The 56,634-nt window shown below is 72.4% G+C and carries 46 protein-coding genes (1 of these 46 running past the window's edge); 21 read left to right on the top strand and 25 right to left on the bottom strand.

What is annotated here, in order from left to right:
- A protein-coding gene (locus ACIA6C_RS02245; protein ID WP_361136353.1) for a small ribosomal subunit Rsm22 family protein crosses the window boundary here: on the top strand, positions 1-929 show its 3' portion. The gene continues 97 nt to the left of window position 1, outside the view; 929 of the gene's 1,026 nt are visible here — the last part of the coding sequence; its start codon lies beyond the left edge, outside the window; it ends in the stop codon at positions 927-929.
- 66 nt (positions 930-995) lie between these two features.
- Here ACIA6C_RS02245 and ddaH read toward each other — a convergent pair whose 3' ends face one another.
- The gene (ddaH, locus tag ACIA6C_RS02240; protein ID WP_399274430.1) at positions 996-1,859 is read right to left on the bottom strand and encodes a dimethylargininase; all 864 of its coding nucleotides are present in this window, start codon (positions 1,857-1,859) and stop codon (positions 996-998) included.
- Positions 1,860-1,959: 100 nt separating this feature from the next.
- Here ddaH and ACIA6C_RS02235 point away from each other — a divergent pair, with 100 nt between their 5' ends.
- Both ACIA6C_RS02235 and ACIA6C_RS02230 read left to right on the top strand, forming a co-directional pair.
- A complete protein-coding gene (locus ACIA6C_RS02235) occupies positions 1,960-2,598 on the top strand; it encodes a TetR/AcrR family transcriptional regulator (RefSeq protein ID WP_399272293.1) in 639 nt (212 codons plus the stop codon).
- Between the two features lie 158 nt (positions 2,599-2,756).
- Positions 2,757-3,506, top strand: coding sequence for a bifunctional DNA primase/polymerase (locus ACIA6C_RS02230; protein ID WP_366080641.1), 750 nt, complete (start codon positions 2,757-2,759; stop codon positions 3,504-3,506).
- Positions 3,507-3,709: 203 nt separating this feature from the next.
- Here the strand turns inward: ACIA6C_RS02230 and efeU are convergent, their stop codons facing one another.
- From efeU to efeO, 3 genes are read right to left on the bottom strand one after another with little or no spacing between them, the layout of a single operon-like run.
- Entirely contained in the window at positions 3,710-4,567 is an 858-nt protein-coding gene (gene efeU / locus ACIA6C_RS02225; protein WP_399272290.1) for an iron uptake transporter permease EfeU, read from the bottom strand.
- A 25-nt stretch (positions 4,568-4,592) separates the two neighbouring features.
- On the bottom strand, positions 4,593-5,876 hold the full coding sequence (gene efeB / locus ACIA6C_RS02220; protein WP_399272289.1) for an iron uptake transporter deferrochelatase/peroxidase subunit: 1,284 nt from the start codon (positions 5,874-5,876) through the stop codon (positions 4,593-4,595).
- Positions 5,877-5,911: 35 nt separating this feature from the next.
- Positions 5,912-7,060: an iron uptake system protein EfeO gene (efeO, locus tag ACIA6C_RS02215; protein ID WP_399272287.1), complete on the bottom strand. Its 1,149-nt coding sequence runs from the start codon at positions 7,058-7,060 to the stop codon at positions 5,912-5,914.
- Positions 7,061-7,288: 228 nt separating this feature from the next.
- On the opposite strand from efeO, the gene ACIA6C_RS02210 reads away from it, so the two are divergent.
- A complete protein-coding gene (locus ACIA6C_RS02210; protein ID WP_399272285.1) occupies positions 7,289-7,948 on the top strand; it encodes a PhzF family phenazine biosynthesis protein in 660 nt (219 codons plus the stop codon).
- Between the two features lie 34 nt (positions 7,949-7,982).
- Here the strand turns inward: ACIA6C_RS02210 and ACIA6C_RS02205 are convergent, their stop codons facing one another.
- Positions 7,983-8,630 carry a heme oxygenase (biliverdin-producing) gene (locus ACIA6C_RS02205; protein ID WP_399272283.1) on the bottom strand — a complete coding sequence of 216 codons (648 nt, stop codon included), beginning with the start codon at positions 8,628-8,630 and terminating at the stop codon, positions 7,983-7,985.
- Between the two features lie 194 nt (positions 8,631-8,824).
- On the bottom strand, positions 8,825-9,682 hold the full coding sequence (map, locus tag ACIA6C_RS02200) for a type I methionyl aminopeptidase (RefSeq protein WP_361136335.1): 858 nt from the start codon (positions 9,680-9,682) through the stop codon (positions 8,825-8,827).
- Between the two features lie 81 nt (positions 9,683-9,763).
- Between map and ACIA6C_RS02195 the strand changes: the two genes are divergently transcribed.
- Positions 9,764-10,012, top strand: a complete 249-nt coding sequence (locus tag ACIA6C_RS02195) for a hypothetical protein (RefSeq protein WP_361136333.1) — start codon at positions 9,764-9,766, stop codon at positions 10,010-10,012.
- A 212-nt stretch (positions 10,013-10,224) separates the two neighbouring features.
- Here ACIA6C_RS02195 and ACIA6C_RS02190 read toward each other — a convergent pair whose 3' ends face one another.
- On the bottom strand, positions 10,225-10,833 hold the full coding sequence (locus ACIA6C_RS02190) for a hypothetical protein (RefSeq protein WP_361136331.1): 609 nt from the start codon (positions 10,831-10,833) through the stop codon (positions 10,225-10,227).
- 99 nt (positions 10,834-10,932) lie between these two features.
- Here ACIA6C_RS02190 and npdG point away from each other — a divergent pair, with 99 nt between their 5' ends.
- From npdG to ACIA6C_RS02175, 3 genes are all read left to right on the top strand, one after another.
- Positions 10,933-11,637, top strand: a complete 705-nt coding sequence (gene npdG, locus ACIA6C_RS02185; RefSeq protein WP_366080634.1) for an NADPH-dependent F420 reductase — start codon at positions 10,933-10,935, stop codon at positions 11,635-11,637.
- A 120-nt stretch (positions 11,638-11,757) separates the two neighbouring features.
- On the top strand, positions 11,758-11,931 hold the full coding sequence (locus ACIA6C_RS02180; protein WP_361136325.1) for a hypothetical protein: 174 nt from the start codon (positions 11,758-11,760) through the stop codon (positions 11,929-11,931).
- Between the two features lie 128 nt (positions 11,932-12,059).
- Positions 12,060-12,449: a hypothetical protein gene (locus ACIA6C_RS02175; RefSeq protein WP_399272279.1), complete on the top strand. Its 390-nt coding sequence runs from the start codon at positions 12,060-12,062 to the stop codon at positions 12,447-12,449.
- On the opposite strand, the gene ACIA6C_RS02170 is transcribed toward ACIA6C_RS02175, so the two are convergent.
- The gene (locus tag ACIA6C_RS02170; RefSeq protein ID WP_399272277.1) at positions 12,392-12,616 is read right to left on the bottom strand and encodes a DUF1707 domain-containing protein; all 225 of its coding nucleotides are present in this window, start codon (positions 12,614-12,616) and stop codon (positions 12,392-12,394) included. The two genes, ACIA6C_RS02175 and ACIA6C_RS02170, sit on opposite strands and share 58 nt — an antisense overlap.
- Before the next feature lie 29 nt (positions 12,617-12,645).
- Positions 12,646-13,440 carry a site-2 protease family protein gene (locus ACIA6C_RS02165; RefSeq protein WP_361136323.1) on the bottom strand — a complete coding sequence of 265 codons (795 nt, stop codon included), beginning with the start codon at positions 13,438-13,440 and terminating at the stop codon, positions 12,646-12,648.
- 66 nt (positions 13,441-13,506) lie between these two features.
- On the opposite strand from ACIA6C_RS02165, the gene ACIA6C_RS02160 reads away from it, so the two are divergent.
- Positions 13,507-17,013 (top strand): AfsR/SARP family transcriptional regulator, encoded by a 3,507-nt coding sequence (locus tag ACIA6C_RS02160; protein ID WP_399272275.1) that lies wholly within the window; start codon positions 13,507-13,509, stop codon positions 17,011-17,013.
- A gap of 60 nt (positions 17,014-17,073) precedes the next feature.
- Here the strand turns inward: ACIA6C_RS02160 and ACIA6C_RS02155 are convergent, their stop codons facing one another.
- The 3 genes from ACIA6C_RS02155 to panB form a co-directional block, all read right to left on the bottom strand.
- The gene (locus ACIA6C_RS02155; RefSeq protein WP_366080631.1) at positions 17,074-17,928 is read right to left on the bottom strand and encodes an ABC transporter permease; all 855 of its coding nucleotides are present in this window, start codon (positions 17,926-17,928) and stop codon (positions 17,074-17,076) included.
- Complete coding sequence (locus ACIA6C_RS02150) at positions 17,925-18,950, bottom strand: ATP-binding cassette domain-containing protein (protein WP_361136317.1); 1,026 nt, start codon at positions 18,948-18,950, stop codon at positions 17,925-17,927. The genes ACIA6C_RS02155 and ACIA6C_RS02150 overlap by 4 nt, the downstream gene beginning before the upstream one ends.
- Positions 18,951-19,183: 233 nt before the next feature.
- A complete protein-coding gene (panB, locus tag ACIA6C_RS02145) occupies positions 19,184-20,065 on the bottom strand; it encodes a 3-methyl-2-oxobutanoate hydroxymethyltransferase (protein ID WP_361136315.1) in 882 nt (293 codons plus the stop codon).
- A gap of 288 nt (positions 20,066-20,353) precedes the next feature.
- On the opposite strand from panB, the gene ACIA6C_RS02140 reads away from it, so the two are divergent.
- Positions 20,354-21,385, top strand: a complete 1,032-nt coding sequence (locus ACIA6C_RS02140) for an endonuclease/exonuclease/phosphatase family protein (protein WP_399272272.1) — start codon at positions 20,354-20,356, stop codon at positions 21,383-21,385.
- Between the two features lie 119 nt (positions 21,386-21,504).
- Here ACIA6C_RS02140 and ACIA6C_RS02135 read toward each other — a convergent pair whose 3' ends face one another.
- Positions 21,505-23,259 (bottom strand): NAD+ synthase, encoded by a 1,755-nt coding sequence (locus tag ACIA6C_RS02135; RefSeq protein WP_399272270.1) that lies wholly within the window; start codon positions 23,257-23,259, stop codon positions 21,505-21,507.
- A gap of 146 nt (positions 23,260-23,405) precedes the next feature.
- Positions 23,406-24,872 carry a DUF4190 domain-containing protein gene (locus ACIA6C_RS02130; RefSeq protein WP_399272268.1) on the bottom strand — a complete coding sequence of 489 codons (1,467 nt, stop codon included), beginning with the start codon at positions 24,870-24,872 and terminating at the stop codon, positions 23,406-23,408.
- Positions 24,873-25,035: 163 nt separating this feature from the next.
- On the opposite strand from ACIA6C_RS02130, the gene ACIA6C_RS02125 reads away from it, so the two are divergent.
- On the top strand, positions 25,036-25,722 hold the full coding sequence (locus ACIA6C_RS02125) for a DUF998 domain-containing protein (protein WP_399272266.1): 687 nt from the start codon (positions 25,036-25,038) through the stop codon (positions 25,720-25,722).
- On the top strand, positions 25,719-26,621 hold the full coding sequence (locus tag ACIA6C_RS02120) for an alpha/beta fold hydrolase (protein ID WP_399272264.1): 903 nt from the start codon (positions 25,719-25,721) through the stop codon (positions 26,619-26,621). Before ACIA6C_RS02125 ends, ACIA6C_RS02120 begins: the two co-directional genes overlap by 4 nt.
- On the opposite strand, the gene ACIA6C_RS02115 is transcribed toward ACIA6C_RS02120, so the two are convergent.
- The 4 genes from ACIA6C_RS02115 to ACIA6C_RS02100 form a co-directional block, all read right to left on the bottom strand.
- Positions 26,606-27,025: a CBS domain-containing protein gene (locus ACIA6C_RS02115; RefSeq protein WP_366081953.1), complete on the bottom strand. Its 420-nt coding sequence runs from the start codon at positions 27,023-27,025 to the stop codon at positions 26,606-26,608. The genes ACIA6C_RS02120 and ACIA6C_RS02115 overlap by 16 nt on opposite strands.
- A gap of 157 nt (positions 27,026-27,182) precedes the next feature.
- Positions 27,183-27,941: a DUF305 domain-containing protein gene (locus tag ACIA6C_RS02110; RefSeq protein ID WP_399272262.1), complete on the bottom strand. Its 759-nt coding sequence runs from the start codon at positions 27,939-27,941 to the stop codon at positions 27,183-27,185.
- Positions 27,938-28,603, bottom strand: coding sequence for a DUF3105 domain-containing protein (locus tag ACIA6C_RS02105; protein WP_399272260.1), 666 nt, complete (start codon positions 28,601-28,603; stop codon positions 27,938-27,940). Before ACIA6C_RS02105 ends, ACIA6C_RS02110 begins: the two co-directional genes overlap by 4 nt.
- 82 nt (positions 28,604-28,685) lie before the next feature.
- A complete protein-coding gene (locus tag ACIA6C_RS02100) occupies positions 28,686-29,216 on the bottom strand; it encodes a hypothetical protein (protein ID WP_399272258.1) in 531 nt (176 codons plus the stop codon).
- 173 nt (positions 29,217-29,389) lie between these two features.
- Between ACIA6C_RS02100 and glnA the strand changes: the two genes are divergently transcribed.
- Positions 29,390-30,751: a type I glutamate--ammonia ligase gene (gene glnA, locus ACIA6C_RS02095; RefSeq protein ID WP_190182251.1), complete on the top strand. Its 1,362-nt coding sequence runs from the start codon at positions 29,390-29,392 to the stop codon at positions 30,749-30,751.
- Positions 30,752-30,839: 88 nt separating this feature from the next.
- On the opposite strand, the gene ACIA6C_RS02090 is transcribed toward glnA, so the two are convergent.
- On the bottom strand, positions 30,840-32,933 hold the full coding sequence (locus ACIA6C_RS02090; protein ID WP_399272256.1) for a PIG-L family deacetylase: 2,094 nt from the start codon (positions 32,931-32,933) through the stop codon (positions 30,840-30,842).
- A 515-nt stretch (positions 32,934-33,448) separates the two neighbouring features.
- Here ACIA6C_RS02090 and ACIA6C_RS02085 point away from each other — a divergent pair.
- Positions 33,449-36,436: a bifunctional [glutamine synthetase] adenylyltransferase/[glutamine synthetase]-adenylyl-L-tyrosine phosphorylase gene (locus ACIA6C_RS02085; protein WP_399272255.1), complete on the top strand. Its 2,988-nt coding sequence runs from the start codon at positions 33,449-33,451 to the stop codon at positions 36,434-36,436.
- A 6-nt stretch (positions 36,437-36,442) separates the two neighbouring features.
- On the opposite strand, the gene ACIA6C_RS02080 is transcribed toward ACIA6C_RS02085, so the two are convergent.
- From ACIA6C_RS02080 to ACIA6C_RS02070, 3 genes are all read right to left on the bottom strand, one after another.
- Positions 36,443-37,342, bottom strand: coding sequence for a phosphatase PAP2 family protein (locus tag ACIA6C_RS02080; RefSeq protein WP_361136297.1), 900 nt, complete (start codon positions 37,340-37,342; stop codon positions 36,443-36,445).
- A 105-nt stretch (positions 37,343-37,447) separates the two neighbouring features.
- Positions 37,448-38,479: a LacI family DNA-binding transcriptional regulator gene (locus ACIA6C_RS02075; protein ID WP_361136295.1), complete on the bottom strand. Its 1,032-nt coding sequence runs from the start codon at positions 38,477-38,479 to the stop codon at positions 37,448-37,450.
- A 25-nt stretch (positions 38,480-38,504) separates the two neighbouring features.
- Complete coding sequence (locus ACIA6C_RS02070; RefSeq protein WP_399272252.1) at positions 38,505-40,112, bottom strand: glycoside hydrolase family 13 protein; 1,608 nt, start codon at positions 40,110-40,112, stop codon at positions 38,505-38,507.
- A 222-nt stretch (positions 40,113-40,334) separates the two neighbouring features.
- On the opposite strand from ACIA6C_RS02070, the gene ACIA6C_RS02065 reads away from it, so the two are divergent.
- From ACIA6C_RS02065 to ACIA6C_RS02045, 5 genes are all read left to right on the top strand, one after another.
- Positions 40,335-41,609 (top strand): extracellular solute-binding protein, encoded by a 1,275-nt coding sequence (locus ACIA6C_RS02065; protein WP_399272250.1) that lies wholly within the window; start codon positions 40,335-40,337, stop codon positions 41,607-41,609.
- Between the two features lie 8 nt (positions 41,610-41,617).
- Positions 41,618-42,640, top strand: coding sequence for a carbohydrate ABC transporter permease (locus ACIA6C_RS02060; protein WP_399272248.1), 1,023 nt, complete (start codon positions 41,618-41,620; stop codon positions 42,638-42,640).
- Between the two features lie 2 nt (positions 42,641-42,642).
- Complete coding sequence (locus tag ACIA6C_RS02055; protein WP_366080747.1) at positions 42,643-43,494, top strand: carbohydrate ABC transporter permease; 852 nt, start codon at positions 42,643-42,645, stop codon at positions 43,492-43,494.
- Positions 43,495-43,815: 321 nt separating this feature from the next.
- Positions 43,816-45,420 carry a glycoside hydrolase family 13 protein gene (locus ACIA6C_RS02050; RefSeq protein ID WP_399272245.1) on the top strand — a complete coding sequence of 535 codons (1,605 nt, stop codon included), beginning with the start codon at positions 43,816-43,818 and terminating at the stop codon, positions 45,418-45,420.
- A complete protein-coding gene (locus ACIA6C_RS02045) occupies positions 45,405-46,424 on the top strand; it encodes a LacI family DNA-binding transcriptional regulator (RefSeq protein WP_399272243.1) in 1,020 nt (339 codons plus the stop codon). The genes ACIA6C_RS02050 and ACIA6C_RS02045 overlap by 16 nt, the downstream gene beginning before the upstream one ends.
- A 28-nt stretch (positions 46,425-46,452) precedes the next feature.
- Here the strand turns inward: ACIA6C_RS02045 and ACIA6C_RS02040 are convergent, their stop codons facing one another.
- The 3 genes from ACIA6C_RS02040 to ACIA6C_RS02030 form a co-directional block, all read right to left on the bottom strand.
- Positions 46,453-46,785, bottom strand: coding sequence for an SCO5918 family protein (locus ACIA6C_RS02040; protein ID WP_366082389.1), 333 nt, complete (start codon positions 46,783-46,785; stop codon positions 46,453-46,455).
- 48 nt (positions 46,786-46,833) lie between these two features.
- Entirely contained in the window at positions 46,834-48,288 is a 1,455-nt protein-coding gene (locus tag ACIA6C_RS02035; protein ID WP_366082390.1) for a DEAD/DEAH box helicase, read from the bottom strand.
- A gap of 347 nt (positions 48,289-48,635) precedes the next feature.
- Positions 48,636-48,839 carry a cold-shock protein gene (locus ACIA6C_RS02030; RefSeq protein WP_053678014.1) on the bottom strand — a complete coding sequence of 68 codons (204 nt, stop codon included), beginning with the start codon at positions 48,837-48,839 and terminating at the stop codon, positions 48,636-48,638.
- Positions 48,840-49,412: 573 nt separating this feature from the next.
- Between ACIA6C_RS02030 and ACIA6C_RS02025 the strand changes: the two genes are divergently transcribed.
- A complete protein-coding gene (locus tag ACIA6C_RS02025) occupies positions 49,413-51,122 on the top strand; it encodes a carbohydrate-binding module family 20 domain-containing protein (protein ID WP_366082391.1) in 1,710 nt (569 codons plus the stop codon).
- Positions 51,123-51,167: 45 nt separating this feature from the next.
- Positions 51,168-56,495 (top strand): pullulanase-type alpha-1,6-glucosidase, encoded by a 5,328-nt coding sequence (gene pulA / locus ACIA6C_RS02020; RefSeq protein WP_399274428.1) that lies wholly within the window; start codon positions 51,168-51,170, stop codon positions 56,493-56,495.
- Positions 56,496-56,634 lie beyond the last annotated feature (139 nt).

The raw sequence follows: 56,634 nt of genomic DNA, 5'->3' as shown, positions 1-56,634 counted from the left end.
AGGCCTCGGCCGCCGTCGAACGGCTGATCGCCAACTACCGCGGAACGATCCCCACCGACGCGCCCGTGCTGCGCGACCGCTCGGACGTGGCGGCGTACGCGGCGTACCGGATGCCGGCCACCTTCGAAGCCGTGCGCTCCGCCCTGGACGCCCTGGCGGAGGCCGCGCCCCAGTGGTCACCGGGCTCGCACGTCGACGTGGGCGGCGGCACCGGCGCCGCGACCTGGGCGGCGGACGCCACCTGGGACGGGCCGCGCTCCACGACGGTGCTCGACTGGGCGGAGCCGGCGCTGGCCCTGGGCCGGGAACTGGCCGCCCGCTCCTCCTCGCCCGTGCTGCGCGCGGCGGAGTGGCGCCGGGCCGTCATCGGCTCCGGGATCACGATCCCCGAGGCCGACCTGGTGACCGTGTCGTACGTGCTCGGCGAACTCACCGCGCAGGCCCGCCGGGCGGTCGTCGCCGAGGCGGCGCGCGCCGGCCGGGCGGTGGTGCTGATCGAGCCGGGCACCCCCGAGGGCTACCTGCGCATCCGCGAGGCCCGCGAGCAGCTGATCGAGGCCGGGATGACGGTGGCCGCCCCCTGCCCGCACGACGGGACCTGCCCGATCGAGGTCGGCCAGGACTGGTGCCACTTCTCGGCGCGGGTCAGCCGTTCCTCGCTGCACCGGCAGGTCAAGGGCGGCTCCCTGCCGTACGAGGACGAGAAGTTCAGCTACGTGGCCGCGACGCGTTTCCCCGTGGAGCCGGCCGCCTCCCGGATCACGCGCAAGCCGCAGATCCGGAAGGGGCTGGTCCTGCTCGATCTGTGCGGTCCGCCGCAGGACGGCCTGACCCGGGCCACCGTGACCAAGCGCCACGGTGACCTCTACAAGGCGGCGCGGGACGCCGACTGGGGGCAGGAGTGGCCGCCCGCCCCCGAGTCGCCCTGACCTGCCCGGGTCAGACCCGCCTCTGTCAGACCTGCCCGGGTCGGGCCTGCCCGGGTCAGGGCGCCGTCACGGCCGCAGCTCCTGCGTGCAGCACTTGATGCTGCCGCCGCCCTTGAGCAGCTCCCCCAGGTCCATCGGGATCGGCTCGAAGCCCCGGTCGCGCAGGGGTTTGAGCAGGCCCGCCGCGGCTTGGGGCAGCAGGACGTGCAGGCCGTCGGAGACGGAGTTCAGGCCGAAGGCCGCCGCGTCCTCGTCGTCCACGATCAGGGCGTCGGGGAACAGCCGCCGCAGGACGGCCTGGCTGCCGGGCGAGAAGGCCGGCGGGTGGTACATGATCTCGTCGCCGTCCAGGACGCACAGGGCCGTGTCCAGGTGGTAGAAGCGCGGGTCCACCAGGTCGAGGCCGATGACGGGGCGGCCGAAGAACTCCTGCGCCTCGTCGTGCGAGAGCGGACTGGAGCGGTAGCCCCGGCCCGCCAGGATGTAGGTGGCGGTGACGGCGAAGTCGCCCTCGCCCTCGTTGATGTGGGACGGCTCGTGGATGTCCCGGAAGCCGTGGGCACGGAACCACTCCAGGTGGATCTCCGCCTCGGCGGAGCGTTCCGCGTAGGCGAACCGGGCCCCGAGCACGCGGCCGTCGATGACCAGGGCGCCGTTGGCCGCGTAGACCATGTCGGGCAGCGCGGGGTCCGGGACCAGGGTCTCGACGGTGTGGCCGAGGGAGCGGTAGCGGTCCCTCAGGTCTTCCCACTGGGCTTGTGCGAGGGGCAGGTCCACCGGTTTCGCGGGGTCCATCCACGGGTTGATGGAGTACGTGACCTTGAAGTGCGCGGGTGGGCACATCAGGTAGCGCCGGGGTGTGGCGTCTCTGCGCAAAGAAGGCTCCTCACGACTGACTCGCGGTGCGTGTGCTGTGCGTGTGCAGGGAATCGTCTCTCCTCCACGTGGACCGCGCAGTGAACTGATTGGGTGGTTTATCGGAATGACCGGAACCGGAAGACGGTCCGTCTCGCGTTGGTACGTTGAGGGCATGAGCAGGACTCCCCACGCGAAGACCCCCGAGGCCGCGCCCGCCGAGGCCAAGGCGCCCGATCCCGCCCGCCGCAGCGACCGGTCCCGGCGGGCCATCCTGGACGCCGCCCTCGCCCTCGTCGGAGAGGTCGGCTACAACAAGCTGACCATCGAGGCGATCGCCGCCCGCGCGGGGGTCGGCAAGCAGACCATCTACCGCTGGTGGCCCTCCAAGGCCGCCGTGCTGCTCGACGCCTCCCTGGCGCTGGCCGGGGACGCCGCGACCGCGGACGGCAGGGCCGCGCTGCCGGACACCGGGGACCTGGCCGCCGACTTGAAGCAGGTGCTGCGGGCCACGGTCGACGAGTTCAACGACCCCGCGTACGACGCCCCCCTGCGCGCCCTGACCGCCGCCGGTGCGACCGACCCGGAGCTGGGGGCGCGCTTCACCGAGCGGCTGCTGGCCCCCCAGCTCGCCCTGTACGAGGACCGGTTGCGCAGCGCGCGGGCGGCGGGGGACCTGGCGGGGGGAGCGGATCTGCGGCTGATGACGGAGATGCTGCTCGGCCCGCTGACGTACCGCTGGCTGCTGCGGACCGCTCCCTTGACGCACGCGTTCGCGGACGCGCTGGTGGACGCCGTGCTGGGCACCGCGTAACCACCGGGGGCCGGGCCGCGGAGTCCCGCGTGACCGAGAACATATGGCCGAATTCTGCGGTTATGGGCGGGCCGGGTGCGGGGGTGCGGTCACCCGGCACCCCGGAGGGTGGGACCATGGGAAGGTCCGCCGGGGGCAACGGTGAGGTGAGGGGATAGATGGGGTCTGAGTCCGGCCGCGTCAAACGCGGCGAGCAGAGCAGGATTTCCCAGTGGCTGCGCCGCCGCTCGAAACCGGCTCCCGAAGACCCGGTCGGGCAGCGCGAGGCCCTCCTCCTGGCCGTCGCCGCCGCCGGCCTCCCGATCGCCCCCGCCGCCCACCCGGCCGGCTACCGGTGTTCGTGCGACCGCGTCGGCTGTCCGACGCCCGCGCGGCACCCCGTCTCGTTCGCCTGGCAGACCCAGGCGACCACCGACCGCGCGCAGGTCGAACGATGGGCGCGCAACCACCCCCAGGCCAACTTCATCACCGCGACCGGCATGGTCCACGACGTCCTGGACGTCCCGCTGGAAGCCGGACGCGACGCCCTGACCCGGCTGCTGGCGGCCGGTGTGGAGGTCGGCCCGGTGGCCGAGTCCGGCGGTACGGGCGACCAGGCCCGCATGCTGTTCTTCACGGCGACCCGGGGGACGCCGGAGGACGAGGACGAATGGTGGCCCTGCGAGCTGGACTGCCACCCCGAGACCATGGACGAACACCCCGGCCTGCGCTGGCACTGCCGCGGCAGCTACGTCCTCGTACCGCCGGCCGCCCTCCCGGGCGAGCAGGGCGTCGCCTGGCTGCGCGGCGTGGAACACCCGCTGCCGGACCCGCTGACGCTGCTGGAAACCCTGACCGACGCCTGCGCCCAGTACGCGGGGACCTCCGATCAGACCCCCGCCGCCGTGGCCTGGCCGCTGGGCCGCTGAGGCCGGCCGGGCTGCTGACACCGGCCGGGCCGCTGGGCCGCCCCTGGGCCGCGTGGCCGCTGACACCGGCCTGGTTGGGCCCCGTGGCCGCTGACACCGGCCTGGTCGCTGGGCCGGGTGGCCGCTGACGCCGCAAACGGCGACGGGCCGGACGACTGCTGTCGTCCGGCCCGCACTCTTTCCCGCTCGTTCGGCCCTGGGCCCTAGCCCCGCGCCTGCACCGGACGCCGGTCCGCGGGCTCACCCTGCCCGCCCCGGCCCTTGACCGCCGACGGCGCCAGGAACAGGGTCAGCACCGCCAGCAGGTACACCACCCACACCACCAGCTGGACCACGGTCGGGTCCGGCTGGAAGTTGAACGTCCCCTTGAGCAGGGTCCCGTACCAGCTGTCCGGCGGGATCGTCGCGCTGATGTCGAACGCCTTGGTCAGGATGCCGGGCAGGAACCCGGCCTCCTGGAGGTCGTGGATCCCGTACGCCAGCACGCCCGCCGCGACCACGACCAGCATGCCGCCGGTCCAGGTGAAGAACTTGGCGAGGTTGATGCGCAGGGCCCCCCGGTAGAACAGCCAGCCCAGCAGCACCGAGGTGCCGATGCCCAGCAGCACACCGGCCAGCGGGCCCGCGCCGTCACCGGCCGCCTTCACCGAGCGCCACACGAACAGCGACGTCTCCAGGCCCTCGCGGCCCACGGCGAGGAACGCCGTCGTCACCAGCGCGCCGGTGCCCATGGCGAGCGCCGAGTCCAGCTTCTCGTGCAGTTCCGCCTTCAAGTGGCGCGCGGTGCGCTTCATCCAGAAGACCATCCAGGTCACCAGACCCACCGCGACGACCGACAGGGACCCGCCGATCGCCTCCTGCGCCTCGAAGGTCAGCTGCTCCGTGCCGAATTCGAGCGCCGCGCCGAACCCGAGGCTGAGGGCGGCGGCGAGGCCGACGCCCAGCCACAGCGGCCCCAGCTTGTCCTTGTGGCCGGTCTTCACCAGGTAGGCGATGAGGATGCAGACGACGAGGCTGGCCTCCAGCCCCTCGCGCAGGCCGATCAGGTAATTGCTGAACACGTGGTTCCTCCTACGCTCTACGGGTCTACGCGAACAGCGTCCGGCCCCACCAGTCGTCCTTGTCGCGGACGCCCGGCGGGACGGCGAAGACGGCCGAACCCACGTGCTGGATGTATTCGTTGAGCGCGTCGTTCTTCGACAGGTTGCGCTGGACCGGGATGAAGCCCTTGCGGACGTCCCGCTGGTAGGCGAGGAAGAACAGGCCCGCCTCCAGGCGGCCCAGCCCGTCCGTGCCGTCCGTGAAGGAGTAGCCGCGGCGCAGGATCCTCGCCCCGTTGTTGCTGTCCGGGTGGGCGAGGCGGACGTGCGCCCCCGGCTTCATGGCCTTGAGGAAGGGCTCGTCGCGCTCCTTGGACTTGCCGACGGGAGCGCCCTCGCCCTTGTCGCGGCCGAAGACGTCCTCCTGCTCCTGCAGGGAGGTGCGGTCCCAGGTCTCGATGTGCATCCGGATGCGGCGGGCGACCAGGTACGAGCCCCCGGCCATCCACGCGCTGCCGTCGGACGCGGCCGCCCAGACGTGCTCGTCGAGCGCCGCCCGGTCGGTGCCCGAGATGTTCCGGGTGCCGTCCTTGAAGCCCATCATGTTGCGCGGGGTCTGCGCGTCCGGGGTGGTGGACGAGGTCTTGCCGAAGCCGAGCTGCGACCAGCGGACCGCGGTCTTGCCGAAGCCGATCCGGGCCAGCTGGCGGATGGCGTGCACAGCGACCTGCGGGTCGTCCGCGCAGGCCTGGACGCACAGGTCGCCGCCGGAGCGGGCCGGGTCCAGGTTGTCGCCGGGGAACTGCTCCAGGTCCACCAGGGCCTCGGGGCGCTTGTCCTCCAGCCCGAAGCGGTCCTTGGCGAACAGGCCCGGGCCGAAACCGATCGTCAGGGTGAGCCGGGACGCCTTGAGGCCCAGCGCCTCACCCGTGTCGTCCGGCGGGGCCTCCGGGAGGCCGCCGTAGCCGCCCTCGCCGACGGGGTGCCCGGCCGTCATCAGCCGGGCCGCCTCGGTCCAGTCCTTGAGGAGCTTGATCAGCTCCTCGCGGTCCTTCGTCTTCACGTCGAAGGCCGCGAAGTGCAGGCGGTCCTGGACGGCGCTCGCGATGCCGGCCTGGTGCTCGCCGTGGAACGGCACCGCAGCCCCGGCCGAAGCCGCCGGCACCACGTCCGGGGTGCCGCCGAACGCCGCGACCGCACCGCCGGCCGCGGCGGCGCCGAGCGCCAGCCCCGCCCCGCCCCAGCCGAGGACGGCACGCCGCGAGGGCGCGGTCGCGCCCTGCGGGGCGTCTTCGCGCCCTTCCACCGTCACCGACTCCGAGTCAGTCATCCCGGTCCTCCCGCCTGCTCCGCTGTTCCCGACCGTTACTTCGCGACCGCTGCGGCCAGCTTGGACAGCGGCTCGGCCAGCGCGTTCACGGCGTCCGAGAGCTCCTTGCGCTCCGCGTCGCCGACCTTGTCGTAGGAGGTGAAGTCGTAGCCGTTCTTGTCCGCGCGGTGCTTGTCGAGCAGCGTCTCCAGCGCGGCGAACTGGGTGTCGAGCGTCTTGGCGAGCTCCGGGTCGTTCTTCGCGGCGACCGGCTTGAGCAGCTCGTACGCCTTCTGCGCGCCTTCGACGTTGCCCTTGAAGTCGGCCAGGTCGGTGTGGCTGTAGCGCTCTTCCTCACCCGTCACCTTGCCGGTGGCGACCTCGTCGAGGAGCTCCTTGGCACCGTTGGCCATCGAGGTGGGGGTGATCTCCGCCGTGCCGATCCGCTTCTGCCAGTCGGTCACGTCGGCCATCAGCGTGTCGGCGAGCTTCTTGTCGTTGTCGTCGATCTTGTTCTCGGCCCACAGGGACTTCTCCAGGCGGTGCCAGCCGGTCCAGTCCTTCGCCGGGTCCTGGCCGGCCTCCAGGCCGTCCTCGCGGACGTCGACCTTCGGGTCGATGTCGCCGAAGGACTCCGCGACCGGCTCGGTGCGCTCCCAGCCGAGGCGGGAGGGGGCGTAGGCCTTCTTCGCGGCCTCGACGTCACCGGCCTTCACCGCGTCGACGAAAGCCTTGGTGGTGGGCAGGGACTCGTCGGCCTGCGCCTGCACGTACTTGCGGTAGTCGGCGACCGCCGCGTCCAGCTCGGGGCTGCGCTTGGCCGCGGTGCCGCCGGTGGCCTTGACCTTCTGGCGGATGCCGTCGCCCTTCATGCCGGGCTTGCAGGTGACCACGTAGTCGCCCGCCTTGATCTCGGCGGTGATGGTGGCCTTGGTGCCGGGGCCGATGTTCTCGCGCTCGGCGACGATGCGGTCGTCCGGGAAGAGGACGTAGACCTCGGTGACCTTGGAGCCCTTGTTCTCGACCTCGATGGTGACCTTGCCCGCGGGGAACTCCGTCTTGGAGATGCCGCAGGCGGTGTCGGAGGCGGCCACCTGGATCGTGCCGTCGGCACCCGCCGCGCTCTTCTCGGCGCAGCCGGTCACGGCGGTGAGCGCGGCCACTGCGGCAGCCGCGGTGACGACGGTGAAGCGGGCGGGGCGCATGCGGGCTCCTGGCGGGTCTGGCGTTCGGCAGACGGCCGCCCCGTCGGTTGGGGGCGGCCGGGTGAGGCGAACCTAACTTAACCGAGGCTTACCTGACCCCGCGCCGCGCGTCCAGTGATTCGGCGCACACCGCCCCCCGCCGGACACGAGGCCGTCACGGGCCCCTCACGGGCGAGCCACGGAGAGGTCAAGCGGAGGCAAAGGAAGGCGGCGTGCTTGAATGCCGGGGTGAATGATCTCGACGTGCTCGCCGTCTTCTGCGCGGGCGACGGCCGGCACGGCAACCTGCTCGGAGTCGTCCGCGACGGCCGCACCTGCCCCGACGACGCCTCCCGGCAGGCCCTGGCGGCGGAGCTCGGATACAGCGAGACGGTCTTCGTCGACGACCCCGAACGCGGGGTCGTGGACATCCGTACCCCGGGCACCCGGACGAACTTCGCGGGCCACCCGCTGGTCGGGGTCGCCTGGCTGCTCGACATAGAGGAACTCCGGCCGCCGGTCGGCTCCGTGTGGGCCCGCGACGACGGGGAGTTCACCTGGATCACCGCCCGCCCCGAATGGGTCGAGGGCAAGCGCACCGAGCAGTACGCGAGCGTCGCGGAGGTGGAGGCGCTGCCCGCCCCGCCGCCGGGGGAGGGCTGGCTGTACGCCTGGGCCTGGGAGGACGAGACCGCCGGACGGATCAGGGCCCGCGGCTTCCCGCGCCGCCCGGACGGGGCGATCACCGAGGACGAGGCCACCGGCGCGGCGGCGATCCTGCTGACGGCCGAGCTGAACCGGGCCCTGAACATCACCCAGGGAGCGGGCTCCCAGATCCTCACCGCCCCCGGCCCGGACGGCACGGTCGAACTCGGCGGCCGGGTCCGCTTCGCCCCCCGGGAGCCGTGAGCCCTTCTCCTGCGGCCGCCGGGAGGCCGGCCGGCTACGCGCTCAGGGGGAACTGCTCGCCCAGCTCGCGGAACACCGCGCCGTTAAGGTCGAACGCCAGCTTGCACTCGTCGATGATGCGCTGCTTCTCCAGGTCGTCGGCGGCGATCGCGTCGAGCAGCTCCCGGTAGCCGCGCTTGAACGCCGCCGGGTTGGCGATGTCCGCGAAGACGTAGAACCGCACCCCGTCGCCCCGGCGCTCGAAGCCCCAGGTCCGCTCCGCCTTGTCCCGGATGATCTGGCCGCCGGAGAGGTCACCCAGGTAGCGGGTGTAGTGGTGGGCCACGTAGCCGCCGGGCCAGGTCGCCGCGCACCGGGCGACCCGGTCCGCGTACGCCCGCGTCGCGGGCAGCGCGGAGAGGGTCTCGCGCCAGCCCGGGCCGCGCAGGTGCGCCAGGTCCCGCTCGATCTGCGCGACGCGCATCAGCTCGGGCCGGATGAACGGCCCCGCGACCGGGTCCTCCTTGAGTGCCTCGGCCGCGTCCTCCAGCGCCCGGTACACGAACCACAACTGCTCGGTGTAGCGCGCGTAGGCGGCCACGCCGAGCCGGCCGCCCAGCAGGTCGCGCATGAACGTCGAGGTCTCGGCCTCGGTGTGCTGCTCGTGCGAGGCGACACGGATGGCCGTGGAGAAGGCGTCCAAGGCGGACCTCCGAGGGTTCGCGTAGGAGGAGCGGGCGTGACGAGGACGGGCGTCGGGAGGCGCGGGCGTGGCGGCCCCGCCGCCCCACCCGGTCTCCCGACCAGTCTTCCCGACGCCGTGTCGGCAAAACCTCGTCCGCCTGCTGCGCTTGCTGGCCCCTGCTCCGCCGGTTTTGGGCCGGTTGGCCCGCTCCGCTACGGCAGGGTCAGGATCTCCGCCCCGGAATCGGTCACGACCAGCGTGTGCTCGAACTGCGCGGTGCGCTTGCGGTCCTTGGTGACGACCGTCCAGCCGTCGGCCCACATGTCGTACTCGTGCGTCCCCAGCGTCAGCATCGGCTCGATGGTGAAGGTCATGCCGGGCTCGATGACGGTGGTCGCGTGCGGGCTGTCGTAGTGCGGGATGATCAGGCCCGAGTGGAACGACGTGCTGATGCCGTGCCCCGTGAAGTCCCGGACCACGCCGTAGCCGAAGCGCTTCGCGTACGACTCGATGACCCGGCCGATGACGTTGATCTGGCGGCCGGGCTTGACCGCCTTGATGGCCCGGTTCAGGGACTCGCGGGTGCGCTCCACCAGCAGGCGCGACTCCTCGTCCACCTCGCCGCACAGGTAGGTGGCGTTGTTGTCGCCGTGGACGCCGCCGATGTACGCGGTCACGTCGAGGTTCACGATGTCGCCGTCCCGCAGGACGGTCGAGTCGGGGATCCCGTGGCAGATGACCTCGTTGACCGAGGCGCACAGGGACTTCGGGAAGCCGCGGTAACCGAGCGTCGAGGGGTAGGCGCCGTGGTCGCACATGAACTCGTGCGCGACCCGGTCCAGCTCGTCGGTGGTCACCCCCGGCGCGATGTGCTTGGCGGCCTCCTCCATCGCCCGGGCGGCGATCCGGCCGGCGACGCGCATCGCCTCGATGGTCTCGGGCGTCTGCACCTCCGGTCCGGTGTAGGGCGTGGGCCCGGGCTTGCCCACGTACTCGGGCCGGCGGATGTTGCCGGGAACGGAACGGGCGGGGGAGAGCTCGCCGGGTACGAGCAGCGACTGGCCAGACATGCAAGCGAGTGTATCCAGCGGGGATGGGGCAGCATGGCGGCAGAGAGCGGTGTGAGCCGCAAGGAGAGGAGCCGGCGGACGATGGCCTTGTTCAAGAAGCGCCAGACGGGCAAACCGGGCGAGTGGTACTACTGCCTGGTCCACCACAAGGTCGAGGAAGGCCCGGAGTGCCCGGCCAAGGACCGGTTCGGTCCGTACTCCAGCCCCGAGGAGGCGGCCCACGCCATGGAGACCGCGGAGGAGCGGAACCTGGAGTGGCAGAACGACCCCAAGTGGAACGACAAGAGCGGCGGGAGCGGTGAACCGGACGAGAGCACGCCCTCTGCCTAGGCCCGGGCGGGCTTGATTTCCGCGGTGCCGGGCTGCCGCGGTGCCGGGCTGCCGCGGTGCCGGGCTGCCGCGGTGCCGGGCTGCCGCGGTGCCGGGCGGTTGCCGTGCCGGGTGCCGCCGTACCGAGTTCCCGCCGTGCCGGGTTCGGGCGGCACGGGGTGGTCGCGGTACCGGGTTCCCGCGGCGCGGGGTTGTCGCCGTGTCGCCTGCGCCTACCAGCGGCTGGGTGGCGGCGCGGTGAGCTGTTCGGCCAGCCGCGCCAGCCGGTCCCGCAGTCGGCGCGGGCCGCCGCGCGGCCCCGGGAGGCTGTTCTCCCCGGCCGCCGCGCTCACCAAGTGCTGCACGGTGTCCAGGTCCAGCCCGGCGGTGGCGTCCGGCACCGACAGCGCCTCGTGGGCCAGGGTGCCCAGGTCCGGGTCCCCGCCGTCGAGGGACAGTACGGTCGCCCCCGCCCGGCGGGCGTCGTGGACCCGCTCCAGCAGGCCCGCGCCCGGCTGCTCCGGGGCCACCACCAGCAGCGTGTGCCCGCGCCGGGCCGCCTCCAGGCGGCTCAGCCCCACCGACAGGTGCGGCGGTTCACCCGGCCGCACCCGGTGGCGCACCAGGGTCGGCGCCAGCTCGGGCAGCCCCGACCAGGCGGCCTCGTCCACCAGGTGGGCGGCCAGGTGCCAGGGCTCGTACCGCTCGGTGCCCACCAGCAGCAGGTTCCCGCCGGCCGGTACGACCGAGCGGCGCAGCGCACCGGCGAACCGGCGCGCTGCGCCGGGCCACTGCGTACCGGCGAGCACCTCGCGCAGCAGCGCGACCCTCACGGCGTCCATGGCAGCATCCTGCCGCAGACGGCGCCCGCACGGCGGCCACTTCCCCGGGATGCATCCCGACGGGTATGGCGGACGGTACCCGGCAGTACCTTTGCCCCCATGACTACCTCAGACAGCACGCAGAAGCCGCCGGCGAAGGACCCCTGGGACCTGCCGGACGTCTCGGGCCTCGTCGTCGGCGTCCTCGGCGGCACCGGCGACCAGGGCCGCGGCCTGGCGTACCGCTTCGCCCGGGCCGGCCAGAAGGTGATCATCGGCTCGCGCGCCGCCGACCGCGCGCGGGCCGCCGCCGGGGAACTGGGCCTGGGTGTGGAGGGCGCGGACAACGCCGAGTGCGCCCGTCGAAGCGACATCGTGATCATCGCGGTGCCGTGGGAAGGCCACGCGAAGACCCTCGAAGCGCTGCGCGAGGACCTCGCGGGCAAGCTCGTGGTGGACTGCGTCAACCCGCTCGGCTTCGACAAGCAGGGCGCGTACGCCCTCCAGGTCCCCGAGGGCAGCGCCGCCCAGCAGGCCGCGGCCCTGCTCCCCGACTCCCGGGTCACGGCGGCCTTCCACCACCTCTCGGCGGTGCTGCTCCAGGACGAGTCGGTCGAGGAGATCGACACCGACGTGATGGTCCTCGGTGAATCCCGCGCCGACACCGACCTGGTCCAGGCCCTCACGGCCCGCGTCCCGGGCATGCGCGGCGTCTTCGCGGGCCGCCTGCGCAACGCCCACCAGGTCGAAGCCCTGGTCGCCAACCTCATCTCCACGAACCGCCGCTACAAGGCCCACGCCGCCCTCCGCATCACGGACGTCTGACCCGGGCCCGGCCGCCCCGCCCGGCCCCGCTCGCCCCGGCGGGGCCGGGCGGCGGGTGGGTGGGGATGGGGGACACTGGAGGGGCTCGACCCCTTCTGTGCCGCCGAGGAGCTCTGCCGAATGCCCCGCCTTGCCGTCTTCGCCGTCGTCGTCTGCGTCCTGTCCGTGGCCGCGGCCGTGGTCGCCTTCGTGGAGGGCAGCTTCCTCGGGATCGTCTGGGTCCTGCTGGCCGGTCTCACCTCCAACATGGCCTGGTACTACTTCCGCAAGGCCAAGGCGGAGAAGCAGGCCTGACCGGCAGGATTCCCGCGGAGACGACGCCGGGCCGCCTCCGCCGGACCCCGCCGGGTCCGGCAGGGTCCGGAAGCGGCGGTCTAGCCCTTGCGGCGGGGCTGCTTGATCGTGATGCGGCCGGTCCGCGGGTGTCCGACGACCGTGAGCACCGGGCGGCCGGGTCCGCCGGCGCCGAGACCTGGTTCGCGATGTGCGCCGTATTGGTGCTCGACCCGTCGATCCGCACCGCCCAGCCCTGCGGGACGATCAGCTGGATGCTGCCCGAACCGCAACGCGCCTCGACGGTGACCTCACCGTGCACGCAGACCGCCTCGGTGAAGTCGATCACGATGCCCAGCATCTTGCACTCGGCGACGATCCTGCGCGGCACCGTCCACCGGCCCTGCTGCTTGATGTTGCTCATCCCGGTCTTGAGGACGAGCGTGTCCGCGTCGGTCCCGGGACGCGCCCCGGAAGCCTGTCACTGCGGCAAGTCGGCGACCAGCACGTCGAGTTCGCCGTACGTCTTCGCGGCGTAGGTCCGATCGAGCCGCTCCTCCAGCTCGGCGAGGCCGAGCCGGCCTTCCCCGGCGGCGACCCGCAGCTGCTCGGCCACCGCCTCCCGGTCCACGTCCGCCGCGCGAAGCCCCACCGCGTCCCGCGCCGACAGTTCCGACGACCCCTGCGCCCCATTGATCATGGTCATGGACTTAATCGCACCGACGTGGGCCGGCGCTAGGGGAGCGTGCAGTAGCCGTCGGTCTCCTGCCAGAAGCGGTAGAGGTTGTGGCCGCAGTACGTCTCCAGGTCGGACACGCCCAGCGCGCCGAGGACGTCGGTGACCCGGTCGAAGAAGAACATGTTCACCTCGGGGATCCACAGCAGCGCGAACACGCCGATCAGGGCGAACGGTGCCAGCGGCGCCACCTCGCGGCGCACCCGGTGGGACAGCCACGGCTCGATGACCCCGTAGCCGTCCAGACCCGGGACCGGCAGGAAGTTCAAGATCGCCGCAGAGACCTGGAGCAGCGCGAGGAACGCGAGCGCGAAGCGGAAGGTGAGGGGGACGCCGTCCAGGGCGTGCAGCCAGAACGGCGCCGTGCACACGGCCGCGAACAGTACGTTGGTCAGCGGGCCCGCGGCCGAGACCAGGCTGTGCTTCCAGCGGCCGCGGATCCTGTCCCGCTCGATGTACACGGCGCCGCCGGGCAGGCCCAGACCGCCCAGGATCACGAACACCACCGGCAGCACGATGCTGAGCAGCGCGTGCGTGTACTTGAGCGGATTCAGGGTCAAGTACCCCTTGGCCCCCACCGAGATGTCACCGCCGTGCAGGGCGGTGCGGGCGTGCGCGTACTCGTGCAGGCACAGGGACACCACCCACGCGGACGTCACGAAGAGGAACACGGCGAGCCCGGGGCTCGTCGCGTAGCCGGTCCACACGGCCCAGCCGGTGACCGCCATGACGGCGACGATGCCCAGAAACACGGAACTGACCCGCCGCTCGGAGCGGCTCCCCTGGTGACTCATGCGGCGAAACCTATCCCGGCCGGTAAATCGGTCGGGCCCGGGGGCCCGGGCAGCGACAATGGGCCGGTGCGTTACGCGATTCTCGGCACCGCCCAGGCCACCCGCGGCGACGGGACCCCCGTCGCCGTCGGCGGAGCGCGCCTGCGGGCCCTCCTGACCGCGCTGGCGCTGCGGCCGGGCCGCACGGTGCCGACGGACCTGCTGGTCGACCAGGTCTGGGACGGCGACCCGCCCGGCGACGCGGTCGCCGCGCTCCAGGCGCTCGTGGCGCGGCTGCGGCGGGCGCTGGGGCACGAGGCCGTGCGCTCCACGGAGGGCGGCTACCTGCTGGCCGCCGACCGGGACGACATCGACCTGTACCGCTTCGAGCGGCTCGCAGGCTCCGCCGCGGCGGAGCCGGACCCGGACCGGGCCGCCGCCCTGTACGACGAGGCCCTCGCGCTGTGGCGCGGACCGGCGCTGGCCTGCCTGCCCGACCCCGCGGCCGAGTCCGCGCGCTGGGAGGCCGTACGGATGGACGCGCGCCGGGGCCGGATGGCGGCGGCCCTCGCGCTGGGGCAGGCGGAGCGGGTCCTGCCGGAGCTGGGCGCGCTCTGCGCCGAACAGCCGCTGGACGAGCCGTGGCAGGCGCTGCGGATCCGCGCCCTGCGCGACGCGGGCCGTACGGCGGAGGCGCTGGCCGCCTACGAGCAGGTCCGCCGGGGCCTCGCCGACCGCCTGGGCGCCGACCCCGGCCCCGCCCTCCGGGCCCTGCACGCAGAGCTGCTGGCACCCGGGCCGGCTCCGGTCCCCGCCTCGGCTCCGGTCCCCGCCTCGGCTCCGGCCCCCGGACCGGCGGCGACGGTCCCCATATCAGCCCCCGTATCAGCCCCCGTACCGTCCGAGCCGTCGGCGGTCCCGGGCAACCTGAGGTCCCGGCTCACCACCTTCGTCGGCCGCGAAGAGGACATCCGGGTCATCGGCGACGACCTCGCCCGCGCCCGCCTCGTCACGCTGCTCGGCCCCGGCGGGGCGGGCAAGACCCGGCTCTCGCAGGAAGCCGCCGAGGCGCAGGCCCCCGACGGCCTGCCCGACGGGGTGTGGCTCGTGGAGCTGGCACCCGTGGACGACCCCGAGGACGTGCCCGAGGCGGTGCTCGCCGCGCTCGGGGCCCGCGAGACCAAGCTGCGCGGCGCCGCCGCCGAGGAACTGCGGGCGCTGACCGACCGCACCGGCGACGACCCCCTCGAACGGCTCGTCGACCACTGCGCGCGGCGGCGGCTCCTGCTGCTCCTGGACAACTGCGAGCACGTCGTCAAGGCGGCCGCCGCCCTCGCCGAGGAACTCCTCGCCCGCTGCCCCGGCGTGCGCATCCTGGCCACCAGCCGCGAGCCCCTCGGGGTGCCGGGGGAGAACCTGCGCCCGGTGGAACCGCTGCCCGACCCGGTCGCGCTACGGCTCCTCGCCGACCGGGGGGCCGCCGCGCGCCCCGGGTTCCGGGTCGAGGACGACCCGGCGGCCGCCGCCGAGATCTGCCGCCGCCTCGACGGACTGCCGCTCGCCATCGAACTCGCCGCCGCCCGGCTGCGGCTGCTGACCGCCCGGCAGATCGCCGACCGGCTGGACGACCGGTTCCGCCTGCTCACCAGCGGTTCCCGTACCGTCCTGCCGCGCCAGCAGACGCTTCGTGCCGTCGTGGACTGGTCGTGGGACCTCCTCGACGCCCCCGAACGGGCCGTGCTGCGCAGGCTCTCCGTCTTCGCGGGCGGCTGCGACCTGGCCGCCGCCGAGGCGGTCTGCGGTGAGGCCGCCGACGTCGCGGCCGCCGACGTCGCGGCCCTCGACATCGCGGCCGTCGGCCCTGCGGCCGCAGGCACGGGGCCCGGACCCGGCGACCCCGCGCCCGCCGGCTCCCTTGCCGCCGCGTGGGACGCCTCCGCCGTACAGGACGCCTCCGCCGTACGGGACGGCGCCGACGTGCTCTCCCTGCTCGGTTCGCTCGTCGACAAGTCCCTCGTCGTCGCCGCCCCGGGCCCCGACGGCGACATGCGCTACCGGCTGCTGGAGACCGTCGCCGAATACGCCGCCGAGCGCCTCCACGAAACGCCCGGCGACCGCGACGCCACCGAGCGCCGCCACCTCATCCACTACCGTGAACTCGCCCGCACCACCGAGCCGCTGCTGCGCGGCCACGGCCAGCGCGAGGCCGGCGAGCGGCTGGCCGTCGAGTACGAGAACATCCGTACCGCCCTGCGCCGCGCCGTCGCCACCAAGGACGTGGGCGAGGTGCTGTGCCTGGTGCACTCCCTCGGCTGGTACTGGCACATGCACGACCTGCGCGCCGAGAGCCGCCACTGGTCCGCTCTCGCCGCCGCCCTCGGCCCCGACCCCTTCGCCCGGCCCCTCGTCCCCGCCGAACCCGTCCTGGAACGGATCGTCGACTCCCCGCCGCCGTACACGGGCGAACTGCTCACCGAAGCCTGGCGCGGCGTGCAGATGCTGTGCATGGTCTCCCGCGACCAGACCAGCACCGACTGGAACAATCCCGAGGTGCGGGAGCAGGTCGAGGCGATCGTGCAGGTCTACCGGCCCGGTCTCCCGCAGACCTGTCAGTTCCCCGGCGCCTTCTGGATCTTCGCCGTCATGATCAACGGGGACGTCGGCCTGCTCCGGCGCATCCTCGACGCGACCGTCGACGCCTCGCGGGAACTCGGCTACCGCTGGGCGTACGCCAGCGCCCTCCAACTGCGCGCCAACATCCTCGCCAACCACGCCGACTGGAGTGGCGACGCCGCCCGCGACGCGGAGGAGAGCCTGGCCGTCTTTCAGGAACTCGGCGACGCCTGGGGCTGCGCCGAAGCCCTGTCGGCCCGCGCCGAATCCCTGGAGAAACGCGGTGAATTCGACCTCGCCGCAGCCGACTACCGGGCCGCCGTCGACTACGCCGAACGCCTCGGGGCCCAGGCGCAGGTGACCGTCCTGGGGGTGCGGCGGGCCGGGGCCCTCATCGAGAACGATCAGGTGGAGGAGGCCGAGGCGATCCTTGACGAGCTCATGGGGGTCGTCCAGCAGCTCAACAACGAGGCCATGCCGGCCGCCCGGATGTTCCTCGCCGGCGTCTACGGCCGCACCGGTCGCATCCCCCGGGCGCGGGCCGAACTCCTTTCGCTGCGCGAGGAGTTCGCCACCGGTGCGTACGCGATCTTCGACTGCTTCCTGCTGGCGATGCTGGCCTGGCTCGACAACCAGGAGGGAAAGCACCGCGAGGCACGCGCGTTGAACCGGCAGGCCATGGCAGCCGCCCAGGACCCGCTCGCCTCGATGGTCGCGCCGCAGATGCCGGCCGTCTTCATGATCACGGCGGCCGTCTGCCTCGTCGGTCTGGGCGGCCGCGAGCGCGCCTACGACGCGGCCCGGCTGATCGGGGCCTACCGGGCCATGCTGCCGCCCGGGCACTTCCCGGTCTCCATCGAACGCGCCGACGCCGCCCGGGCCGAGGAAGGGGCGCGCGCGGTACTGGGCGACGCCGCTTTCGAGGCGGCCAGCGCCGAAGGCGGCGGCCTCTCCCTGGAGGAGGCCACCGCCCTCTGCTGATCCGGCCCCCGTGCGGGGCAGGCCCGTCCGGGACGCGATCCGAACGGACCGGCCCCCGGATCAGGTCTTCTGGCGGAACTTGCGCACCGCGAGCGGCATGGTGACGAGGGTGATGGCCACGGACCAGGCCAGGGTCACCCAGACCGGGTGGGCGACCGACCCGCCGTTGATCAGGCCGCGCGCCGCGTCGGCCAGGTTGGACAGCGGGTTGTAGTCGGTGAAGGTCTGCAGCCAGCCCGGCATGGTCGACGGCGGGGCGAAGATCGAGCTGCCGAACTGCAGCGGCATCAGCACCAGCATGGCCATGCCCTGGACGGCCTGCGCGGTCTTCATGGTCAGACCGAGCAGGATGAAGATCCACATCAGGGAGGCGCCGAACACGGCGGACAGCCCGATGGACAGGAACAGGTCCAGCACCGAGGTCTTGATCGACAGGCCCAGCATGAAGCCGACGGCGAGCAGGATCGCGATGGCGACCATCATGCGGCCCAGTTCGACCACGATCTTGGCTATCAGCACGGAGGACCGGGCGATGGGCATGGACCGGAAACGGTCCATCACGCCCTTCTTGAAGTCGTCGTTCACCCCCGTACCGACGCCCATGGCGATGTTCATGCCCATCATGGCCATCAGACCCGGGACGACGTAGTTGACGTACGCCTCCTGCTGGCCCTTGCCGGAGATCGCGCCGCCGAAGACGAACACGAACAGCAGGGTGAAGATGATCGGCATGAACACGACGTCGAACATCGACTCGGGGTCCTGCTTGATCTGCAGGGTGTTGCGGCGCACCAGGGCGCCGATGTGCCGCAGGTTGCCCCGCAGGCCGATCCGGCCCTCGCCGGCCGGTCCGACGGCCGTGGCGGCCGAGGTGGCCGCGGGGGTGCTGGGCTTGGACGTGGTGACGGTGCTCATGCCGCGACCTCCTCGGTCTGCTGGGCGGAGTCCTCGGAGGAGGGCTTCTGGCCGGTGATGGAAAGGAACACCTCGTCGAGGCTGGGGAGGTAGGTGCCGAGGTCGGCGATCGCGTACCCGCGGGCGGCCAGCAGGCCGACCACCGCGGTCAGCTGCTCGTCGCTGAGGATCGGCACCAGCAGCACGCCTTCGTCGGGCACGGCCTGGGAGCCGGCCACCCCGTCCAGCCCCGCCTCGGACAACGCCCGGGCCATGCCCGGCAGATCGGCGGAGGAGACGGGCCGGATGCGCAAGGTGCGGCCGCCGACCCGGGCCTTCAACTCGTCGACCTTGCCCTTGGCGATGACCTTGCCCCGGTCGATGACCGTGAGCTCGTCGGCGAGTTGCTCGGCCTCCTCCATGTACTGCGTGGTCAGCAGGACGGTCGCGCCTTCCGCGACCATCCGCTGCACCTCGTCCCACACCTCGTTGCGGGTACGGGGGTCGAGACCGGTGGTGGGCTCGTCCAAGTAGAGGACGGCCGGGCGGCCGATCATCGACGCCGCCAGGTCGAGCCGGCGCCGCATGCCGCCGGAGTAGTGCATCGCAGCCTTCTTGGCGGCCTCGGTGAGCGAGAACCGCTCCAGCAGCTCGTCGGCGCGGGACCGGGCCTCCTTGCGGGGCAGGTCCAGCAGCCGGCCGATCATGTAGAGGTTCTCCCAGCCGGAGAGCTTCTCGTCGACCGAGGCGTACTGGCCGGTCAGGCCTATGGTGCGGCGCAGTTGGCGCGGCTGGCGGACCACGTCGAAGCCGGCGACCGTCGCCGTCCCCGCATCGGGGGCGATCAGGGTGGACAGGATGCGGACCAGGGTGGTCTTGCCGGCTCCGTTGGGGCCGAGGACCCCGAGGACGGTTCCCTCGCGCACATCGAGGTCCACGCCGTCGAGGGCCTTGGTCTCGCCGTAGTGCTTGACCAGCCCCCGCACCTCTACGGCGTGCGAGCCGTTCAGGGGATTCTTGTCGTTTCGCGTCATGTCCCACATGGGACCATCCGCCACTGACAATCCGCCGACAGACGACCGACAGCGAACCGACGGGCGGCCGACGGGCGACGGCCGGCGGACCGGAGGGGCCGGCCGCGGACCGGGACGCGCCCGACGGGCCGCGATCGCGGCGTCCCGGCGGTGCCTCCGGCCGGCGCCCCGGCCGTGCCCCCGCAACGGCGACGGCCCGCCGGCACGGAAGCCGACGGGCCGTCAGAGAAGCCTCGCGGGCCTCAGTGGAAGGCGTGCTCCGGCTGCGGGAACGATCCGCCGATCACGTCCTCGGCGAAGGCCTTCGCCGCGTCACCCATGGTCTGGCGGAGGTTCGCGTACTGCTTGACGAACTTCGGCATCTTCCCCCCGGTCAGGCCCATCATGTCGGTCCACACCAGCACCTGCGCGTCGCACTCCGAGCCCGCGCCGATGCCGACCGTCGGGATGTGCAGGGACCGGGTGACCTCGGCGGCCAGCTCGGCCGGGACCAGCTCCAGCACCACCGCGAACGCGCCCGCGTCCTGTGCCGCCTTCGCGTCCCGCAGCAGCTGGTGCGCGGCCTCGTCGCCACGCCCCTGCACCCGGTAGCCCATGGCGTTCACGGACTGCGGGGTCAGCCCCAGGTGGGACATGACCGGGATGCCGGACTGCACGATCAGCTCGGTCTGGGCCAGCGAGCGCTCGCCGCCCTCCAGCTTGACCGCTCCGACGCCCGCCTCCTTGACCAGCCGGGTCGCGCTCCGCAGCGCCTGCACGGCGCCTTCCTGGTACGAACCGAACGGCAGGTCGCCGATCACCAGGGCACGGCGGGTGCCCCGTACGACGGCCGCCGACAGCAGGGTCATCTCGTCCATCGTCACGGGAACGGTGGTCTCGTAGCCCAGGTGGCAGTTGCCCATCGAGTCGCCGACGAGGATCACCGGGATGCCGGCCTCGTCGAACACGGACGCGGTCATCGCGTCGTACGCCGTGAGCATAGGCCACTTCTCCCCGCGCTCCTTGGCCAGGGCCAGGTCGCGGATGGTGATGCGGCGGGTGCCCGTGCCCCCGTACAGGGTGGGGCCGGAAGCTTCGCGGGCAGGCGAAACGGCATGCGTCATTGCTGCTGCTCCTTGTGTCATCTCGAGGCGTCCTGACGACGTCCCCGGACTCACCCACCATGGTGGCACTCCCGGGGCCCGAGGTGGAAGTGGCGCGATGACCGGTCCGTCACACCGCCGGTCGCGCTACGAGCCCCACTCCAGGCGCTCCGGATCGTATGTGCGCGTTTCGTGACAACCGGAACTACGGGCGGACAGCTGTTCGTCCTCCCGGTCGTACGGCCGGAACGGACGGCACGGATGGCCGCGTCCATCGCCTAGGGTCAAGGGGCGGGGACGCAGCGCAAGCACGGCAGCGAGGGCAGTTACATGGCACAGGCGTACATGACGGAGACGGGGAACGGCGGCGGCTCGGAGCCGGGGCCCTCCGGATCCGGCCTGCGGCGCCGAATCGCCCATTGGCGCGAGGACCGCGGCATCTGGCGGCGCGGGATCGTGACGGCGGCCCTGGCCGCGCTCATCTCGCTCGTGATGATCTTCCATGCGGAGCTGCCGAACGACGTCGGCAACCTCGGCAGCCTCACCGAGACCTTCCTGCCCTGGCTCGGCCTGGCCGTCCCGCTGCTGCTCGTCGCGGCCGTGGTCCGCAAGTCGGCGACCGCGCTGCTCTCGATAGCGCTGACCGCCGCCGTCTGGGTGAACCTCTTCGGGGGCCTGGTCACCGACAAGTCCGGCGCCGGCGGCAACCTGACGGTCGCCACCCACAACGTGGACGCCGCCAACCCGGACCCGCGCGGCACCGCCGAATCGGTCGCGAAGGCCGGGGCCGACGTGCTGGCCCTGACCGAGCTCAAGGCGGGCGCCGTCCCGGCCTACGAGAAGGCGCTGGCGCCCACGTACAAGTACCACGCCGTCGAGGGAACGGTCGGCGTGTGGAGCAAGTACCCGCTCACCTCCAGCCGGCCCGTCGACATCAAGATGGGGTGGACGCGGGCGATGCGGGTCACCGTGAAGACGCCCTCCGGGGACATGGCCGCCTTCGTCGCCCACCTGCCGTCCGTCCGGGTCAAGCTGAACGCCGGGTTCACCGCGAACCAGCGCGACAACAGCGCCGGCGCGCTGGGCGCCGCGCTCGCCGCGGAACCGCTCAAGCGGGTCGTGCTGCTCGGCGACCTCAACGGCACCGTGAACGACCGGTCCCTCTCGGAGATCACCTCGCAGATGCGCTCCACCCAGGGCGCGGCGGGCGACGGGTTCGGGTTCACCTGGCCGGCCCCCTTCCCGATGGCCCGCATCGACCAGATCCTGGTGCGGGGCGTCACGCCGAAGGCCTCCTGGACGCTTCCGCGCACCGGCAGCGACCACCTGCCCATCGCGGCGCGGGTCGAGCTCAAGCCGTAGTCGCACGTGCCCACGTGCCGGGGCCCCGGCCGCCACTGACGGCGGCCGGGGCCCCGGTGTACGTACGGCTCGTACGGCTCGACCCGCGAGGACGGCTCGACGTACGCGCGCCGCCGGTCCTACGCGTGCTCGCGCCAGCCGTTGGTGATGGGCAGGCGGCGGTCCTTGCCGAAGCCCTTCGCGGAGATCTTCGTGCCCGGCGGGTACTGGCGGCGCTTGTACTCGGCGGTGTCCACCATGCGGAGGGTCTTGGCGACCAGCTCGCGGTCGTAGCCGGCCGCGACGATCTCCTCCAGCCCCCGGTCGCGGTCCACGTACAGCTCCAGGATCGCGTCGAGCACCGGGTAGTCCGGCAGCGAGTCCGTGTCCACCTGGCCCGGGCGCAGCTCGGCGCTCGGCGGCTTCACGATCGAGTTCTCCGGGATCGGCGGGGTCTCGCCGCGCTCGGCGGCGGCCCGGTTCCGGTACTCCGCGAGGCGGAAGACGACCGTCTTGTAGACGTCCTTGATCGGGCCGTAGGCGCCGACGGAGTCCCCGTAGAGGGTCGAGTAGCCCACGGCCAGCTCCGACTTGTTGCCGGGGGCCAGCACGATGTGGCCCTCCTGGTTGGAGACCGCCATCAGCATGGTGCCGCGCAGCCGGGACTGGAGGTTCTCCTCGGCCAGGCCCGAAAGGCCCAGCGACCCCATGTACGCGTCGAACATCGGCTCGATCGGCACGGTACGGAGGTTCAGGCCGGTACGCCGCGCCAGCTCGGCCGCGTCGCCCTTGGAGTGGTCCGAGGAGTACTTCGAGGGCATCGAGATGCCGTACACGTTCTGCGCGCCGATGGCGTCGCAGGCGATGGCGGCGACGAGCGCGGAGTCGATGCCACCGGACAGCCCGATCAGCACGGAACGGAAACCGTTCTTCTTGACGTACGCGCGCAGGCCCACGACCAGGGCGTCGTAGACCTCCTCGTCGTCGTCGAGGCGCTCGGCGTAGCCGCCCGCCACGACCGGCTCGTACGGATCCACCGGCTCCTCGGACAGGATCACCCGGTCGATCCGCAGACCGTCCTCGACCACGCCCTGCGGCGCGTCCGCGCGGGCGGCGGGCAGGTCGAGGTCGACCAGCACGCAGCCCTCGGAGAACTGCGGTGCGCGCGCGATGACCTCGCCGTCGGCGCCGACGACGATCGAGTCGCCGTCGAAGACCAGCTCGTCCTGGCCGCCGATCATCGCCAGGTACGCCAGCGTGCAGCCGGCCTCCTGGGCGCGCTTCTGGACCAGCTCCAGGCGCACGTCGTCCTTGTTGCGCTCGTAGGGCGAGGCGTTGATCGACACCAGCAGTCCGGCCCCGGCGGAGCGGGTGGCGGGGACGCGGCCGCCCTCCTGCCACAGGTCCTCGCAGATGGCCAGCGCCACATCGACGCCGCGGACCCGGATCACCGGCTGGGTGTCGCCCGGCACGAAATAGCGGAACTCGTCGAAGACGCCGTAGTTGGGCAGGTGGTGCTTGGCGAAGCGGAGCACCACCTCACCGCGGTGCAGCACGGCGGCCGCGTTCTCCGGGGAGCCGGGCGGCAGACCGAGCCGTTGCGCGGCCCGCTCGGCGCGGTCGAGGTAGCCGACGATGACCGGCAGCTCCCCGAGGCCCTCGGCCGCCAGGCGCTGCGCGAGGTCGCGCAGCGCCTGGCGGGAGGCCTCGACGAAGGACCCGCGCAGGGCGAGGTCCTCGACGGGGTACCCGGTCAGCATCATCTCCGGGAACGCCACCAGGTGGGCGCCCTGCTCGGCGGAGTGCCGGGTCCAGTGGACGACCGAGTCGGCGTTCGCGGCGATGTTGCCGACGTGCGAGTCGATCTGATTCAGAGCGAGGCGTAGTTGAGGCACGGGGACAGTGTAATCGTCTTACTGACGCGATGTCCTGGGGGCGTGGTGTCCGTGGGCTTCCGGGTCTCGTACCGGGGCTCGCGCGGGGCCGGCCCGGGCGACGGGACCGGCCCGGGCGACGGGGCCGGCCCCGCCGCGGGGGCCGGTCAGGCGATGGGGCCGCTGAACCGGGCGGCGGGGGCGGCGATCACGGGAGAGACCTCCGCGGTGAGGTGCGTGGTGCCCTCGGGGATCTCGTAGGCGGCCGTTCCGGTGGCGGTGGCGCCGGGCTGGATGGTGCCGGTGATCATCTTCGGGGTGTCGACGTCGAAGACGAGCTTGGCGCGGTTGCCCTGGGCGTCGTGGACGGAGGGGACCGCGTAGATGACGTTGACGGGCTTGTCGGAGCTGTTGGTGATCTTGATGTCGATCCGGACCGCGTTGCCGACCTCGATGTACTTGCGCTTCGTGACGTACTTCTCGGGCGTCGACAGGCTCACGCGGAGGCCGTTCGCGTAGCTGACGGTGCTGCCGAAGGGGACGGCGGAATCGAAGCCCTGGCCGTGGTCCGGGGCGGTCGGCTTCGCCGGGTCGTCGGGGTCGTCGGGGTCGGCCGGATCGGCCGGGTCGTCGGGCAGGTCCCATTCGCGGTCCAGGCGGCGGTCCGCCGCGTCCTCGGCCTTGTGGACGACGGCGACGCTGAGGTAGAAGCCGCCGACCGAGGAGAAGAGGCCGAGGACGCAGAGGATCGTGCCGATGACGGCCATCGTCTTGCGGGGGGCGCCGCGGGAGGCGCTGACGATGGCGGCGATGCCGATGCCGATGCCGGTCAGGCCGAGGATGGTGCCGACCCAGAAGACGAACGGGATGACACCGAAGGAGATCGCGAGCAGCCCGAGGACGAGGGCGGCGATGGCCATGTTGTTGGCGGGCGCGGAGGGATAGCCGGGGTAGCCGGGGTAGCCGGGGTAGCCGGGGTAGCCCGGGTACCCGGGGAAGCCAGGCTGTCCGGGCCCGGCGCCGGGGTACGGGCCCGGCCCGGGCCGGCCGGGACCCGGCTCGCCCGGCCAGCCGTAGGGTGCGGCCCCGGGCGGCGGCGCCTGCTGCGCGGCGGGAGGCGGGGTGAGCGGCGCGAAGTGCGCGGCCGCGGGGGCGTCCTGGGCCCCGGCGCCCTCGGGCGCGACCGGCGGCCCGGGCGGCGTCTTGTCCAGGGACAGGGGCTGGGTGGGGGCCGGCGGGTCTTCGGGTGCGGGGTGCGGGGCCGGCGGGGCGGCGTCTTCGGGCTCGGGCCGGGGAGCCTTGTCGAGGGAGAGGGGCTCGGCAGGCGGGGCCACGTCCTCGGGCCGGGTCAGCGGGGTCGGCGGGGCGGCGTCCTCGGGTATGGGGTGCGGGGCCGGCGGGGCGGCGTCCTCGGGCTCGGGCCCGGTTTCCTCGCCCAGGGGCAGCGGCTGGGCGGCGGATGCCGTGTCCTCGGGCGGCGTCTTGTCCAGGGACAGGGGCTGGGCGGGGGCCGGCGGGTCTTCGGGTATGGGGTGCGGGGTCGGCGGGGCCGCGTCCTCGGGTATCGGGGTCCCCGAAGGCTCCGACGGCGGGTCGCTCGGGCTGCTGCTCGGCGGGTTCGGGGGCGTACTCATACCTGGGGCGTCCTTCGGAACGGGGAGCGGTGATCACCTACCCTGCCACGGCCCCCGACCCCCTCCAACCGCTTTCGGCCCCGCCCTTGACGCCCGCACGACTTGGGCCCGCCGGCGCCGCGTCCGGGCCGGGGAAGGGTGGGGTGCCTAGGATGGTCGCATCATGGTGCGGGACGGGGTGTCCGGGGGCGTGGCCCGGGGGATCGCCGGGCTGGTCGGGGCCGGGGGCGGGGTCTATGCCGCCTGGGTGCTGGAGGTCGTGCTGACCACCGGGCTCGATCCCGTCGAGACCTACGTCAGTGAACTCGCCGCGCAGGACCAGCCGCTCGGCGGGCTCTTCCGCGCCACCGACTTCACCGCCGGGCTGCTCGTGTTCTGCGGCGGGCTGCTCGCCCTGGTGCGGCTCGCCCGGCTCCCCTGGACGGTCGTCGGGTGGGCCGGCGTCACGCTGTTCGGCGCCGCCACCGCCGCCGACGCCTGGCTGCCGCTGAGCTGCGCGCCGACCGTCGACCCCGAGTGCGCCTCCCGGGAGACCGCCGGGCTGGTGCCGGCCACCCATCAGGCCCACGCGGTCAGCAGCAGCCTCGCCATGGCCGGCGCGCTCACCGCGATGGTGGCCCTCACCGTCGCTGCCCGCCGCTACCGCCGTCTCGCCCCGCTCGCCCGGTACGGACCCGCGCTCCTCACGCTGGAACTCCTCGCCACCTGCTGGACCCTGTCGGCCATCGCCCTGTTCACCGCCGGGCGCGGGACATGGGCCCTGGGCGCCGGGCAGCGGCTCCAGGTGCTGCTCGTCGCGTTCTGGCTGGGCCTGCTGGCCTACTCCGTCTACAGGGAGCGGCGGACGTGACGGGGCTGTTCGTGCGCCCGGCCGGGGGCGACGGGGTCGCGCTGCACGCCGTCGTCGAGGGGAGTGGGCCCGTCGTCGTGCTCAGCGCCGGGCTGGCGATGGCCTGGTTCGACTGGGACCCCGTCGCCCGGCTGCTCGCGGCCGCCGGCCGGACCGTCGTCCGCTTCGACCGGCCCGGACACGGGCTCAGCGCACCGCCCGTCGCCCCGCCGACCGCCGCGGGCGAGGCGCACCGGATCGCGGGACTACTGGACGCGCTGGGCCTGGGCGGCGGCGTGGGGCCGCTCCGCTCCCGAGGGCCCGTGACCGTCGTCGGGCACTCCCTCGCCGGCTTCCACGCCGAGGCCTTCGCCCGCCTCCATCCCACCCGTACCGCCGCCCTCGTCCTGGTCGATTCCAGCGTCGAGGAGGCTGCCCGCACGGTGGCGGGCGCGAGCCTGCGCGCCGGCGCCGCCCGCCTCTTCGGCCGCGCCGTGTGCGCCGCCGGGCTCCCCGCCGCGCTGGGCCCGACGGTGCGCCGCGCGGCGGTCCGGGCCGGGCGCACGGGCGGTGCCGGGGACCCGGCGGCACGTGACCTCGTACGCCGCTGCTACCGCACCACCCGCGTCTGGCGCGGAGCCCTGCTGGAGAACGCCCGCTACCAGGACGCGGCCGCCGAACTCCTCGCGCTCCGGGCCACGCACCCCCTGACCGCCCCCGTCACCGTCCTGGCGGCGTACGACCCGGCCGCCGGCCCCACGGCCCTGCGCTGGCGGGATCGGCAGGCGGCGCTGGCGGAGCGGCTCGGGGCCCGGTTCGAAGTCGCCGAGCCGGCCGGGCACCTGGTCATGCTGGACCGCCCGCGCCAGGTGGCACGGGCGGTCCTCGAAACGCAGCGCGCCGGTCAGCGGCGGGCGTAGACCTTCTCGACGAAGCCGGCGATCTGCTCCTCCGAGAGGTGCTGGGCCAGGTCGGCCTCACTGATCATGCCGACCAGCCTCTTGTCCTGGATCACCGGGAGCCGCTTGATCCGGTGGCTCTCCATCTCCTCCAGTACGTCGGAGACGTCCGCACCGGCATCGATCCAGCGCGGCGTGCCCTGACAGAGGTCACCGCAGGTGACCACCGACGGGTCGTGCCCCTTGGCCACGCACGACACCACGATGTCGCGGTCCGTGATGATGCCGCAGAGGCGTTCGTTCTCGTCGCTGACGGGCAGGGCGCCCACATTGAGCCGGGCCATCAGCTGAGCCGCCCGGTCCAGGGTCTCCTCGGCCGGGATCCACTGGGCCCCGGGGTGCATGATGTCTGCGGCGGTCGTCATCGCGAGTACCTCCTGAGCGCGCCGTGCGGGCGAGCGCGGACGCACCCGTCCCGGCGTTCCCATCGTCGGTCCCCCGGACGGACTACGCGACCCCACCCGTACGGGTGTGCGCCCGTACGGGTGAAAGGCCGGACGAAAGCCCAGGTGGCGCCGTCCCTCAGCCGCGCGGCGCGGCCCCGCGCTGCTTGAGCATGTCCGCCATCAAGGTGAGCTCCGAGCGCTGCGCCGCCACCATCCCCTCGGCCAGCTTCCGCTCCGCCGGGGTCGTGCACTGGCTCGCGCAGCCCTGGGCCATCGCGACGCCGCCCTTGTGGTGGTCGGTCATCAGCTGGAGGTAGAGCACCTCCGCGTCCCGGCCCTCTGCAGAGCCCAGCCGCTCCAGTTCCTCCTTGGTGGCCATGCCGGGCATCAGCGCGCCGGGCTTGGTGGTGGCGCCGCCCATGTCGTGCCCGGACATGTCATGACCGGCCATGTCGTGCCCGCTCATGTCCTGTCCGCTCATCTCGTGACCGGACGTGCCGTGCCCGTCTGTGCTGCCCATCCAGGACATCGGCGGTTCGTCCGCCACCACCTTGGGCAGGCCCCACAGGTCGAGCCAGCCCAGCAGCATGCCCCGCTGGTTGGCCTGCGTGTTGGCGATGTCGTAGGCGAGGCTGCGGACCGCCTCGTCCTTGGTGCGGTCCCGGACGATGAAGGACATTTCCACGGCCTGCTGGTGGTGCACCGCCATGTCCCGGGCGAAGCCCGCGTCCGCCGAGTAGAGCGCCGGCTCTCGGGAGGCGGCGGAACCGCCGTCCGCGTCCCCGCCGTTCGCGGTGGCGACCGTGGCCCCCACCGCGAACAGCGCGGCGACGACGACCGCCGCGCCCGCGGCCGTGTACGTGCGGGAGACCCGCCGGACCTGCGGCGGGGTCACTTTCCGGCCAGCCCGTTGGTGCAGGCCGCGCCCGGCTCGGGGGTCTGCGGGCCCTGCACGTACTTGGTGAAGAACTGCGCCACCCGGGGGTCGGCCGCATTGCTCACGGTCAGCTGCTTGCCCCAGGCGCTCAGCATGATCGTCCCGGCCTGCGTCTTGTCCGGGCTCATCAGCGTGTACGGGGTCTTACGGACCTTTTCCGCCAAGGTGTCCACGTCTGCTTTGGCGGCCTTGTCGTTGTACGTCACCCAGACCGCGCCGTGCTCCAGCGAGTGCACCGCGTTCACCTCGGGCAGTTGGCCGGTGTAGACGTCGCCGTTGCAGTTCATCCAGCGGGGGCTGTGGTCGCCGCCGACCGGCGGGTTCATCGGGTAGCTGACCGGGGTGTCGACGTGGTTGCGGCCCAGCGTCTTGGCGTCCCAGCTCTGCTCGCCGTTCACGGGCGCCTTGCGGGCCTCGGCGGCGTCCTTCTCCTTCTGCTTCTGGCTCATCAGCATCCACGAGCCGAAGCCGATGAGGGCGGCGACGACCGCCGTCGAGGCGGTGATCGCGATGATCTTGTTGCGCCGGTCGCGCGCCTTGTCCGCGCGGCGCATCTCGGCTATGCGGGCCTGCCGCGCGCTGTGGTCGGTGGTGGTGGTCTTGCCGGACTTGCTGGCCATGTGCCCTGTTCCTTCTGCTGAGGGGGGTGGAAGGCGGTTCCGCTTCAGGGGGCGCGCGCCGGGCGGCGGCGCCCCGGCGGCGTCAGGTCCGCAAAACCTGGAGGGCGTGCAGGTCGGGGGCGCGGGCGAGCGTTCCCGGCGCCCGGACGGGCCCGGCCCACGCGGGGCGCACGGCCGTCACGGCCCCGGCCCCGGCCGCGGCGAGGGCCGTCGGCGGTACGGGCAGTACGGCGGAGGGCGTATCGGAGCGGGGGGAGCAGCCGGGCAGCTCGTACGGGGCGACGCAGTCGACGTGCACTGATCCGTACGCCGCTTCGGCGACGGCGCCGTACGCCGCTCCGCCCGCCGTTCTGTACGCCGCTTCGCCCGCGGCGCCGTGAGCCGCCTCGCCCGCCGGAGCGTGGGCCTGCCACGCCCCCCGCCCCTGCGTCTGCGCGACCGCCGTCCGCGGCCCATGGGACCCCGCGGCCCCCGCGCAGGGGAACACGGCACCCCACAGCAGCACCCCGAGGGCGAGCGCGGCGGCCAGGACCGTCAGTGCGGCCGACGGGACGGCATGCCGGTGCGGGGGACCGGTGTGGCCCCCGAGCTGCGTGTGCTTCCCACCCCCCATGGCCGCAGATGGTAATGCTCATGACCGGTCCGCGGTCAGTGCGGGGGTGCCACGACCTTTCAGGGGTGCGTAATGTGGCGGAAACCACGGGTGGCGATACTGGGACGGCCCGACTGTGCTCCCCCTCCGGGGGTCGGTGGTGCACACGTCGTCTGAACTGCGAGGATGAAGGCATGGACAAGCAGCAGGAATTCGTCCTCCGGACGCTTGAGGAGCGTGACATCCGCTTCGTGCGCCTGTGGTTCACCGACGTACTGGGCTTCCTCAAGTCCGTCGCGGTCGCGCCCGCGGAACTGGAGCAGGCCTTCGACGAGGGCATCGGCTTCGACGGATCGGCGATCGAGGGCTTCGCGCGGGTCTACGAGTCCGACATGATCGCCAAGCCGGATCCGGGCACCTTCCAGATACTGCCCTGGCGCGCCGAGGCCCCCGGCACCGCCCGGATGTTCTGCGACATCCTGATGCCGGACGGCTCCCCGTCGTACGCGGACCCCCGGTACGTCCTCAAGCGCATCCTCAACAAGACCTCCGACCTGGGCTTCACCTTCTACACCCACCCGGAGATCGAGTTCTTCCTGCTCAAGGACAAGCCGCTGGACGGCACCCGCCCGGTGCCCGCGGACAATTCCGGCTACTTCGACCACACCCCGCAGAACGTCGGCATGGACTTCCGCCGCCAGGCGATCACGATGCTCGAATCCATGGGCATCTCGGTCGAGTTCAGCCACCACGAGGGGGCCCCGGGCCAGCAGGAGATCGACCTGCGCTACGCCGACGCGCTGTCCACGGCCGACAACATCATGACCTTCCGCCTGGTCATGAAGCAGGTGGCCCTGGAGCAGGGCGTGCAGGCCACCTTCATGCCGAAGCCGTTCTCGGAGTACCCGGGCTCCGGCATGCACACCCACCTCTCCCTCTTCGAGGGCGACCGGAACGCGTTCTACGAGTCGGGCGCCGAGTACCAGCTCTCGAAGGTCGGCCGGTCCTTCATCGCGGGCCTGCTCAGGCACGCCGCGGAGACCGCTGCCGTCACCAACCAGTGGGTCAACTCCTACAAGCGGATCTGGGGCGGCTCCTCCCGCACCGCCGGCTCGGGCGGCGAGGCCCCCTCGTACATCTGCTGGGGCCACAACAACCGCTCGGCCCTGATCCGGGTCCCGATGTACAAGCCGGGCAAGACCGGCTCCTCCCGCATCGAGGTCCGCTCGATCGACTCCGGCGCCAACCCGTACCTGACGTACGCCGTCCTCCTCGCGGCGGGCCTCAAGGGCATCGAGGAGGGCTACGAACTCCCGGCCGGCGCCGACGACGACGTCTGGGCGCTCTCCGACGCCGAACGCCGCGCGATGGGCATCGAACCGCTGCCCCAGAACCTCGGCGAGGCCATCTCCCTGATGGAACGCAGCGAACTGGTCGCCGAGACCCTCGGCGAGCACGTCTTCGACTTCTTCCTGCGCAACAAGAAGCAGGAGTGGGAGGAGTACCGCTCCGAGGTCACCGCCTTCGAGCTCCGCAAGATGATGCCGGTGCTGTAGCCGGCGGCTGCGGATGTGCGAGGGCCCCGCCCCCGGGATCACGGGAGCGGGGCCTTCGGCGTGACGGGCGGCGGGGCGGGCCGGGGTGTCAGGTCAGAGGGGACTGGGCCGGGAAGACCGCCGGGTGCCAGACGGGGCTCGCGGTGCCCGTGGGCGGGGTCATGGCCGTGTGGAGCGCGGCGTCGAGGCCGAGGACGGCCGTCGTCACGGAGCCCGCGCGGTCTACGGTGGCGGACGGTGCGCCGGAGTAGAGCATGCCGGATTCCGTCCAGGCGGGCGGGCCGCCGGCCGAGGTGGTGCCGACCGTGCCGGTGTCGGCGCGGCCCGTCAGGAGGCGGCCCGCGACGCCGACCGCGCCGTAGCCGGCCCGGCCGCCGGACTCGGTGACGGCGGACACCTGCGGCTTGCCCGGGCCCGCGGTGACCAGCGCGCTGCGGACGACGCCCGAGTCGGGGCGGCGGAAGTAGAGCCGGACGCCCGCGCCCTCGGGGGCCGCCGTGATGGGGACCGTGGTGGCGGGGAGGTTCGTCTGGAAGGGCCCCTGGAGGGGGGCGTCCGGGGCGGCCTGGGTCCAGGCGAGGACGGAGGTGCTGGTGGTGGCGTACACGTGGCGGCGGCCCGCGGCGTCCACCGCCACCACCGGGTCGCTCTGCAGGTCCGCGCCGCCCAGGTGCTGCCACTCGCCGAAGCCGCCCGAGGGCTGCTGGGCGGAGGCGCGCAGGGTGCGGTGGGAGTCGCGCAGGTACACCGTCAGCCGGCCGTCCGCGCCGACGACCGCGGCGGGGGCGCTGACCGCCGAGGTGCCGGGCTCGTCCGCCGCCTCCGGGGTGCCGAGCGACTGCCAGGCGCCGAAGGCGCCGCCCGGCGCCGCCTGGGTGAGGGTGACGACCTCGCGGTGGTAGTCCTTGCCCCGCTCGCCGAAGACGGTACGGGTCGCGACGACCGTGACCCGGCCGTCGGGGAGGCGGGTGGCGAAGACGCCGGGGTCGATGCCCTCACCGGGCAGCAGGGCCGGGGCGGTCCACATGCCGGCGGGCTCCCGGGTCCAGAGCGCCAGCCGGCCGTCGAGCACGGCGAAGGCGTAGAGCCGGCCGAGGACGCCCTCCGTCATCCAGGAGGTGTTGTCGGCGCGGGCGTAGCGCAGGGACTGGGCCCAGTTGCGGCCGGTGGGGCTGCCCGCCACCTTCCGGTCGCCGCAGCCGGCGATGCTGCCGCAGTAGTTCTCGTGGTCCAGCCAGGCGTAGGTCTTGAGGTAGCCGATCTTCGTCTCGGCGGTCTGCGGGTCCAGCGCGTGCGGGAGGCTGCCGGTGTGGTAGCCGAGGTAGTTCTGGACCGCGAAGTGGGGGCGGTCGCTGGTCTGGCGGGCGTAGGCGGCGTAACCGGCCTGGACGAAGCGCGCGCCGTACATGTGGTCCTGGTGGTCGGTGTACGTGCCGGTCACCTGGTCCCGGCCGGGGGTCGGGTCCTGCATCCGTATCGTCGTCGGACGGTACTTCGTCAGGACCCCGGCTATGACCTGGACCACCTGGTCCTTGGTGTACGTGAACGGCTGCGTGACGGGGGAGCCAGAGGCCAGCTGGGCCTCCAGGGCGGGTATCTCGCCGTTCCACAGGCCGCGCAGGCTCTCGGGGGTCGGGGCGGTGGTGCTGCGGGCCTCGCGCAGCTGGAGCCAGACCAGGTTGATCTGGGGGTGGGCGAGGAGGACGTCGACCTCGGCCTGGCCGCCGCCGACGGTGGGTATGACCGTACGCTGCCACGCGCTCGTGCGGTCCCCGGTCGCCATCTGCGCGTACGCGCAGCGGATGCCGTTCTGCCGGGCCTCCGCGTAGTGCGCGCGGTCGGCGGGCTGTTCGGGGTCCTTGGCGGCGCCGCCCGCGGCCTCGTTGCGGCCGTCGGCCTCGCCGGAGGTGAGGTAGACGGTGGTGACCGGGATGCCGGCGGTCAGGGACCGGCTGAGGTCCGGGTTCATGAAGAAGAGGTCGTCGTCGGGGTGGGCCACGACCTGGACCACCGAGCCGGCCGTGGTGCTCGCGGGGATGACGGGCGCGGCGAGGTGCTTGTCCTGGCTGGCCTCGGCCGAGGTCTGCTCGCCCGAGGCGATGGCGAGAACGCCCGTGGTGCCCACCGTCAAGACGGGCAGCAGGGCGGCGGCCAGCATGAGGCGGCGGCGGGTCATCGGCATGGTCACGCCTTGGGGTCGTTCCGGGCGGGAAGAACCGCGAAGCGGTCACTCAAAGAGAGGTCAATCCGGGCGACTTGGTTCATCGTTGTCGCCGATGACTCGTGCTTTCCGAAAAACGACCGGATGTGATTGTGCCTCGTTCGGCTCCGATCGCGATAAGTGCCCGCGATGCGGACGCCCTTGTCCCGTACCGTGAGCCAAATGGAGGCAGGATATAGGCTATTGAGTCTTGATTATGCGGATTGGGTAGTTTGAGGGGTTTTCGTCGATTTAGATCCGATCTCGTCCCTGCGCCCCCGGGCCCCGCCCCAGCACGTTTGCGCCGGTCACCGCACCACGAGGCGCCCGCCGCCCCCCAGCCCCCGCGGCCCTGCCCGTACCGGCACCACCCATGCCTGTGAGCTTGTTCACTCCCCCGCCCCCGCGCCCCGGCGAGCCCCGCACCCGCTCCGGCTAGGCTCGACCTCAGGCCGGCCGGGCCAACCCCGGCAGCGACGCACGCGGGAGGCGGCGGGATGACAGTCCCGGGACGCAGGAGCAGCACCTTCATCCGGCTGCTGCGGAGCGGGTTCACCGACCCCTCCGCCGCCGCCCGGCTGCTGGAGAGCCCGGTGCTGGCCTCCGTACGCACCGACCCGGTACTCCTCGACGCCCTCGGCGCCACCGCCGACCCCGACCTCGCCCTCCTCGGCCTCGTACGGCTCGCCGAGGCGCAGCAGCCCGAAGAGCTGCCCGTCCTCCTCGACACCCTGCTCGGCGCCAAGCCGCTGCGCGACCGCCTGCTCGGCGTGCTCGGCGCCTCCGAAGCCCTCGCCGACCACCTCGCCCGCCATCCCCGCGACTGGCACACCCTCGTCACGTACGAAGCCGCCGACCTCCACCCCGGCCTCGCCGAGTTCGAACGCGGCCTCGCCGACGCCCACGACCCCGTCGCCCTGCGCATCGCCTACCGCCGCTGCCTGCTCTCCATCGCCGCCCGCGACGTCTGCGGCACCATCGACGTCGCCGAGACCGCCGCCGAACTCGCCGACCTCGCCACCGCCACCCTCCGCGCCGCCCTGCGCATCGCGAGCGCCGCCGCCCCCGACGACGCGGCCGCCTGCCGCCTCGCCGTCATCGCCATGGGAAAGTGCGGCGGCAACGAGCTCAACTACGTCTCGGACGTCGACGTCATCTTCGTCGGCGACGCCACCAGGGGCACCGACGAGGGCAAGGCCGTCCAGGCCGCCACCCGCCTCGCCTCCCACCTGATGCGGATCTGCTCCGAGACCACCGTCGAGGGAACCATCTGGCCCGTCGACGCCAACCTGCGCCCCGAAGGCCGCAACGGCCCGCTGGTGCGCACCCTGGCCTCCCACCTCGCCTACTACCAGCGCTGGGCGAAGACCTGGGAGTTCCAGGCCCTGCTCAAGGCGCGCGCCGTCGCCGGCGACCCCGAACTCGGCGCCCAGTACATCGAGGCCATAACTCCGCTCGTGTGGCAGGCCGCCGAACGCGAGAACTTCGTCGCCGACGTCCAGAAGATGCGCCGCCGCGTCGTCGACAACATCCCCGCCGCCCAGGTCGAGCGGGAACTGAAACTCGGCCCCGGCGGCCTGCGCGACGTCGAGTTCGCCGTGCAGCTGCTCCAGCTCGTGCACGGCCGCAGCGACGCCACCCTCCACTCCCGCACCACCCTCGACGCCCTGCACGCCCTCGCCGCCGGCGGGTACGTCGGCCGCGCCGACGCCGCCCAGCTGCACGACGCGTACTGCTTCCTGCGCGCCATGGAACACCGCATCCAGCTCTACCGGCTGCGCCGCACCCACCTCGTCCCCGAGGACGAGAACGACCTGCGGCGCCTGGGCCGGTCCATGGGACTGCGCACCGAGCCCGTCGCCGAACTGGGCAAGGCCTGGCGGCGGCACGCCTCCGTCGTCCGCCGCCTCCACGAGAAACTGTTCTACCGGCCGCTGCTCGACGCCGTCGCCCAGCTCACCCCCGGCGAGACCCGGCTCTCCCCGCGCGCCGCCGGCCAGCGCCTCGAAGCCCTCGGCTACGCGGACCCGTCCACCGCGCTGCGCCACCTCGAAGCGCTCGCCTCCGGGGTCAGCCGCAAGGCCGCCATCCAGCGCACCCTGCTGCCCGTGATGCTGGGCTGGTTCGCCGACTCCGCCGACCCCGACGCCGGACTCCTCAACTTCCGCAAGGTCTCCGACGCCCTCGGTCGCACCCCCTGGTACCTGCGGCTGCTGCGCGACGAAGGCGCCGCCGCCGAGAACCTCGCCCGCGTCCTGTCCGCCGGGCGCCTGGCCCCCGACCTGCTGATGCGCGCGCCCGAGGCGGTCGCGCTGCTCGGGGACCCCGAAGGCCTCCAGCCCCGTACGCACGAGGCGCTCGAACAGGAGGTACTGGCCGCGGTCGGCCGTGCCGAGGACCCGGAGACCGCCGTCACCGCGGCCCGCGGGGTCCGCCGCCGGGAGCTGTTCCGCACCGCCGCCGGCGACATCATCGCCTCGTACGGCACCGAGGAAAGCCCCGCCGAGACCGACCCCGGCGCCCTTGTCGACCGGGTCGGCCGGGCCGTCTCCGACCTCACGGCCGCCACCATCGGCGGGGCCCTGCGCGCCGCCGTGCGGTCCCACTGGGGCGACACCCTGCCCACCCGCTTCGCCGTCATCGGCGTCGGCCGCTTCGGCGGGCGCGAACTCGGCTACGGCTCCGACGCCGACGTCCTGTTCGTGCACGAACCCCGCGAGGGCGTTGACGAACAGGAGGCCGCGAAGGCCGCCCAGGCCGTGATCGCCGAGATGCGCAGGCTCCTCCAGCTGCCCACCGCCGACCCGCCGCTGCTCATCGACGCGGACCTGCGGCCCGAAGGGCGCTCCGGGCCGCTGGTACGCACCCTCGCCTCCTACGCCGCGTACTACCGCCGCTGGTCGCTGACCTGGGAGAGCCAGGCCCTGCTGCGCGCCGAACCGGTCGCGGGGGACGCCGAGCTCGGCGCCCGCTTCATCGAGCTGATCGACCCGCTGCGCTACCCGGCCGAGGGCCTCGGCGACAACGCGGTCCGCGAGATCCGCCGGCTCAAGGCCCGGATGGAGACGGAACGCATGCCGCGCGGCGCCGACCCCACCCTGCACACCAAACTCGGCCGCGGCGGACTCAGCGACGTCGAGTGGACGGTCCAGCTGATGCAGATGCGCCACGCGTGGGACGAGCCGGGCCTGCGCACGACGCGGACCCGCGAGGCCCTGGCGGCAGCGCACGCGGCGGGCCTCATCCCGGCCGACGAGGCGCAGATCCTGGACGAGGCCTGGGTGCTGGCGACCCGGGTCCGCAACGCCGTGATGCTGGTCCGGGGCCGCGCCGGGGACACCTTCCCCTCCGAGGCGCGCGAACTGGCCGCCGTGGGCCGCTACCTCGGCTACGCGGAGGGCACGGTCGGCGACATGCTGGACGACTACCGCCGCACCACCCGCCGCGCCCGCGCGGTCGTGGACGACCTGTTCTACGGGTCGTAGCGGGCGTTAGGCGCCCGGCCGGGCGCGGAAGCGGTTCAGGAGCGCGGCCGTCGCCGGGTGCGGGTCGGTGGCCCGGGGGCGGCGCGGCAGGCGGTGGGGGAGGGAGCCGTACCACAGCCCCGAGACCGTGTACCCGAACGCGAGGCAGAGCATGCCGCCCGCCGCGTCCAGCCAGAAGTGGTTCGCGGTGGCCACGATGACCACCAGGGTCGCCGCCGGGTACAGCAGGCCCAGCACGCGGGCCCACGGCGCCGACGCGACCGCGAAGATCGTCAGTCCGCACCAGAGCGACCACCCTATGTGCATGGACGGCATCGCGGCGTACTGGTTCGACATGTGCTTGAGGTTCCCCGAGGCCATGGACCCCCAGGTGTGGTGCACGAGCACGGTGTCGACGAAGTGCTGCCCGTTCATCAGCCGGGGCGGCGCCAGTGGGTAGAAGTAGTAGCCGAGCAGCGCCACGCCCGTCGTCGCGAACAGCACGAAGCGGGTGGCCGCGTAACGCCCGGGATGGAAACGGTAGATCCAGACCAGCACGCCGATCGTCACGACGAAGTGCAGCGTGGCGTAGTAGTAGTTCATGCCCACGACGAGCCACGTCACGGAGTTGACGGCGTGGTTGACGGTGTGCTCCACGGCGATGCCCAGCGAGTGCTCGGTGCGCCAGATCCAGTCGGCGTTGGCCAGAGCCGCCGCCTTCTGCTCCGGCACGGCGTTGCGGATCAGCGAGTAGGTCCAGTAGCTGATCGCGATGAGCAGGACCTCGAACCAGATCCTCGGGCGGCGCGGCATCCGCAGACGGGCGAGGAGAGAGCCCTGGGACCCCGGGCGGGTCTCCTGCTCGGTCACTTGGGGTGACGAGACGTCCGTCCGGGTTTCCAGTGTCTTCACGCTCGCTTCACCCATGGGGAAAGAGTCTGCCAGATGGCTTCCAGACCACGATCATCCCTCGGGACGGTCTTGGGCGCAGCCGCTCCGCCCAGGGGAGTACGCCGACCCCTGCCGCAACCCTTACGTGGCCCGCCGCTGTCCCGGGCCCGAAGCGGTCGACCCGCGCACCACCAGCTCCGGCAGGAACACGAATTCGCTGTGCGGAGCCGGCGTACCGCCGATCTCCTCCAGCAGCGTGCGGACCGCCGCCTGCCCCATGGCCTGCACCGGTTGCCGGATCGTGGTAAGGGGCGGATCGGTGAACGCTATGAGCGGGGAGTCGTCGAAGCCGACCACGGACACGTCCTGCGGCACCCGCAGCCCCTGCTGCCGCGCCGCCCGGATCGCCCCGAGCGCCATCATGTCGCTCGCACAGACGATCGCCGTGCAGCCGCGCGAGATGAGCGCTGCCGCGGCGGCCTGGCCGCCCTCCAGCGAGTACAGGGAGTGCTGGATCAGCTCCTCCGTCGCGGCCGCGCCCAGACCGAGCCGCTCCTTCATGCCGAGCCGGAACCCCTCGATCTTGCGCAGAACGGGCACGAACCGCTTCGGTCCGACCGCCAGGCCGATCCGGGTGTGCCCGAGGGCGCTCAGGTGCGTCACGGCGAGCTGCATCGCGGCCCGGTCGTCGGGGGAGACGAACGGGGCCCGCACCTTGTCGGAGAAACCGTTGATGAGTACGAAGGGGACGCCCTGCGCGCGAAGTTGGTCATAACGGCCCATGTCGGCCGTGGTGTCCGCGTGCAGCCCCGAGACGAAGATGATCCCGGAGACCCCGCGGTCGACGAGCATCTCCGTCAGTTCGTCCTCGGTGGACCCGCCGGGCGTCTGCGTCGCCAGCACCGGCGTGTACCCCTGCCGCGTCAGAGCCTGCCCGATCACCTGCGCGAGCGCCGGGAAGATGGGGTTGTCCAACTCGGGGGTTATCAGACCCACCAGACCCGCGCTGCGCTGGCGCAGCCGTACGGGCCGCTCGTAGCCGAGCACGTCGAGGGCGGCCAGCACGGACTCGCGGGTGCCCGCGGCCACACCGGGCTTGCCGTTGAGCACGCGGCTGACTGTGGCTTCGCTGACCCCCGCCTGGGCTGCGATGTCGGCTAGCCGTGCGGTCACGGCATTGGACTGTACCGGTCGCACGTCACAATGCCCACCACGTGCACGACTCCGGCGGCAACAGCACCGTGCGCCCGTCCGTCTCCACCGGCGCGCTCGACAGCACGGGCCGCCCCGGCGCGGGCAGTTCGAGCGGCTCCGGACGGCTGTTGAGGGTGCAGGCGAAGCCGGGCCGCGAGAACAGCAGCACCCCCTCGGGCGCCGGCAGCCAGGTGAGCCCGCCCGCCTCGGGCGAACCCAGCCCCGGCAGCGCCCGGCGCAGCTCCAGGGCCGCGCGGTACAGCTCCAGCGTGGAGTGCGGATCGCCCGTCTGGGCGGCGACGCTCAGCCCCGCCCAGTCGGCCGGCTGCGGCAGCCAGCTGCCGCCCGGCCCGAAACCGTACGGGGGCTCCTGGCCCGACCAGGGCAGCGGGATCCGGCAGCCGTCGCGCAACCCCTCCTGTCCGGCGGAGCGGTGGAACGCCGGGTCCTGGCGCACGGAGTCCGGCAGGTCCACCACCTCCGGCAGGCCGAGTTCCTCGCCCTGGTACACGTACGCCGATCCGGGCAGCGCCAGCATCAGCAGCGCGGCGGCCCGCGCCCGGGCCAGGCTCCCGAAGCGGGTCCGGTGCCGTACGACGTCGTGGTTGGACAGCACCCACGTCGTCGGCGCCCCCACGCAGGCGGTGGCCGCCAGGGACTCGTCGATGACGGTCCGCAGCACCGCCGCGTCCCAGGGGCAGTTCAGGAACCGGAAATTGAACGCCTGGTGCAGCTCGTCGGGCCGCACGTACAGCGCGAGCCGCTCCGAGGTCGGCGCCCACGCCTCCGCGACCCCGATCCGCGCGCCCTCGTAGGAATCGAGCAGCCGCCGCCAGGAGCGGTGGATCTCGTGGACCCCGTCCTGGTCGAAGAAGGGCAGCGGCTGCGCACCGATCAGCGTCGCCTGCGCGCCCTGCCCGATGTCGGGCATGCCGGGGGCCTTGACCATCCCGTGCGCCACGTCGACGCGGAACCCGTCCACCCCGAGGTCCAGCCAGAACCGCATGACCGAGGCGAACTCCTCCGCGACCTCGGGGTGGTCCCAGTTGAGGTCGGGCTGCTCGGGCGCGAACAGGTGCAGGTACCACTGCCCGTCCGCCACCCGGGTCCAGGCCGGTCCGCCGAACACGGACTCCCAGTCGTTGGGCGGCAGCGCACCGCCCGGGCCGCGCCCCGGCCGGAAGTGGTAACGGGCCCGCGCCGCCGGATCGGCGAGAGCGGCCCGGAACCAGGGGTGCCGGGCGGAGGTGTGGTTCGGCACGACGTCCACGATGACCCGCAGGCCCAGGGCGTGGGCGGCCCGGACGAGGTCGTCGGCGTCGGAGAGGTCGCCGAAGAGGGGGTCGACGGCGCGGTAGTCGGCGACGTCGTAGCCGCCGTCCGCCTGCGGGGAGACGTAGAAAGGGGTCAGCCAGAGGGCGTCGACCCCGAGCCGGGCCAGGTGCGGGAGCCGCTCACGGACGCCGCGCAGGTCGCCCACGCCGTCGCCGTCGCTGTCGGCGAAGGACCGTACGTACACCTGATAGATGACGGCATCGCGCCACCAGCCGCCTTTCGCGGTCCCGTCGCTGGAAGCGCTTGCAAGCCGGGACGCGGTCAGCTCATGGGTCATATCGGGGTCAACGCGAGCACAGGCCCCCTGGTTGCGGGCCTGACGACTCGAAGGTGGGTCGAACTAACAGCAAGCCGCGGCAACCGTACGGACACACGGATGTAACGATCACCAGCACTTGCAGAAAGTTGCCGCAAGGTCTTTCGGTCGGCTTTCAGTCTTGTTACGTTCCTGGCAACTCGGTACCGCGAGGAAGCGGCCGGGATCATCGAAGGAGTTCATATGCGGCGTGGCATAGCGGCCACCGCGCTGGTCGCGACCCTGGCACTCGCGGCGACGGCTTGCGGTGGGGACACCAAGGACAACGGCGGCGACACCCAGGCCGGCGGGGAACTCTCCGGGACCGTCACGTGGTGGGACACCTCCAACGACGCCGAGAAGGCCAGCTTCCAGAAGATCGCCGAGGCGTTCACCGCGAAGCACCCGAAGGTCACCGTCAAGTACGTCAACGTGCCCTACGGGGACGCCCAGAACAAGGTGAAGAACGCCTTCAGCAGCGGTTCCGAAGCCCCTGACGTGATCCGCGCCGACGTCGGCTGGGTCGCCGACTTCGCCTCCCTCGGCTACCTGGACGAGGTCCCCGCCGACACGGTGAAGAAGGTCGACGCCGAGTTCCTGCCGCAGGCCGCGGCCAGCGGCAAGTACGAGGGCAAGACCTACGCCGTCCCCCAGGTCATCGACACCCTCGGCCTCTTCTACAACAAGAAGATGCTCGCCGACGCCGGCGTCCAGCCCCCCAAGACGCTGGAGGAGGTCAAGACCGCCGCCGCCGCCATCAAGGCGAAGACCGGCAAGGCCGGCCTCTACCTGCGCGGCGACGACTCCTACTGGTTCCTGCCGCTGATCTACGGCGAGGGCGGCGACCTCGTCGACGCGAAGAACAAGACGGTCACCGTCGACAACCCGGCGGGCGTCAAGGCCTTCAAGACGGCCCGTGACCTGGTCACCTCCGGCGCGGCGATCACCAACGCCACCGACGGCTGGACCAACATGCAGACCGCCTTCAAGTCGGGCGAAGCCGCCATGATGATCAACGGTCCGTGGGCCGTCGCCGACACCTACGCGGGCGACCAGTTCAAGGACAAGACCAACCTCGGCGTCGCGCCCGTCCCGGCCGGCTCCGTCAAGGCCGGCGCCCCGCAGGGCGGCCACGACCTCGCCGTCTACGCCGGTTCCAAGAACCGCGCCGCCGCGCACGCCTTCGTCGACTACATGACCTCGCAGGAGGTGCAGGTCCAGTCCGCGAAGGAGCTGAGCCTGCTGCCGACCCGCACGGCCGCCTACGAGCAGCCGGACGTCAAGTCCAGCGAGATGGTCCAGTTCTTCAAGCCGGCCGTGGACAAGGCCGTCGAGCGCGCGTGGATCCCGGAGAACGGCTCGCTCTTCGAGCCGCTCAAGGTCGAGTACACCAAGGCCATCACCGGCGCGGCGACCCCCGAGGACGCGGCGAAGGCGGCAGGCGTCGAGTTCCGCAAGATCCTCAAGGGCTGGAAGTAGAAGAAGAGATGGCTGCTCACACCAGCCAGTCGGTGGCGAAGGCCGCGGACGGCGAGGGCCTGGAGGCCCCCGCCGTCCGCGGCCGGAGCCGCATGACTGACAACCGCGGCGGAGCGAGGCGCGCCCTCGCCACCCACTGGTACGCCTGGGCCATGGTCGCCCCGGTGGTGCTCGTGCTCGGCGTGATCATCGGCTGGCCGCTCGTCCGGGGCGTCTACCTCTCGCTGACCGACGCCAACGAACGCAACGTCGCCCGCACCATCGGCGCCAACCACATCGAGGCGACGTACGAGTTCGTCGGCCTCGACAACTACGCGGACGTCCTCGCCGACCCGGTGTTCCTGCAGCGGCTGGTGTGGACCATCACCTGGACCGTCCTGTGCGTGTCGATCACCTTCGCGCTCGGGCTGGCCCTCGCCACCATGCTCAACCGCGAGTTCCGCGGCCGCGCCGCCTACCGCATGGCGCTCATCCTGCCGTGGGCCGTCCCCGGCTTCGTGTCCGTCTTCGCCTGGCGGTTCCTCTTCAACCGCGACAGCGGCATCCTCAACAAGCTCCTCGACGGCGGCGGGATCTCCGCGATCCCGTGGCTCGACGACCCGACCTGGGCCAAGGTCTCCGTCATCGCCGTCAACGTCTGGCTCGGCGTCCCCTTCATGATGGTGGCCCTGCTCGGCGGACTGCAGTCCATCCCCGGCGAGCTGTACGAGGCCGCCGAGATGGACGGGGCCACCCCCTGGCAGCGGTTCCGGCACATCACGCTGCCGGGTCTGCGGGCGGTGAGCATGACCGTGATCCTGCTCTCCACCATCTGGACCTTCAACATGTTCCCGGTGATCTTCCTGCTGACCCGGGGCGGACCCGGTGACTCCACCGAGATCCTCGTGACCCAGGCCTTCCGCGAGGCCTTCGTCTCCAGCCCGCGCGACTTCGCCGGCTCCGCGACCTGGGGCGTGCTGATCCTCGCCCTGCTCATGATCTTCGCGCTGGTCTACCGGCGCTCGCTGCGCAAGCAGGGAGAGGTGTGGTGACCATGACGAACGACGTTTCCGCGCGCAAGCGGGGCGAGCGCTCACCGCTCGCCTCGGCGGGCCTGCACGCCACCCTGACCGTCGCCTCGGTGATCGCCGTCTTCCCGGTGCTGTGGGTCCTGCTGACCTCCATCAAGCCCGCGAAGCATGCCATCTCCACGGACTTCGTGAAGGAGCCCACCCTCGACAACTACCGCTACCTGGTGGAGTCGACCTCCTTCTTCACCTGGTTCGGCAACTCCGTCCTCGTCGCCGGGATCACCACGGTCCTCGGCGTGTTCATCGCCGCCACCACCGGATACGCGGTCAGCCGGTTCAAGTTCCCCGGCATGAAGCCGCTGATGTGGACGCTGCTCATCACGCAGATGTTCCCGATGGCCATCCTCATCGTCCCGCTCTACAACCTCATGGGACAGCTCGGACTGCTCAACCAGCCCATCGGCCTGGTCATCACCTACCTCACCATCGCCGTGCCGTTCTGCGCCTGGATGATGAAGGGCTTCTTCGACACCATCCCGGTCGAGATCGACGAATCCGGCCGCGTCGACGGGCTCAACCCCTTCGGCACCTTCTGGCGCCTCATCCTGCCCCTCGCCAAGCCCGGCCTCGCCGTCACCGGCTTCTACGCCTTCATCACCGCCTGGGGCGAGGTCGCGTACGCCTCCGCGTTCATGGTCGGCGACGAGCACCTCACCCTGGCCGGGGGCCTGCAGACCTTCGTCACCCAGTACACCTCCAACTGGGGTGCGATGAGCGCCGCTTCCGTCCTCATCGCCATCCCCGCGGCGTTCTTCTTCCTCTTCGCCCAGCGTCACCTCGTCGCCGGTATGACAGCGGGCGCGACCAAGGGCTGACCACCCTCCCCGCATCCCCGCTCCGGCCCGACCTCTCCAAGGACACCTTGGCTTCCTCCCTTCCTAGCGGCAGGGAGGTTCCACCCTCACGGGAGGGATTTCCTGCTTCACCACCGACTGCCCCGCACGAGAGGCGGTACTTGAATGCCCGCTTCACAGAAGAAGAAGCCCTCACGCCCCCGACGCTAGGGGCGGTCACGATCCGAACACAAACACAGGTCACAGCATCACGCAGCGGTACGCCACCGTCGTGCGGCCCGGAGCCGAAGATGCGTTTCCTTCCCCGGTTGGCGCCGGGGGTACCTATGCCAGGAGATTGGGATGACCCAGCACCTCGCCGCCGAGACTTCGTTCGACGGCCTCCCCGCCACGACCGCGACGCGGCCCGGCTGGTGGAGAGAAGCGGTGATCTACCAGGTCTATCCGCGCAGCTTCGCAGACTCCAACGGGGACGGCATGGGGGACCTCGAAGGCATCCGCAGCCGGCTGCCCTACCTGAAGGAGCTGGGCGTCGACGCCGTCTGGCTCAGCCCCTTCTACGCCTCCCCGCAGGCCGACGCCGGCTACGACGTCGCCGACTACCGGGCCATCGACCCCATGTTCGGCACCCTGCACGACGCCGACGCCGTGATCCGCGAAGCCCACGCCCTGGGCCTGCGCATCATCGTCGACCTCGTCCCCAACCACTGCTCCGACCAGCACGAATGGTTCAAGCAGGCGCTGCGCGAGGGGCCGGGCAGCCCGCTGCGCGAACGTTTCCACTTCCGGCCCGGGAGCGGCCCGGACGGCTCCCTGCCCCCCAACGACTGGGAGTCGATCTTCGGCGGACCGGCCTGGACCCGGGTGGCGGACGGGCAGTGGTACCTGCACCTGTTCGCGCCCGAGCAGCCCGACTTCAACTGGGAACACCCCGCCGTACAGGACGAGTTCCGCTCCATCCTGCGCTTCTGGCTGGACCTCGGCACCGACGGCTTCCGCATCGACGTCGCCCACGGCCTGGTCAAGGCCCCCGGCCTGCCCGACCTCGGCCGCGACGAACAGCTCAAGCTGCTCGGCAACCAGGTGCTGCCGTTCTTCGACCAGGACGGGGTCCATGAGATCTACCGCTCCTGGCGCAAGGTGCTCGACGAGTACGCGGGCGACCGCATCGGCGTCGCCGAGGCCTGGACCCCGAGCGCGGAGCGGACGGCCATGTACCTGCGGCCCGACGAGCTGCACCAGGCCTTCAACTTCCACTACCTGAGCACCGGCTGGGACGCGGTCGCGCTGCGCGGCGCCATCGACGACTCGCTGGACGCGATGCGGCCGGTGGGGGCGCCGACGACGTGGGTGCTGTCCAACCACGACGTCGTACGGCACCGGACCCGCTTCGGGAGCCTGGCCCGGGCGCGGGCCGCCGCGCTGCTGATGCTGGCGCTGCCCGGATCGGCGTACGTGTACCAGGGCGAGGAACTCGGCCTGCCGGAGGTGGTGGACCTGCCGGACTCCGTGCGCCAGGACCCGTCCTTCTTCAAGGAGAACGGCCAGGACGGGCTCCGCGACGGCTGCCGCGTACCGATCCCGTGGTCCGGGACCGAGGCCCCGTACGGCTTCGGCGACGGCGGCAGCTGGCTGCCGCAGCCGGCCGAATGGGCGGGGCTGAGCGTCGAGGCGCAGACCGGTGACCCCGGCTCCACGCTGGAGCTGTACCGGGCGGCGCTGCGGATCCGCCGCGAGCGGCCCGAGCTGGGGGCGGGCGACGCCGTGGAGTGGCTGGACGCGCCCGCCGGCGTACTGGCGTTCCGGCGGGGCGCCTTCGTGTGCACGGTCAACACGACGGACGAGGCCGTGCGGATGACCCCGCCCGGCACGGTGCTCCTCGCCAGCGGCGACGTCACGGACCCCGGCGTGCTGGAGGCCGACACGGCGGTGTGGTGGCAGGGGTGACCTCCCCCCTTCGGCTGACGGACATCGCCGCGCAGGCCCGGGTCAGCGAGGCGACCGTCAGCCGTGTGGTCAACGGCAAGGCGGGCGTGGCGGCCGGCACCCGGCACAGGGTGCTGGCCGCCATGGACCTGCTGGGCTACGAGCGGCCGGTGCGGCTCAAGCGGCGCAGCAACGGCCTGGTGGGGCTCCTGATCCCGGAGCTCACCAACCCCATCTTCCCCGCGTTCGCGCAGGTCATCGAGCAGGCGCTCGCAGGGCACGGCTACACGCCGGTGCTGTGCACGCAGACGCCGGGCGGGGCCACCGAGGACGAGCTGGTGGAGCAGCTGGAGGAGCGGGGGGTCACCGGGATCGTCTTCCTGTCCGGGCTGCACGCGGACCGCACCCTGGACCCCTCGCGCTACCAGCGCCTCTCCTCGCGGGGCGTCCCGTTCGTCCTGATCAACGGCTTCAACGAGCACGTCAACGCCCCGTTCATCTCCCCGGACGACCGGGCGGCCGCCGACATGGCCGTACGCCACCTGGAGGACCTGGGACACCGGCGGATCGGCTTGGCGATCGGGCCGACGCGCTACGTCCCCTCCGCCCGCAAGGAGGCGGCGTTCGCCGCCGCCGTGCCGGGGGCGGAGGAGGAAGGCCTCATCCAGCGCACGCTGTTCACGGTGGAGGGCGGCCACGCGGCGGGGGGCGCGCTGCTGGACCGCGGCTGCACGGGCATCGTGTGCGGCAGCGATCCGATGGCGCTCGGGGTGATACGGGCGGCCCGGGAACGGGGCCTGCGCGTCCCGGAGGACGTCTCGGTGGTCGGCTTCGACGACTCCCCGCTGATCGCCTTCACCGACCCTCCCCTGACGACGATCCGCCAGCCGGTCCGCGCGATGGCGACGGCGGCGGTCGGAGCCCTCCTCGAAGCGGTGGCCGGCACCCCGGTCCAGCGCACGGAGTACGTTTTCCAGCCGGAACTGGTCGTCCGCGGCTCGACGGGCCAGGTGCGGGGGGCCTAGCGCGCCCCGCACCCGGCGCGACGGGGCGTTACGCCCGCTGCAGCCCGTCCGACGTCGCCGGGGAGGTCAGGCCCAGGAGGGCCGAGGCCGTCTGGAGCGGGGTGAGGGGGGTGGCCGGGCGGAGCGGGGCGGCGGAGCGGCAGGTGAAGCCGAGTGCCGTCATGGCCCGGGTGACCTCCGCGGAGCTGAAATCGCGGCGGTCCTGGCGGGTCACGACCTCGCCCACCTGCTTCACCGGGTACTGGCGCCGGCCGATGATGACGGAGTCACCGATGACCGGTTCGGGCTTGACGCCCTTCATCGCGTCCAGCACACCGCTCTTGGTGAGCTCGAAGGGGAAGCGGGCGATGACGCAGCGCATGGGACCTCACAGGGTGGGAGGGAGCTGTCGGGAGGGGAGTGAGTGGTCCTACGCGGCTGCGCCGAAGGACCGGCGGCGACCGCGCCGGGCGGCGCCGCCGCGGGTGGTGCGCGCGGCGGGGGGCGCCGTGATGGTGACCGGGACGCCCGACGGCGCCTGGGCGCCGGTGATGCGGTTCAGCTCCGCCTCGCCGGAGCGCACCTGGGTGGTCCGCGGGGAGATCCCGGCGGCGGCCATCAGCCGCACCATGTCACGGCGCTGGTTCGGGGTGACCAGGGTGACGACGCTGCCCGACTCCCCGGCGCGGGCGGTGCGGCCGCCGCGGTGGAGGTAGTCCTTCGGGTCGGTCGGCGGGTCGACGTTGACGACGAGGTCGAGGTTGTCGACGTGGATGCCGCGGGCCGCGACGTTGGTCGCGACGAGGACCGTGACGTGCCCGGTCTTGAACTGCGCGAGGGTGCGGGTGCGCTGGGGCTGGGACTTGCCGCCGTGCAGCGCCGCGGCGCGGACACCGCTGTTCAGCAGGTCCTGCGTCAGGCGGTCCACCGCGTGCTTGGTGTCCAGGAACATGATCACGCGCCCGTCGCGGGCGGCGATCTCGGTCGTGGTGGCCTGCTTGTCGGCGCCGTGGACGTGGAGCACGTGGTGCTCCATCGTCGTGACCGCACCGGCGGAGGGGTCCACGGAGTGCACCACGGGGTCGGTCAGGTAGCGGCGGACCAGCAGGTCGACGTTGCGGTCCAGGGTCGCGGAGAACAGCATCCGCTGGCCCTCCGGACGCACCTGGTCGAGCAGGGCCGTGACCTGCGGCATGAAGCCCATGTCGGCCATCTGGTCGGCCTCGTCGAGCACGGTGACGGCCACCTGGTTCAGCCGGCAGTCACCCCGTTCGATGAGGTCCGCGAGCCGGCCCGGGGTCGCGACGACGACTTCGGCGCCGCCGCGCAGCGCGCCCGCCTGCTTGCCGATCGACATGCCGCCGACAACGGTGGCCAGGCGCAGCCTCAGCGAGCGGGCGTACGGGGCCAGTGCGTCGGTCACCTGCTGCGCGAGCTCACGGGTGGGTACGAGGACCAGCGCGAGCGGCTGACGCGGTTCGGCGCGCTGTCCCGCCGTGCGGGCCAGCATGGCGAGCCCGAAGGCCAGGGTCTTGCCGGAGCCCGTACGGCCCCGGCCGAGGACGTCGCGTCCGGCGAGGGTGTTGGGCAGGGTCGCGGCCTGGATCGGGAAGGGTACGCGGACGCCCTCGGCGACGAGGGCGGCCAGCAGCTGCTCCGGCATGTCCAGGTCGGCGAACGCCTCGACGGCCGGGAGCGCCGGCGTGAGGGTGACGGGCGCGGCGAACTCACCCTGGAGCGCGGCCGGACGGCGACCGTAACCGCCGGAGCGGGCGGGAGCGCCGGTGCGGTTCGTGCCGGGGGAGCCGAAGCGGGTGCCGCGGTTCACGGAGCCGCCCGCGGCGCGGGTGCGGGGGGAGCGGTCGTTCGTGCGTGTGCGGTTCATGCTGAACCTTCCTCGATACGGGGACGGCACGCGTCGAGGGAATTCAGCAGCGCATCGGAATGACCGCGCGAATTCACAGGAACGAGCCGACTGAATGCCGACGGCAGTGGTCGCGGGCGGCATCGAATGCCGGCCGGAGTACCGTGACGTGGGCGCCGAAACGGGGACCGGGAGACCGGCCGCCATTCGGACGGAAAAGTCGTGGGAAACCGGGGGAGTGAGGCACCCGGTGGATGCTCGCGCGGGCCGTGGGAGGCGGGCGGAGGCAGGGAGGGGCGGGGGTAACACAACGAGCTGGGGCCCGCACCCCAAGGTGCGGGCCCCAGCTGCGTGATGATGCGCCGGTATCAGGCGGTGACGATGTTCTCGGCGGTCGGGCCCTTCTGGCCCTGCGCGATGTCGAAGCTCACCTTCTGGCCTTCCTGGAGCTCACGGAAGCCCTGGGAGGCGATGTTCGAGTAGTGGGCGAACACGTCAGGACCGCCGCCCTCCTGCTCGATGAAGCCGAAACCCTTTTCCGCGTTGAACCACTTCACGGTGCCGTTAGCCATTTTGAATCTCCTTCGGGGCACGAGCCCAGAGTCCGCACTGTACGGATCTCAAGTCGCCGCGATGATCGCCCGCCCGGGAGTTTCCGGCACACAGAAGCCTTCCGCCGGAATTTTCGTCCGGCGGTGGGCTGAAAGTTTGGGAACCACAACTGCAACTGAAATCACAGTAGCACGGTATGGCTGACGGCGCCGAGGGAAAAACGGGTGAGTCCGTCCCGGGAGGGAAATATTCACCGAGCCCGCGCCGAAATTCTGTGCTTGCCGCAGTAGGTATGGGGCTCGTTTTCCGTCGGATTTCCGCCCGTTATTCCGCCCGGCCGGCTGCCGCGCGGGGGTGGGCGGCGTCAGGGTGCGCGGCGGTGGGTCGGGGGTGGCTCGCGCCGGGAACTCGGATCGCCCCGGGCTGCGCCCCGGCCCCCCGACTGTCGGGGACACGTCGCGGAAACATTTCTGCAATCTCTTGCGCAAGGTCTTGCAGCTGCGGTGTCCGGGACCTACGGTCGCTGCAATCCCCGCCTGTTCGACCCGCGTTCCCCGCCTGTACTGCGCCTCTCCGCCAGGAGGAAACCCCCCATGCCGACGATTCCGCGCGCCCGCAGAGCCCTGCTCGCCGCCGCCGTGCTCGCCGCCGCCTGCGTCAGTACGCAGGCGGTCCCCGCCGTCGCCGCCGCACCCGGTGCGAAGGACGTCACCGCCGTGATGTTCGAGTGGCGGTTCGATTCCGTGGCCAAGGCCTGCCGGGACAGCCTGGGGCCCGCCGGGTACGGGTACGTGCAGGTGTCGCCGCCGCAGGAGCACGTCCAGGGCGCGCAGTGGTGGACCTCGTACCAGCCCGTCAGCTACAAGATCGCCGGGCGGCTCGGGGACCGGGCCGCCTTCAAGGGCATGGTGGACGCCTGCCACGCCGCCGGGGTGAAGGTCGTCGCGGACTCCGTCGTCAACCACATGGCCGCCGGTGACGGGACCGGAACGGGAGGCACTTCGTACACGAAGTACGACTACCCGGGGCTGTACTCCGGCTCAGACATGGACGACTGCCGGGCGACCATCTCGAACTACGCCGACCGCGCCAACGTACAGAACTGCGAACTCGTGCAGCTGGCGGACCTGGACACCGGTGAGGACCACGTGCGGGGGCAGATCGCCGGGTACCTCAACGACCTGCTCTCCCTCGGTGTCGACGGCTTCCGGATCGACGCGGCCAAGCACATGCCCGCCGCCGACCTCGCCGCGATCAAGTCCCGCCTGACCAACCCGAACGCCTACTGGAAGCAGGAGGCGATCTACGGGGCCGGGGAGGCCGTCCAGCCGGGCGAGTACCTCGGCAACGGCGACGTCCAGGAGTTCCGCTACGCCCGCGACCTCAAGCGGGTCTTCGAGAACGAGAACCTCGCCTACCTCAAGAACTTCGGCGAGGCATGGGGGTACATGCCGAGCGGGCAGGCGGCCGTCTTCGTCGACAACCACGACACCGAGCGCGGCGGCGACACCCTCAACTACAAGTACGGCGCCGACTACACCCTCGCCAACGTGTTCATGCTGGCCTGGCCCTACGGCTCGCCCGACGTGCACTCCGGCTACGAGTGGACCGACAAGGACGCCGGCCCCCCGAACGGCGGCACGGTGAACGCCTGTTACGCCGACGGCTGGAAGTGCCAGCACGCCTGGCGGGAGATCTCCTCCATGGTCGCCTTCCGCAACGCGGCGCGCGGCCAGGCCGTCACCGACTGGTGGGACAACGGCGGCGACCAGATCGCCTTCGGGCGGGGGGCGAAGGCGTACGTCGCCATCAACCACGAGGCCTCGGCCCTGACACGGACCTTCCAGACCTCCCTGCCGTCCGGCGCCTACTGCGACGTGCAGAGCGGGCGGACGGTCACCGTCGGCGCGTCGGGGCAGTTCACGGCCACCCTCGGCGCGAACACGGCCGTGGCCCTGCACGTCGGGGCCCGCAGCTGCACGGCGCCGCAGCCGGCCCCGGCGCCGGTCGCGGCCGGCGCCTCGTTCGCCGTGAACGCCACCACCGTCCCCGGCCAGAACATCTACGTCACCGGAGACCAGAGCGCCCTCGGCAACTGGAACACCGGCAGCGCCCTGGTGCTCGACCCGGCCGCCTACCCCGTCTGGAAGCTCGACGTCACGCTCCCGGCCGGGACCGCCTTCGCGTACAAGTACCTCCGCAAGGACGCGGCCGGGAACGTCACCTGGGAGAGCGGTTCCAACCGCACCGCCACCGTGCCCGCCGACGGCAAGGTCACGCTGACCGACGCCTGGCGCGGCTGACCCCTTCCAAGGAGATCCGCAGTGATACGCCCCGTCGTCGCAGGAATGCTCACGGCCGCCCTGGCCGTGACGTTCCTGCCCGCCCTCCCGGCGGCGGCCGCCGCCAAGGCGCCACCGCCCCCGCCCTCGGACGCGAAACTCGCGGCCGAGCCCGCCCGCCACGACCTGACCCGGGAACAGTTCTACTTCGTCCTGCCCGACCGGTTCGCGAACGGCGACCCGCGCAACGACCGGGGCGGGCTGACCGGCTCCCGGCTGGAAACCGGGCTGGACCCGACCGACAAGGGCTTCTACCAGGGCGGCGACCTCAAAGGGCTGACGGACCGGCTCGACTACATCAAGGGGCTCGGCACCACCGCCATCTGGATGGCGCCGATCTTCAAGAACCAGCCGGTCCAGGGCACGGGCAACGACGCGTCGGCCGGCTACCACGGCTACTGGATCACCGACTTCACACAGGTCGACCCGCACTTCGGCACCAACGCCGACCTCGAGCGCCTGATCGACAAGGCGCACAAGAAGGGGATGAAGGTCTTCTTCGACGTCATCACCAACCACACCGCCGATGTCGTGGACTACCGGGAGGGCTCCCACGACTACCTCTCGAAGGGCGCCTTCCCCTACCTGACCAAGGACGGCGTGCCCTTCGACGACCGGGACTACGCCGACGGGAAGCAGAAGTTCCCGGCGACCGGTCCCGGCTCCTTCCCGCGCACGCCCTTCGTCCCCGAGGCGAAGAAGAACCTCAAGTCCCCTGCCTGGCTCAACGATCCGTCGATGTACCACAACCGGGGCGACTCGACCTTCGCGGGCGAGTCCGCCGAGCAGGGCGACTTCTCCGGCCTGGACGACCTGTGGACCGAGCGTCCCGAGGTCGTCAGCGGCATGGAGAAGATCTACGAGAAGTGGGTCGCCGATTTCGCCGTCGACGGCTTCCGCATCGACACCGTCAAACACGTCGACACCGGGTTCTGGACCCAGTGGGCGACCGCGCTCGACGCGTACGCGGCCCGCCACGGCCGCAAGAACTTCTTCATGTTCGGCGAGGTGTACTCCGCCGACACCGCCGTCACCTCCCCGTACGTGACCCGCGGCCGCCTCGACGCCACCCTCGACTTCCCGCTCCAGGACGCGATCCGCGCCTACGCCTCCCAGGGCGCGGCGGCCGGGCGGCTGGCGTCCGTGCTCGCTGACGACTACCGGTACACCACCGACAAGGCCAACGCCTACGAGCAGGTGACCTTCCTCGGCAACCACGACATGGGCCGTTTCGGTTCCTTCCTCAAGCAGGACCGGCCCGCGGCGACGGAGCAGGAACTGCTCGCGCGCTACCGCCTCGCCAACGAGCTGATGTTCCTCTCCCGCGGCAACCCGGTCGTCTACTCCGGCGACGAGCAGGGCTTCACCGGCTCCGGCGGCGACAAGGACGCCCGCCAGCCGCTGTTCGCGACCCGGGTCGCCGACTACCTGGACGACGACCAGCTCGGCACCGACCGCACCCACGCGAGCGACGCCTACGATCCGCAGCACCCCCTCTACCGGCAGATCAGCGCCCTCTCGAAGCTGACCCGGGACCACCCGGCCCTGCGCGACGGCATCCAGAGCGAGCGGCTCGCCGCCGGCTCCGTGTACGCCTTCGCCCGTACGGACCCGCGCAGCCGCACCGAGTACCTGGTGGCCGCCAACAACGGCGACCAGCCCCGTACCGTCACGCTCGACGCCCCGGCCGGCGCCGGGTACCGCGCCCTGTACGGCGGTACCGGCACCCCGCGCGCCGATGCCGCAGGCAAGCTCACGGTCACCGTGCCCGCCCTCGGGTCCGTGGTCCTCCAGGGCGTCACGTCCCTGCCCGCGCCCACCAGCCGGCCCGCCGTCACCCTCAAGGCCCCGGCGGTGGCCACCGGCACCATCGAGCTCACCGCCGACGTCACCGGCGGCGCCCTCGACCGCGTCGTCTTCGCCGCCCAGAGCGGCACCGGGCCCTGGCAGGTCCTCGGCTCCGCCGACCACGCCCCGTACAAGGTCACCCAGCAGGTCACCGCCGTGCCCGGCACCCCGCTGCGCTACAAGGCCGTCGTCGTCGACGCCTCCGGCCGCACCGCGGGGGCCCTGGCCTCCTCCACCGCCGGACAGGCCCCGCCCGTGGACGTGCCCACCGCCACCCGGCGCGACTACGCCGTCGTGCACTACCACCGCCCCGACGGCGACTACACGAACTGGCGGCTGTACGCCTGGGGCGACCTCGCGGACGGGGAAGCGACGCCCTGGCCCGCCGGACACGACTTCACCGGCCGCGACGCGTACGGCGCCTTCGCCTACGTCCGGCTGAAACCCGGCGCCTCCTCGCTCGGCTACCTCGTCATCGACAAGGACGGCACCAAGGACGTCTCCGCCGACCGCACCCTCGACCTGACCGCAACCGGTGAGATCTGGCTGGAACAGGGCCAGGAGGCCGTCCGCACCGACCGGCCCGCCTACCCGCCCCAGGACACCGCCAAGGCCGTCCTCCACTACCAGCGCCCCGACGGCGCCTACGACGGCTGGGGCCTGCACGTCTGGACCGGCGCCGCGGAGGCGACCGACTGGTCCCAGCCGCTCAGGCCGGCCCGCACCGACTCCTTCGGCGCGGTCTACGAGGTCCCCCTCGCCGCAGGCGCCACCAGCTTGAGCTACATCCTCCACAAGGGCGACGAGAAGGACCTCCCCACCGACCAGTCCCTCGATCTCAAGGCGACCGGCCACGAGGTGTGGATGCTGGGCGGCCGCGAGAAGTACCTGCTGCCGCAGCCCGCCGGATCGGCCGCCGCCCTGGACCTCACCAAGGCCGAAGCCGTCTGGATCGACCGCGACACCGTCGCCTGGAACGCGCCCGCGGCAGCCGCCTCCGTACAGCTCCTCGCCTCCCGCGAAGGCGCCGTCACCGCGGCCGGCGGCATCCTCCACGAGGCCGGCGCGCAGTGGCTGCGCCTGAACCGCTCCGAGCTCACCGCCGCCCAGAAGCAGAAGTTCCCGCACCTGGCCCGGTACGCCGCCTACACCGTCGACCCCCGCGACCGCGACCGCGTCCGGGGCGCCCTGCGCGGCCAGCTCGTCGCCAGCGCCCGCGCCGCGAACGGAGCCGTCCTGGCCGCGACCGGAGTGCAGCTCGCCGGGGTCCTGGACGACCTGTACGCCACCACGACCCCCCTCGGCCCCGTCTTCAAGGACGGCCGCCCCACCCTGTCGGTATGGGCGCCCACCGCCCAGCAGGTCTCCCTCGAACTCGACGGCCGGACGGTCGCGATGCGCCGCGACGACACCACCGGCGTCTGGTCGGTGCGCGGTGAGCGGAGCTGGACCGGCAAGCGCTACCGGTACGCCGTCACCGTCTGGGCCCCGTCCGTCCGCCAGGTGGTCCGCAACCTGGTCACCGACCCGTACTCCTCCGCCCTGACCACGGACTCCGCGTACAGCCTGGCCGTCGACCTCGCCGATCCCGGGCTGGCTCCGCCCGGCTGGCGCGAGCTGCGCAAGCCCGCGCCGGTACCCTTCGCCTCCGCGCAGATCCAGGAACTCCACATCCGGGACTTCTCGATCGCGGACCGCACCTCCGCCCACCCCGGCCAGTACCTGGCCTTCACCGACACCGCCTCGGCCGGTATGCGGCACCTGCGCGAGCTGGCCGCCTCGGGCACCTCCTACGTGCACCTCCTGCCGGCCTTCGACATCGCCACCATCCCCGAGAAGCCCTCCGACCGCACCGAACCGGCCTGCGACCTCAAGATCTACGCCCCCGACTCGGAGCAGCAGCAGGCCTGCGTGGCGGCCGCGGCCGCCAAGGACGCCTACAACTGGGGCTACGACCCGCTGCACTACACCGTGCCCGAGGGCTCGTACGCGAGCGATCCGGACGGCACCGCCCGCACCGTCGAGTTCCGCCGCATGGTGCAGTCGCTGAACGGGGCCGGCCTGCGCACCGTCATGGACGTGGTCTACAACCACACGGCGGCGTCGGGTCAGTCCGACGCGTCCGTCCTGGACCGCATCGTCCCCGGCTACTACCAGCGGCTGCTCGCCGACGGCAGCGTCGCCACCTCCAGCTGCTGCGCCGACACGGCGCCCGAGAACGCCATGATGGGCCGCCTCGTCGTGGACTCCGTCGTCACCTGGGCCAAGCAGTACAAGGTCGACGGCTTCCGCTTCGACCTGATGGGCCACCACCCGAAGGCGAACATCCTCGCCGTGCGCGCCGCCCTCGACGCCCTGACCGTCGAGAAGGACGGCGTCGACGGGAAGAAGATCATCCTCTACGGGGAGGGCTGGAACTTCGGCGAAGTCGCCGACGACGCCCGCTTCGTGCAGGCCACGCAGAAGAACATGGCCGGCACCGGCATCGCCACCTTCTCCGACCGCGCCCGCGACGCGGTCCGCGGCGGCGGCCCCTTCGACGAGGACCCCCGCGTCCAGGGCTTCGCCTCCGGCCTGTTCACCGACCCCAACGCCTCACCCGCGAACGGGAGTCCCGAGCAGCAGCGGGCCCGGCTCCTGCACGACCAGGACCTGATCAAGGTCGGGCTGACCGGCAACCTCGCCTCGTACGCCTTCACCGACACCGCCGGCCGCCGAACCAAGGGCTCCGAACTCGACTACAACGGCGCCCCGGCCGGGTACGCGGCCGCCCCCGGCGACGCACTCGCGTACGCCGACGCCCACGACAACGAAACACTGGCCGACGCCCTGACGTACAAGCTCCCGGCCGGGACGACGGCCGCCGACCGGGCCCGCATGCAGGTCCTGGCCCTGGCCGTCACCACCCTCTCGCAGGGCCCGTCCCTGTCCCAGGCCGGCACCGACCTGCTCCGCTCGAAGTCCCTGGACCGCAACTCCTTCGACAGCGGTGACTGGTTCAACGCCGTCCACTGGGACTGCCACGACGGCAACGGCTTCGGCCGGGGCCTGCCGCCCGCCGCCGACAACCGGGCCAAGTGGCCCTACGCGAAACCCCTGCTGACCACCGCGGCACCCGGCTGCGCCGAGATCGAGGGCGCCTCGGCCGCCTACCGCGACCTGCTGCGCATCCGTACGACGGAGCCCGCCTTCGCCCTCACCACGGCCGAAGCGGTCCAGTCGGGCGTGGCGTTCCCGCTGTCGGGGACGGCGGAGACGCCCGGGGTGATCACCATGACCGCCGGGGACCTGGTGGTCGTCTTCAACGCCACCCCCACCGCGCAGACCCAGCGCGTGGCGGCGCTCGCAGGCACCGCTTACACCCTGCACCCGGTGCAGGCGGCGGGCGCCGACAGCACGGTCAAGCAGGCGGCGTACGACGCCGCCACGGGCGAGTTCGAGGCCCCGGCGCGCACGGTCGCGGTCTTCACCCGGGGCCGCCACTGACGGGCGGGCCCGTGGCCTCCCGAGGTGGGGGGGGGGGGGGGGGGGCCCCCGGCCGGGGGCCGCCCCCCCGGGGCGCAACATACGAGACCCCACCACCCCCCCGGCCCGCCCCGGCGTGGGGGGGCGTGCTCAGGCGCGA

Origin of the sequence: Streptomyces sp. NPDC051578 (assembly GCF_044454045.1) — a bacterium.
In the GTDB taxonomy this organism is placed as follows: Bacteria; Actinomycetota; Actinomycetes; order Streptomycetales; family Streptomycetaceae; genus Streptomyces.
This window is presented reverse-complemented; position numbering and strand designations above follow the sequence as displayed.

What these genes read in the sequence shown, in the direction of transcription:
- ACIA6C_RS02235 (WP_399272293.1), top strand. Translation starts at nt 1,960, where the DNA reads ATGAGCAGGACTCCCCACGCGAAGACCCCCGAGGCCGCGCCCGCCGAG.
- ACIA6C_RS02230 (WP_366080641.1), top strand. Translation starts at nt 2,757, where the DNA reads ATGGGGTCTGAGTCCGGCCGCGTCAAACGCGGCGAGCAGAGCAGGATT.
- efeB (WP_399272289.1), bottom strand. Translation starts at nt 5,876, where the DNA reads ATGACTGACTCGGAGTCGGTGACGGTGGAAGGGCGCGAAGACGCCCCG.
- efeO (WP_399272287.1), bottom strand. Translation starts at nt 7,060, where the DNA reads ATGCGCCCCGCCCGCTTCACCGTCGTCACCGCGGCTGCCGCAGTGGCC.
- map (WP_361136335.1), bottom strand. Translation starts at nt 9,682, where the DNA reads ATGTCTGGCCAGTCGCTGCTCGTACCCGGCGAGCTCTCCCCCGCCCGT.
- ACIA6C_RS02195 (WP_361136333.1), top strand. Translation starts at nt 9,764, where the DNA reads ATGGCCTTGTTCAAGAAGCGCCAGACGGGCAAACCGGGCGAGTGGTAC.
- ACIA6C_RS02190 (WP_361136331.1), bottom strand. Translation starts at nt 10,833, where the DNA reads ATGGACGCCGTGAGGGTCGCGCTGCTGCGCGAGGTGCTCGCCGGTACG.
- npdG (WP_366080634.1), top strand. Translation starts at nt 10,933, where the DNA reads ATGACTACCTCAGACAGCACGCAGAAGCCGCCGGCGAAGGACCCCTGG.
- ACIA6C_RS02180 (WP_361136325.1), top strand. Translation starts at nt 11,758, where the DNA reads ATGCCCCGCCTTGCCGTCTTCGCCGTCGTCGTCTGCGTCCTGTCCGTG.
- ACIA6C_RS02170 (WP_399272277.1), bottom strand. Translation starts at nt 12,616, where the DNA reads ATGACCATGATCAATGGGGCGCAGGGGTCGTCGGAACTGTCGGCGCGG.
- ACIA6C_RS02165 (WP_361136323.1), bottom strand. Translation starts at nt 13,440, where the DNA reads ATGAGTCACCAGGGGAGCCGCTCCGAGCGGCGGGTCAGTTCCGTGTTT.
- ACIA6C_RS02155 (WP_366080631.1), bottom strand. Translation starts at nt 17,928, where the DNA reads ATGAGCACCGTCACCACGTCCAAGCCCAGCACCCCCGCGGCCACCTCG.
- ACIA6C_RS02150 (WP_361136317.1), bottom strand. Translation starts at nt 18,950, where the DNA reads ATGTGGGACATGACGCGAAACGACAAGAATCCCCTGAACGGCTCGCAC.
- panB (WP_361136315.1), bottom strand. Translation starts at nt 20,065, where the DNA reads ATGACACAAGGAGCAGCAGCAATGACGCATGCCGTTTCGCCTGCCCGC.
- ACIA6C_RS02140 (WP_399272272.1), top strand. Translation starts at nt 20,354, where the DNA reads ATGGCACAGGCGTACATGACGGAGACGGGGAACGGCGGCGGCTCGGAG.
- ACIA6C_RS02130 (WP_399272268.1), bottom strand. Translation starts at nt 24,872, where the DNA reads ATGAGTACGCCCCCGAACCCGCCGAGCAGCAGCCCGAGCGACCCGCCG.
- ACIA6C_RS02125 (WP_399272266.1), top strand. Translation starts at nt 25,036, where the DNA reads ATGGTGCGGGACGGGGTGTCCGGGGGCGTGGCCCGGGGGATCGCCGGG.
- ACIA6C_RS02115 (WP_366081953.1), bottom strand. Translation starts at nt 27,025, where the DNA reads ATGACGACCGCCGCAGACATCATGCACCCCGGGGCCCAGTGGATCCCG.
- ACIA6C_RS02105 (WP_399272260.1), bottom strand. Translation starts at nt 28,603, where the DNA reads ATGGCCAGCAAGTCCGGCAAGACCACCACCACCGACCACAGCGCGCGG.
- ACIA6C_RS02100 (WP_399272258.1), bottom strand. Translation starts at nt 29,216, where the DNA reads ATGGGGGGTGGGAAGCACACGCAGCTCGGGGGCCACACCGGTCCCCCG.
- glnA (WP_190182251.1), top strand. Translation starts at nt 29,390, where the DNA reads ATGGACAAGCAGCAGGAATTCGTCCTCCGGACGCTTGAGGAGCGTGAC.
- ACIA6C_RS02090 (WP_399272256.1), bottom strand. Translation starts at nt 32,933, where the DNA reads ATGCCGATGACCCGCCGCCGCCTCATGCTGGCCGCCGCCCTGCTGCCC.
- ACIA6C_RS02085 (WP_399272255.1), top strand. Translation starts at nt 33,449, where the DNA reads ATGACAGTCCCGGGACGCAGGAGCAGCACCTTCATCCGGCTGCTGCGG.
- ACIA6C_RS02080 (WP_361136297.1), bottom strand. Translation starts at nt 37,342, where the DNA reads ATGGGTGAAGCGAGCGTGAAGACACTGGAAACCCGGACGGACGTCTCG.
- ACIA6C_RS02070 (WP_399272252.1), bottom strand. Translation starts at nt 40,112, where the DNA reads ATGACCCATGAGCTGACCGCGTCCCGGCTTGCAAGCGCTTCCAGCGAC.
- ACIA6C_RS02065 (WP_399272250.1), top strand. Translation starts at nt 40,335, where the DNA reads ATGCGGCGTGGCATAGCGGCCACCGCGCTGGTCGCGACCCTGGCACTC.
- ACIA6C_RS02060 (WP_399272248.1), top strand. Translation starts at nt 41,618, where the DNA reads ATGGCTGCTCACACCAGCCAGTCGGTGGCGAAGGCCGCGGACGGCGAG.
- ACIA6C_RS02055 (WP_366080747.1), top strand. Translation starts at nt 42,643, where the DNA reads ATGACGAACGACGTTTCCGCGCGCAAGCGGGGCGAGCGCTCACCGCTC.
- ACIA6C_RS02050 (WP_399272245.1), top strand. Translation starts at nt 43,816, where the DNA reads ATGACCCAGCACCTCGCCGCCGAGACTTCGTTCGACGGCCTCCCCGCC.
- ACIA6C_RS02040 (WP_366082389.1), bottom strand. Translation starts at nt 46,785, where the DNA reads ATGCGCTGCGTCATCGCCCGCTTCCCCTTCGAGCTCACCAAGAGCGGT.
- ACIA6C_RS02035 (WP_366082390.1), bottom strand. Translation starts at nt 48,288, where the DNA reads ATGAACCGCACACGCACGAACGACCGCTCCCCCCGCACCCGCGCCGCG.
- ACIA6C_RS02030 (WP_053678014.1), bottom strand. Translation starts at nt 48,839, where the DNA reads ATGGCTAACGGCACCGTGAAGTGGTTCAACGCGGAAAAGGGTTTCGGC.
- ACIA6C_RS02025 (WP_366082391.1), top strand. Translation starts at nt 49,413, where the DNA reads ATGCCGACGATTCCGCGCGCCCGCAGAGCCCTGCTCGCCGCCGCCGTG.
- pulA (WP_399274428.1), top strand. Translation starts at nt 51,168, where the DNA reads ATGCTCACGGCCGCCCTGGCCGTGACGTTCCTGCCCGCCCTCCCGGCG.